This is a genomic window from Nemorincola caseinilytica (assembly GCF_039540515.1).
GTDB classification, from domain to species: domain Bacteria; phylum Bacteroidota; class Bacteroidia; order Chitinophagales; family Chitinophagaceae; genus Nemorincola; species Nemorincola caseinilytica.
Window position 1 is genome coordinate 345141 of sequence record NZ_BAABFA010000010.1, and the last position, 55723, is coordinate 400863.

At 50.4% G+C, this 55723-nt stretch carries 62 protein-coding genes (1 of these 62 running past the window's edge); 30 read left to right on the top strand and 32 right to left on the bottom strand.

The window, feature by feature from the left end; genetic code table 11:
• Positions 1-248 carry the 5' portion of a hypothetical protein gene (locus tag ABD843_RS08995; RefSeq protein ID WP_345081763.1) on the bottom strand. 181 nt of this gene lie to the left of the window's left edge, so 248 of the gene's 429 nt are visible here — the first part of the coding sequence; the start codon lies at positions 246-248; its stop codon lies beyond the left edge, outside the window.
• Positions 249-771: 523 nt separating this feature from the next.
• Here ABD843_RS08995 and ABD843_RS09000 point away from each other — a divergent pair.
• Positions 772-1338, top strand: coding sequence for a hypothetical protein (locus ABD843_RS09000; RefSeq protein ID WP_345081766.1), 567 nt, complete (start codon positions 772-774; stop codon positions 1336-1338).
• A gap of 119 nt (positions 1339-1457) precedes the next feature.
• On the opposite strand, the gene ABD843_RS09005 is transcribed toward ABD843_RS09000, so the two are convergent.
• The 6 genes from ABD843_RS09005 to ABD843_RS09025 all read right to left on the bottom strand — a co-directional run bounded on the left by ABD843_RS09005 (position 1458) and on the right by ABD843_RS09025 (position 6724).
• Positions 1458-1919: a hypothetical protein gene (locus ABD843_RS09005; protein ID WP_345081769.1), complete on the bottom strand. Its 462-nt coding sequence runs from the start codon at positions 1917-1919 to the stop codon at positions 1458-1460.
• Between the two features lie 124 nt (positions 1920-2043).
• Positions 2044-2943 carry a DNA cytosine methyltransferase gene (locus ABD843_RS09010; RefSeq protein WP_345081772.1) on the bottom strand — a complete coding sequence of 300 codons (900 nt, stop codon included), beginning with the start codon at positions 2941-2943 and terminating at the stop codon, positions 2044-2046.
• A gap of 22 nt (positions 2944-2965) precedes the next feature.
• A complete protein-coding gene (locus ABD843_RS09015) occupies positions 2966-4021 on the bottom strand; it encodes a hypothetical protein (protein ID WP_345081775.1) in 1056 nt (351 codons plus the stop codon).
• 172 nt (positions 4022-4193) lie between these two features.
• Complete coding sequence (locus tag ABD843_RS09020; RefSeq protein WP_345081778.1) at positions 4194-4964, bottom strand: DUF5131 family protein; 771 nt, start codon at positions 4962-4964, stop codon at positions 4194-4196.
• A 214-nt stretch (positions 4965-5178) separates the two neighbouring features.
• On the bottom strand, positions 5179-5448 hold the full coding sequence (locus tag ABD843_RS16405; RefSeq protein WP_425575711.1) for a helix-turn-helix domain-containing protein: 270 nt from the start codon (positions 5446-5448) through the stop codon (positions 5179-5181).
• Positions 5449-5527: 79 nt separating this feature from the next.
• Positions 5528-6724, bottom strand: coding sequence for a hypothetical protein (locus ABD843_RS09025; protein WP_345081781.1), 1197 nt, complete (start codon positions 6722-6724; stop codon positions 5528-5530).
• Between the two features lie 149 nt (positions 6725-6873).
• Here ABD843_RS09025 and ABD843_RS09030 point away from each other — a divergent pair, with 149 nt between their 5' ends.
• From ABD843_RS09030 to ABD843_RS09045, 4 genes are all read left to right on the top strand, one after another.
• On the top strand, positions 6874-8106 hold the full coding sequence (locus ABD843_RS09030; RefSeq protein WP_345081784.1) for a tyrosine-type recombinase/integrase: 1233 nt from the start codon (positions 6874-6876) through the stop codon (positions 8104-8106).
• Positions 8107-8116: 10 nt separating this feature from the next.
• Positions 8117-8389, top strand: a complete 273-nt coding sequence (locus ABD843_RS09035) for a hypothetical protein (RefSeq protein WP_345081787.1) — start codon at positions 8117-8119, stop codon at positions 8387-8389.
• A gap of 98 nt (positions 8390-8487) precedes the next feature.
• Positions 8488-8985 (top strand): hypothetical protein, encoded by a 498-nt coding sequence (locus tag ABD843_RS09040; protein WP_345081789.1) that lies wholly within the window; start codon positions 8488-8490, stop codon positions 8983-8985.
• Positions 8982-9668, top strand: a complete 687-nt coding sequence (locus ABD843_RS09045) for a restriction endonuclease (RefSeq protein ID WP_345081791.1) — start codon at positions 8982-8984, stop codon at positions 9666-9668. Before ABD843_RS09040 ends, ABD843_RS09045 begins: the two co-directional genes overlap by 4 nt.
• Before the next feature lie 239 nt (positions 9669-9907).
• Here ABD843_RS09045 and ABD843_RS09050 read toward each other — a convergent pair whose 3' ends face one another.
• Together ABD843_RS09050 and ABD843_RS09055 are read right to left on the bottom strand one after the other, a co-directional pair.
• Complete coding sequence (locus tag ABD843_RS09050; RefSeq protein ID WP_345081794.1) at positions 9908-10564, bottom strand: HEPN domain-containing protein; 657 nt, start codon at positions 10562-10564, stop codon at positions 9908-9910.
• Between the two features lie 4 nt (positions 10565-10568).
• The gene (locus ABD843_RS09055; RefSeq protein WP_345081797.1) at positions 10569-11762 is read right to left on the bottom strand and encodes a GmrSD restriction endonuclease domain-containing protein; all 1194 of its coding nucleotides are present in this window, start codon (positions 11760-11762) and stop codon (positions 10569-10571) included.
• 203 nt (positions 11763-11965) lie between these two features.
• Here ABD843_RS09055 and ABD843_RS09060 point away from each other — a divergent pair, with 203 nt between their 5' ends.
• The 9 genes from ABD843_RS09060 (at position 11966) to ABD843_RS09100 (ending at position 20317) form a co-directional block, all read left to right on the top strand.
• Positions 11966-12226 (top strand): hypothetical protein, encoded by a 261-nt coding sequence (locus ABD843_RS09060; RefSeq protein WP_345081800.1) that lies wholly within the window; start codon positions 11966-11968, stop codon positions 12224-12226.
• A gap of 823 nt (positions 12227-13049) precedes the next feature.
• Positions 13050-13475 carry a sugar 3,4-ketoisomerase gene (locus ABD843_RS09065; protein ID WP_345081803.1) on the top strand — a complete coding sequence of 142 codons (426 nt, stop codon included), beginning with the start codon at positions 13050-13052 and terminating at the stop codon, positions 13473-13475.
• 46 nt (positions 13476-13521) lie between these two features.
• On the top strand, positions 13522-14625 hold the full coding sequence (locus tag ABD843_RS09070) for a DegT/DnrJ/EryC1/StrS family aminotransferase (protein WP_345081806.1): 1104 nt from the start codon (positions 13522-13524) through the stop codon (positions 14623-14625).
• Between the two features lie 85 nt (positions 14626-14710).
• Positions 14711-15643, top strand: coding sequence for a GNAT family N-acetyltransferase (locus tag ABD843_RS09075; protein ID WP_345081809.1), 933 nt, complete (start codon positions 14711-14713; stop codon positions 15641-15643).
• A complete protein-coding gene (locus ABD843_RS09080; RefSeq protein WP_345081812.1) occupies positions 15636-16385 on the top strand; it encodes a methyltransferase domain-containing protein in 750 nt (249 codons plus the stop codon). Before ABD843_RS09075 ends, ABD843_RS09080 begins: the two co-directional genes overlap by 8 nt.
• Positions 16382-17788 (top strand): hypothetical protein, encoded by a 1407-nt coding sequence (locus tag ABD843_RS09085; RefSeq protein WP_345081815.1) that lies wholly within the window; start codon positions 16382-16384, stop codon positions 17786-17788. The genes ABD843_RS09080 and ABD843_RS09085 overlap by 4 nt, the downstream gene beginning before the upstream one ends.
• Positions 17789-17798: 10 nt before the next feature.
• Entirely contained in the window at positions 17799-18530 is a 732-nt protein-coding gene (locus ABD843_RS09090) for a class I SAM-dependent methyltransferase (protein ID WP_345081818.1), read from the top strand.
• Positions 18531-18532: 2 nt separating this feature from the next.
• Positions 18533-19462: a glycosyltransferase family 2 protein gene (locus ABD843_RS09095; RefSeq protein ID WP_345081821.1), complete on the top strand. Its 930-nt coding sequence runs from the start codon at positions 18533-18535 to the stop codon at positions 19460-19462.
• A 129-nt stretch (positions 19463-19591) separates the two neighbouring features.
• Entirely contained in the window at positions 19592-20317 is a 726-nt protein-coding gene (locus ABD843_RS09100) for a class I SAM-dependent methyltransferase (protein WP_345081824.1), read from the top strand.
• 83 nt (positions 20318-20400) lie between these two features.
• Here ABD843_RS09100 and ABD843_RS09105 read toward each other — a convergent pair whose 3' ends face one another.
• The 6 genes from ABD843_RS09105 to ABD843_RS09130 form a co-directional block, all read right to left on the bottom strand.
• Positions 20401-21828, bottom strand: a complete 1428-nt coding sequence (locus tag ABD843_RS09105) for a hypothetical protein (RefSeq protein WP_345081827.1) — start codon at positions 21826-21828, stop codon at positions 20401-20403.
• Positions 21829-21887: 59 nt separating this feature from the next.
• Positions 21888-22304 carry a hypothetical protein gene (locus tag ABD843_RS09110; RefSeq protein ID WP_345081830.1) on the bottom strand — a complete coding sequence of 139 codons (417 nt, stop codon included), beginning with the start codon at positions 22302-22304 and terminating at the stop codon, positions 21888-21890.
• A gap of 99 nt (positions 22305-22403) precedes the next feature.
• Positions 22404-22745: a hypothetical protein gene (locus ABD843_RS09115; protein ID WP_345081833.1), complete on the bottom strand. Its 342-nt coding sequence runs from the start codon at positions 22743-22745 to the stop codon at positions 22404-22406.
• 115 nt (positions 22746-22860) lie between these two features.
• The gene (hppD, locus tag ABD843_RS09120) at positions 22861-24018 is read right to left on the bottom strand and encodes a 4-hydroxyphenylpyruvate dioxygenase (protein WP_345081836.1); all 1158 of its coding nucleotides are present in this window, start codon (positions 24016-24018) and stop codon (positions 22861-22863) included.
• 40 nt (positions 24019-24058) lie between these two features.
• Positions 24059-25222, bottom strand: a complete 1164-nt coding sequence (locus ABD843_RS09125; protein ID WP_345081839.1) for a homogentisate 1,2-dioxygenase — start codon at positions 25220-25222, stop codon at positions 24059-24061.
• Positions 25223-25423: 201 nt separating this feature from the next.
• Positions 25424-26116 (bottom strand): phytanoyl-CoA dioxygenase family protein, encoded by a 693-nt coding sequence (locus ABD843_RS09130; RefSeq protein ID WP_345081842.1) that lies wholly within the window; start codon positions 26114-26116, stop codon positions 25424-25426.
• 156 nt (positions 26117-26272) lie between these two features.
• Between ABD843_RS09130 and ABD843_RS09135 the strand changes: the two genes are divergently transcribed.
• Positions 26273-26611 carry a hypothetical protein gene (locus ABD843_RS09135; protein ID WP_345081845.1) on the top strand — a complete coding sequence of 113 codons (339 nt, stop codon included), beginning with the start codon at positions 26273-26275 and terminating at the stop codon, positions 26609-26611.
• 192 nt (positions 26612-26803) lie between these two features.
• Here the strand turns inward: ABD843_RS09135 and ABD843_RS09140 are convergent, their stop codons facing one another.
• Positions 26804-27316, bottom strand: a complete 513-nt coding sequence (locus ABD843_RS09140; RefSeq protein ID WP_345081848.1) for a YbhB/YbcL family Raf kinase inhibitor-like protein — start codon at positions 27314-27316, stop codon at positions 26804-26806.
• Between the two features lie 272 nt (positions 27317-27588).
• On the opposite strand from ABD843_RS09140, the gene ABD843_RS09145 reads away from it, so the two are divergent.
• Both ABD843_RS09145 and ABD843_RS09150 read left to right on the top strand, forming a co-directional pair.
• Positions 27589-28431: an alpha/beta hydrolase gene (locus ABD843_RS09145; protein WP_345081851.1), complete on the top strand. Its 843-nt coding sequence runs from the start codon at positions 27589-27591 to the stop codon at positions 28429-28431.
• 62 nt (positions 28432-28493) lie between these two features.
• Complete coding sequence (locus ABD843_RS09150) at positions 28494-29210, top strand: ferredoxin--NADP reductase (protein WP_345081855.1); 717 nt, start codon at positions 28494-28496, stop codon at positions 29208-29210.
• A gap of 8 nt (positions 29211-29218) precedes the next feature.
• Here the strand turns inward: ABD843_RS09150 and ABD843_RS09155 are convergent, their stop codons facing one another.
• The 4 genes from ABD843_RS09155 to ABD843_RS09170 form a co-directional block, all read right to left on the bottom strand.
• Complete coding sequence (locus tag ABD843_RS09155) at positions 29219-29644, bottom strand: VOC family protein (RefSeq protein ID WP_345081857.1); 426 nt, start codon at positions 29642-29644, stop codon at positions 29219-29221.
• An 82-nt stretch (positions 29645-29726) separates the two neighbouring features.
• Positions 29727-30131, bottom strand: a complete 405-nt coding sequence (locus ABD843_RS09160) for a hypothetical protein (protein WP_345081859.1) — start codon at positions 30129-30131, stop codon at positions 29727-29729.
• A gap of 42 nt (positions 30132-30173) precedes the next feature.
• Positions 30174-30572 (bottom strand): hypothetical protein, encoded by a 399-nt coding sequence (locus tag ABD843_RS09165; protein WP_345081862.1) that lies wholly within the window; start codon positions 30570-30572, stop codon positions 30174-30176.
• A gap of 64 nt (positions 30573-30636) precedes the next feature.
• Complete coding sequence (locus tag ABD843_RS09170; RefSeq protein ID WP_345081864.1) at positions 30637-32562, bottom strand: menaquinone biosynthesis decarboxylase; 1926 nt, start codon at positions 32560-32562, stop codon at positions 30637-30639.
• A gap of 234 nt (positions 32563-32796) precedes the next feature.
• On the opposite strand from ABD843_RS09170, the gene ABD843_RS09175 reads away from it, so the two are divergent.
• Positions 32797-33162, top strand: a complete 366-nt coding sequence (locus ABD843_RS09175; RefSeq protein WP_345081867.1) for a hypothetical protein — start codon at positions 32797-32799, stop codon at positions 33160-33162.
• Between the two features lie 42 nt (positions 33163-33204).
• Here the strand turns inward: ABD843_RS09175 and ABD843_RS09180 are convergent, their stop codons facing one another.
• Both ABD843_RS09180 and ABD843_RS09185 read right to left on the bottom strand, forming a co-directional pair.
• The gene (locus tag ABD843_RS09180; RefSeq protein WP_345081870.1) at positions 33205-33759 is read right to left on the bottom strand and encodes a hypothetical protein; all 555 of its coding nucleotides are present in this window, start codon (positions 33757-33759) and stop codon (positions 33205-33207) included.
• Between the two features lie 66 nt (positions 33760-33825).
• Positions 33826-35349 (bottom strand): YfgM family protein, encoded by a 1524-nt coding sequence (locus tag ABD843_RS09185; RefSeq protein WP_345081873.1) that lies wholly within the window; start codon positions 35347-35349, stop codon positions 33826-33828.
• 158 nt (positions 35350-35507) lie between these two features.
• On the opposite strand from ABD843_RS09185, the gene ABD843_RS09190 reads away from it, so the two are divergent.
• Positions 35508-36035: a calcium-binding EGF-like domain-containing protein gene (locus ABD843_RS09190; RefSeq protein ID WP_345081876.1), complete on the top strand. Its 528-nt coding sequence runs from the start codon at positions 35508-35510 to the stop codon at positions 36033-36035.
• A gap of 237 nt (positions 36036-36272) precedes the next feature.
• Here the strand turns inward: ABD843_RS09190 and upp are convergent, their stop codons facing one another.
• The gene (upp, locus tag ABD843_RS09195) at positions 36273-36926 is read right to left on the bottom strand and encodes a uracil phosphoribosyltransferase (RefSeq protein WP_345081879.1); all 654 of its coding nucleotides are present in this window, start codon (positions 36924-36926) and stop codon (positions 36273-36275) included.
• 212 nt (positions 36927-37138) lie between these two features.
• On the opposite strand from upp, the gene ABD843_RS09200 reads away from it, so the two are divergent.
• The 8 genes from ABD843_RS09200 to ABD843_RS09235 all read left to right on the top strand — a co-directional run bounded on the left by ABD843_RS09200 (position 37139) and on the right by ABD843_RS09235 (position 44978).
• A complete protein-coding gene (locus ABD843_RS09200) occupies positions 37139-38566 on the top strand; it encodes a tetratricopeptide repeat protein (protein WP_345081882.1) in 1428 nt (475 codons plus the stop codon).
• Positions 38567-38704: 138 nt separating this feature from the next.
• Complete coding sequence (locus ABD843_RS09205; RefSeq protein ID WP_345081885.1) at positions 38705-40405, top strand: T9SS type A sorting domain-containing protein; 1701 nt, start codon at positions 38705-38707, stop codon at positions 40403-40405.
• Positions 40406-40492: 87 nt separating this feature from the next.
• A complete protein-coding gene (locus ABD843_RS09210; protein WP_345081888.1) occupies positions 40493-40672 on the top strand; it encodes a hypothetical protein in 180 nt (59 codons plus the stop codon).
• Complete coding sequence (locus tag ABD843_RS09215; RefSeq protein WP_345081891.1) at positions 40669-41094, top strand: YybH family protein; 426 nt, start codon at positions 40669-40671, stop codon at positions 41092-41094. The genes ABD843_RS09210 and ABD843_RS09215 overlap by 4 nt, the downstream gene beginning before the upstream one ends.
• A gap of 62 nt (positions 41095-41156) precedes the next feature.
• Entirely contained in the window at positions 41157-42257 is a 1101-nt protein-coding gene (ychF, locus tag ABD843_RS09220; RefSeq protein WP_345081894.1) for a redox-regulated ATPase YchF, read from the top strand.
• A gap of 34 nt (positions 42258-42291) precedes the next feature.
• Positions 42292-42963 carry a hypothetical protein gene (locus ABD843_RS09225; protein WP_345081897.1) on the top strand — a complete coding sequence of 224 codons (672 nt, stop codon included), beginning with the start codon at positions 42292-42294 and terminating at the stop codon, positions 42961-42963.
• A gap of 32 nt (positions 42964-42995) precedes the next feature.
• Positions 42996-43472 carry a nuclear transport factor 2 family protein gene (locus ABD843_RS09230; protein WP_345081900.1) on the top strand — a complete coding sequence of 159 codons (477 nt, stop codon included), beginning with the start codon at positions 42996-42998 and terminating at the stop codon, positions 43470-43472.
• A 108-nt stretch (positions 43473-43580) separates the two neighbouring features.
• Positions 43581-44978, top strand: a complete 1398-nt coding sequence (locus tag ABD843_RS09235; RefSeq protein ID WP_345081903.1) for a WG repeat-containing protein — start codon at positions 43581-43583, stop codon at positions 44976-44978.
• An 8-nt stretch (positions 44979-44986) separates the two neighbouring features.
• Here ABD843_RS09235 and ABD843_RS09240 read toward each other — a convergent pair whose 3' ends face one another.
• On the bottom strand, positions 44987-45571 hold the full coding sequence (locus ABD843_RS09240; RefSeq protein ID WP_345081905.1) for an acyl carrier protein phosphodiesterase: 585 nt from the start codon (positions 45569-45571) through the stop codon (positions 44987-44989).
• Positions 45572-45635: 64 nt separating this feature from the next.
• Between ABD843_RS09240 and ABD843_RS09245 the strand changes: the two genes are divergently transcribed.
• On the top strand, positions 45636-46100 hold the full coding sequence (locus ABD843_RS09245; protein ID WP_345081909.1) for a hypothetical protein: 465 nt from the start codon (positions 45636-45638) through the stop codon (positions 46098-46100).
• 6 nt (positions 46101-46106) lie between these two features.
• Here ABD843_RS09245 and uvrB read toward each other — a convergent pair whose 3' ends face one another.
• The 8 genes from uvrB to ABD843_RS09285 all read right to left on the bottom strand — a co-directional run bounded on the left by uvrB (position 46107) and on the right by ABD843_RS09285 (position 53108).
• Positions 46107-48137, bottom strand: coding sequence for an excinuclease ABC subunit UvrB (gene uvrB / locus ABD843_RS09250; RefSeq protein WP_345081912.1), 2031 nt, complete (start codon positions 48135-48137; stop codon positions 46107-46109).
• 126 nt (positions 48138-48263) lie between these two features.
• Positions 48264-49241: an electron transfer flavoprotein subunit alpha/FixB family protein gene (locus ABD843_RS09255; protein ID WP_345081915.1), complete on the bottom strand. Its 978-nt coding sequence runs from the start codon at positions 49239-49241 to the stop codon at positions 48264-48266.
• A 71-nt stretch (positions 49242-49312) separates the two neighbouring features.
• Positions 49313-50056, bottom strand: a complete 744-nt coding sequence (locus tag ABD843_RS09260) for an electron transfer flavoprotein subunit beta/FixA family protein (RefSeq protein ID WP_345081918.1) — start codon at positions 50054-50056, stop codon at positions 49313-49315.
• Positions 50057-50279: 223 nt separating this feature from the next.
• Positions 50280-50624: a 50S ribosomal protein L20 gene (gene rplT / locus ABD843_RS09265; protein ID WP_345081921.1), complete on the bottom strand. Its 345-nt coding sequence runs from the start codon at positions 50622-50624 to the stop codon at positions 50280-50282.
• A gap of 91 nt (positions 50625-50715) precedes the next feature.
• Positions 50716-50904: a 50S ribosomal protein L35 gene (rpmI, locus tag ABD843_RS09270; protein ID WP_425575714.1), complete on the bottom strand. Its 189-nt coding sequence runs from the start codon at positions 50902-50904 to the stop codon at positions 50716-50718.
• Between the two features lie 96 nt (positions 50905-51000).
• Positions 51001-51180, bottom strand: a complete 180-nt coding sequence (locus ABD843_RS09275; protein ID WP_345081927.1) for a hypothetical protein — start codon at positions 51178-51180, stop codon at positions 51001-51003.
• 94 nt (positions 51181-51274) lie between these two features.
• Positions 51275-52531: an ATP-dependent Clp protease ATP-binding subunit ClpX gene (clpX, locus tag ABD843_RS09280; protein ID WP_345081930.1), complete on the bottom strand. Its 1257-nt coding sequence runs from the start codon at positions 52529-52531 to the stop codon at positions 51275-51277.
• Between the two features lie 97 nt (positions 52532-52628).
• Positions 52629-53108: a hypothetical protein gene (locus ABD843_RS09285; protein ID WP_345081933.1), complete on the bottom strand. Its 480-nt coding sequence runs from the start codon at positions 53106-53108 to the stop codon at positions 52629-52631.
• A 203-nt stretch (positions 53109-53311) separates the two neighbouring features.
• Between ABD843_RS09285 and ABD843_RS09290 the strand changes: the two genes are divergently transcribed.
• Positions 53312-55159, top strand: a complete 1848-nt coding sequence (locus tag ABD843_RS09290; RefSeq protein WP_345081936.1) for a 2-oxoacid:acceptor oxidoreductase subunit alpha — start codon at positions 53312-53314, stop codon at positions 55157-55159.
• Between the two features lie 51 nt (positions 55160-55210).
• Positions 55211-55429 carry a hypothetical protein gene (locus tag ABD843_RS09295; protein ID WP_345081939.1) on the top strand — a complete coding sequence of 73 codons (219 nt, stop codon included), beginning with the start codon at positions 55211-55213 and terminating at the stop codon, positions 55427-55429.
• The last annotated feature ends 294 nt before the right edge of the window (positions 55430-55723 follow it).

Genomic DNA, 55723 nt, shown 5'->3' on the forward strand with positions numbered 1-55723 from the left:
ATATGGTCTCGGTCCCACTCCGAAAGGAAGTCATATTTATCGGTATCGACATGAAGGTAGTGGCTAAAGTCGTCGCTAAATTGAACTCTTGCAACACCCTTATTCTGTGCCGTGAATTCGGCAACGAGTTCCTGATACTTTTTAAACGTGTCCCGAGCATCATCAATTCTCAATACAACCACATTTGCTTCGTGGTGTTCACCGAAATCCAATAGCAGGTACGGTGTTCTTTCTTCGGTTAATCTCATTTATTTTTAATTGTTTAACGCGAAGATTCAGGATACCGGCGACAACGATTTGAAAGTGGAAGTATTTTCTTTTGCTCCACGAAAGACATAGAGAATACTTTCGATGATAAGGTTCAAATGAACCTCCAACGTGGCTGGATAATGATCGTAAATAATGTGTATTCAATATCGTGTACACATACATAATAATCGTATGCTGACACCTTGTTTACAAAGGTGTGATACGTTCCAATTCTGGACAAGCCGGCTTGCTGTAAGGTATTTATACTCGTGAACAATTTCGTCTCGAATTTGATAGCCAGAAACACCAAGGAAGCAAGCTATGGACTGTGCTGTACAACTTATGATTAGGTATCTATCGTTATCACACACAGTTTCGCAAAGAACGTGCTAAAGCCATCTGAAAACTTCCCCGTTCCATTTTCTGCGCCTACACTTGTCGGATAAACATCTAAAAATAAATTTTATGGAAGCACAGTTAATTGAATTTTTGACACAGACCCCCAGTTGTACAAAGGCTGAAATGGCGGAAGCCGGAATGAAGGGCCTCGCTCTATTCAATGCCATCAAGAAGTTACAGAACGAAGGTAGAATAACGGTTGAGGGCGAGGGAGCAGATGCGACATACACACTGAACGAAACAGAGGCGTCTCACGAAACACCAACAGAGAATGGCGAAGAGCAGGTGCCACAAGAGCAGGAAGAACTAATTGAGCCTATTCAACAGGTAGAAGAACGAGTTGCGAGGTCGGCAGGTCGTGATAATACCAAGTACAAGTTCAACGGACAGGAATATGGCAAAGGCCCTTTGGTGCTGGCGGTCGTGAAGAAGTATGTAGAGGACAATCCTGATACCACATTCAAGCAGCTCAAAGAAGTGTTCCCTGATACGCTGATGCCCCGCTGGCATGTGTTCAGGAACGAGCAGGAAGCCATTGCATTGTCGGCGAAGAAACCACGCTATTTTCTGAAACAGCCGATAAAGCTGAAGGGACAGAAAGAACCGATCCTCGTAACGAACCAGTGGACTGCGGCTCTTATAGACAAATTTCTCCCTGTAATTAAGTCTGTCGGCTACAAGGTACGCTGAACGGACTGCGGCTGTGAATGAGAAAGCGGGCACCGATCATGCCCGCTTTTTTATGTCTGCAGAAAAAAGAAATCCCGCCTCACGAAGAAGCGGGATTCTATTTATAATGAACAACAAGCCTATTTAATCTCACAGTTGTCGAGCAGCAACTGTTTATCAATACAAAACAGCTTTACAAGTTCAAGACCATCGTTATACGGCACGATGTATTCATTCGCCTCAAATTCTTTCAGTAGATGGATCAGCTGCTTTGTTGCGATATAGTAGTTGCCTGGTATATCCACTTTGATATATGGTTCGTCCGTCAAGTAGAGACCATTCAACCTTCCGTCCTTCATTCCAATGACATTGACCTCGGAAATGAATTTGTCCTTGTATGCCTTCTTCATTGGGATTTCCGCGCTATGAGTTTTTTTGATACCATTGATGAATTTGCTCTCATCGAAGCGTGGTATCGGTTTTAAAGACAGAGGGTCGAAACGGTCTTCTTCTATTTCTAAAGGAGCAAGGAGGCTGTCGATCTCCGCCTGTATCATTATCTTATCTACGATGTCTTTGGGTAGGTTGTTGCTTGTATCCATTATCATTTAAATAGTTCCATGTCAATAAATATGAAGCAGCATCATGCGAATACGACCTTGAGCACAAAACAGAAGATCAACAATATAAAAAGGAACGACCATGCAGGCCGTTCCTTTCGTATTGCTAAAGGATATTCAGGAAGTTCCCGAACAACTCCTTCGTTAGCTGCCTCATGACCATATTGCCAAGCAGCGAATATTGGCCAGTGGGATATATCCCCGTGAAGTCATAGTCGGTCATCCCCGTAATTACCCTGCATTCGTGTAGCGCTATCTTTCTCGGCTTTTTGTTCTCTTCACGCACCAGTTGCGACACATGGGCGGTCAGGGTACAAAACAGGTTACCTTTTGCCGGTTTGAATTTTGCCTTGAACTGTCCGGCGGAGAACTCAACCACATGCGGCAGCAGAAACTCCACGCCCTGTTTAGAGAGGTCGATTGGCATACGGCGTGGAAACAGCGGGATTTTCACGTCTTTCAATACATCCTTACGAACCAGTATCACGATAGACCTGCTCCTGCTCTGGAACGCACCATACCGTTTCGCGTTCACTACTTTTATCTGGAACCAGTAGTTGGGCAACAGATTTTTTATGCTGGCGATATACTCCATGAGAACCGGCTCGTTTCCTTTCGCACATAACCTATCGCTATTCTCAAATACAGCAATCTTCGGCTGCAGATCAAGAACGATCTTCGGCAATGTTTCAAACATCAGCATGTTCTCAGGAGCGAAGTGGCGCGCATCGTACGTGTTACACGCAGCGAGCTTCACACATGGACTGCCACCGCTTAAAACATCGATCTCACCACAGACGAGGGGTTCTAATGATCTATCTGCCCTTACCTTATTGATCCTATCCAGCGTAACGTTCCTCACATCGTTCAGGTCGAAAGGAACTTCTGGAAAATTGTTCATGTAGAACCGCTGCGAGTTTTCTTCCCAATCACAGGCATAAGCATTCACAAAACCGTTATCGGTGGCGCCGATGTCGAACCCACCGGCGCCGGCGAACAAGGACACATGAACGCGCCCTTGTCCGGAATTATGCTTGTTTGCCGCATACCTCCTCTTCTTTTACGATGTTAGTGATACGTGTCGCTATTACATGAAAACTCCAGCTTGCATCCACGCCTTGTATGACATAGTGCAGTCCCTCACTGGGGTCATTGGTATCCTTGCCGCTGATGCTCACATAGCCCAGGAGTGCATCATTATACAGGAGTGCAGGTCGACTTGTTTTAAGGTCTAAAGTAAAGTCGCCATACCTTCCCAGTCCCATAGTGAACGCCGTCAGCGTCACGTCGCACTTGGCCTTTACTTTGACTGCCTTGGCGTTCTTTTTGCTCTTGCCCTTGCTGGCTACCGCTGCGCCCTCTGTTGATTCTCCCGTTTTTTCTTGTGGGTCTTCCATGGGTTCATCAAGGTCTTCGTCACCTTCATCGTCGTCCTCATCTGGTTGTTCATCCTCGTCACTGCCATCCGGCAAATTGGTGACATTCACAGAACCTAAATTATCGTTCTTGCCATTTTGCTCGGTGTTGTCCTTTATCAATCGCAGCGCTTTGGCCAATGTCATGTCACCTTCCGGGTCATCGATCCTGTCAAGCAACGAGTAATCGGCATTACCTATAGTCTTCACGAGCGAAACAGTTGATTGGCCATAGCCTACCAGGTAGCCGATTTGCTCGTTGATGTTATCGCCTGGAATTGTCTGGCGCCACAGCTTTCCTTCTTCTGTATTCCATAGGTGTTTTTCAAGCACTTTGATGGACTTATAAAGGATGGCCTTGCTGGCACGGTACCAGGGGCGTGATTCGAAGTTGATGAGACGCAGGAGGTCGTTCACGGTAGCCTTTGTTATAACAAGGACATCCAAATCGCCCACGCCTGCTTCTCGAGCAGCCTGTACGTAATCCGGAAGGGTCAGCACATAACTATCGTCAGTTACGATCGGCATCTTATATACCCCTAAGTATTCGAATTCCGATACATAAAGGTCGTCGGGCTTCAAGTAGCCCATTGCTTCCACCAGTTGGTGGTTCTTCAGAGAGGAGACACTTCTGGTATCCTTCTGCAGTTCAAAGTTGTGTTTTGTCATTCATTGTGTTTAAAATGAGAACCTGGATTCAATACCGGGAGCCAGTTACCTGCATAGCGCTCCTTGGGGTTACTGCATGAGAATGCCCATTACGCTCTTGGGCGTTTTTTTAATAGGCATTGTGATTGGCTAATGCAGCAAGGCAGGTTGGGCAGTAAATGCCCGGCAGCGGTTAGAAGACCGTGGGATTTTGAGACAATGCCCGTAGTGGATTCACCGGTGTAACGGGCATAGATTTTCGCTCTGGCATTTCATCAAAGTGTCTGCCATATAGTAGCCTGCCATTCTTCTTTTTGTTCTTGCCGCCCCATTGCTTGAAGAAGAACGGTACACCGGCAGCAACGCAATTTTTATGTATCTCTACCACCCAGTTTGGATCGATCAACCGTGCTTTCTTTCCGGACTCACCACCGACGATGACCCAATCTATATTGGTTAGGTCTAAACCTGTTAGCGGCCCTATCAGCGGTTCGCAGGAAAGAAACTTGGTCATAGCGTTTATTTCCCGCAGGTCATCCACCCGGTGCAGCACTCTGCTATCTTCCACAGACACGCCCATCCAGATGTTTGGCGTCCAGTTCAGCTGTTCATGTAATTCCTTCAGACGATCCGCACGCTTGGTCAGAACCTGAAACGTATGCTGCGGGTTAGCAGCCATAACATAGAACACTTTCTTTATAAAGTCCACCGTGACATCCTTATGGAACAGATCACTCATGGAGTTTACGAATACCATTTCAGGCTGCTTCCATGTATATGGTAGGGCTAAGGCGTCCTCGTGCATCCGTAGTGCAAAACCATCTTTATACTTTTCATGGCCCATTGCCTGTAGGCGTTCGGACAGGATCTCGGCATAGCAGTATTTACAACCTGCACTTAACTTATTACAGCCGGTGGTCGGGTTCCATGTTTTCCCCGTCCATTCTATACTTGTTTTACTCATTTATCAATTTAGTAGTTATGCAATGCCCATCGTGAGGGCTTATTAATAATGATAGCAGCATATACCCTGCGTGGCTGCCATCAGTTTATTACCGCATAGAAATCCTCTTACGCGCAAAGGCGTTTTTTGAATGATCATAATTTGGTGGATTTTACCTGCTGAGAAGGAATATCAAGTGCGGTAGCAGGGTTGGGTATGAACTACCCGATGACCGTTATGAGGCCCTGCGATATTTACGGTTATAACACCTGTGTTCAGTGCGATATTCTTCGAATGAATAATCTGAGGTGCCCAGCCATTCCTGTAGCTCAGATTTTCTGAAGAACACTTTCTTCCCCCAGTAGTGGTGAGGGAGACGGAACTTCGCCATGTAGAGCCTTAGTGTGTCGGCTGGCAGATTCATAAATAAACACGCTTCTTTCAAAGACAGGGTGTTCATGTTGCTCGCTGGAGCTGGGTGGTTTTTAACCAGAGTTGTAATCATAACTTTATGCTTTTTTTGATTAGAGCATAAAATTATTATAGCGGAGAGGGGCTATTAATTCAACTCCTTACACAACCCCTTACAAATTATCTTTCCGTTTTTCCACTTCATTAAGATCAGCCAAGGCTAACTTCTTTGCTTTAGGAAAATCACCTAATTTTTCAATTATGGTTTCTATATCTCTGGCGGCATATTTGCCTGACAGCCAACGTTTATTTCCAACGAGTCTATAGTATGTAGTTCTGAAATGATTTTTTTCAATGGCGTACTTTAGAGCATAATTTTCAATGGCAACGGTTTTGGTTGTGTCCAAACTATCGAACCTTGGTTCTTCTCCAGATTCTTGTTTGTAAATACATAGTAAGGCATGCTGAGTTCCATTTAGGTTCTTTAGACTTGCTACGTCGAGGTCAGCGTTTACAAGGCGTATTGCTTCAGAATAATACTGCGAGTGTGGAGACGAGTTTAACACTTCAGCTACCCGGTTAAGGTCTCTGATATTATCTATCTCGTTTCTCGTTCTTACCTCCTCACCGTCAATATTACTCTTAACCTTATTGAATAACTGTTTGAACCCATTAGGATTTAGTCCGTGTTCAGTTGCATAACTATTAATATCGCGTGTTGGGTTTTCAACTTCGCCGCTATCCCAATCGTAGCCGAACGGTGCATCAATTTGGGCCTCTTGAAGATAGTAGCTTAATAGGGCATGCTGCCTTACCGATAATTCACCCTTCAACTCTTTTAGCTTGTCCACAAGGAAATAATGGAACGCAATGTATCTACCATACACCCAACTGACTGTGGAATTTATGGCAATTTCTGTCAAGTGGTTCAGTTGATAAAAGCGCTCACTTATCCTGAAATATTCTCTTACTTCATTTTTTTCTGGGTCGGTCAATTCTTCTTCTGAATATAAAAATGCTTCTGGTTGGTCATATACCTTGGACTGATACTTGACAATGAGTTTTATCTCCTTCTCGACATCTCGCAGGTTCCATTCCTGATACTTCAACAAGAAATCTATCTTATAGAGCTGCATCCATATGTGACCAGAAAAATCTGCCATCCATTCAAACATATCATAGGCGTCTCCGAGAGACCATTCACTTAAATCTATAGAGCCGTCTTCTTGTGAACTATGTTTCTCCCATGTTTCAATAATGTTACCCGCTATTTCGATTACTTCATCGCTGGCATTTATTGCCGCAAGTTTCTCTTGAAGTTTCGTTATTGAATCTGGTGTCGATCTTATGAGTAGTGAAAATAAATCCATACAGTTTGATTCTATGTATACTTAATATTGCATTCGAATGTAATTGTCTTCTATGCGTTTGATTATTTTACTACAATATAGGAAACAACAACAAATCCTTTGCGAAGTCGGGCGCCCTATGTATCAGTATTCCCAGCATCTTCGACGGTATGAAAGCGAAGCACTACAGCATCAACGTACATTGGGATAAACGCTACCCCAAAGCCGGTACAGGCCTTTGTCCAGTTCAACTTGCAGTCAGCATAAGTGGCCTACAGTTCAAGGTCAGTTTACGTCTGTATTCCACCAAGGCCGACTATGAAAAGGCTATGAGTGGAAAGGGCGGCAGCGAGGAAGTAAAGGAACTACGCAAGCACATCACAGAATATACGACCAAGGCAGAACACATACTGGAACGTTTACCAAACCCCACGCGCGAGACCTTCCAGCGCCTGTTCAAAAGTGAAACGGATCTATTCGCGTCACAGAAGACCGATATATCATTCTTGTTCGAGGAATACATCAGCCATGTACGAAGTGAGGACAGGATAAAAACGGCCCAAAATCTGGAATGGTCGTTGAAGTCATTCAAGCGCTACAAGACCAGGATATGTTTTGAGGACATCAATGAAGCATGGCTCAATGGGTACAAGCAATTCATGTTGAAGAACGGCACCTCCGCAACAACCGTACAAATATACCTGCGTAACCTGCGCACGATATTCAATGTCGCCATCAAGCAAGGGTACATATCAGAGAAGCATTACCCATTCAGGAGCTATACCATTGGAACATCCGCTAAGAGTAAGTCAGTTCTCTATGCCGCAGACCTAAAGAAGCTGTGGGAGTATGACGGCACAACGTTGAGGGAACGCAGGGCAAAGGATTATTTTTTCTTCTTGTACTTGTGCAATGGCATGAACTTTAAGGATTGTTGTTACCTGAAATTCAAGAACATCAAAGGCGATACATTATCATTCGTCCGTGAAAAAACGAAGAACACCAATACTGTAGCCGACAAGCAGATCACTGTTTACCTGCATGATGAAATAAAGAACATCATCATAAAGTGGGGCAACAAGCCGGGTAACCCTGACGACTACATCTTTCCAATACTCAACGGGTACAAGACAGCGGCAGATAAAGAGCGGCGCCGGATGAAAGTGCAGCGTGAAATCAATGACAAGCTCAAGGTCATTGGCGTTAAGCTCGGCATCGAAGAAAAAGTTATCCTCGCTGTGAGCAGACACAGTTTTGCCACGCACCTTATGGTATCAGGAACACCTATAGAGATAATCAAAAGTTCTTTGGGCCACGCTTCAAGTAAGACCACCGAGCATTATATAAAGAGCATACCCACAGATAAGGCACGTGAAATATCAAGCACACTATTGAACTTCTGAAAATTTCAGCATGATACAGGAAATAAAAACGGTTGATGATGTAAAGACATTCTTCAATGAGCTACACGATGAGGGGTTGAACTTTCACCCCGATGATTTGTTCGAGCAGTACATCCATCGCGAAACAAATCAGCCATTCTATACGGATGAACAGGCGATCGAGCGCAACAGGCTACTTGCCCAGGCATTTGAAGTATGTGAGCGTGAGGATGTTGATATATACGAGCTGTGCATCGAGATATTCATGCGGGATTTTTACAAATTGTTCCCGCCAGAAATGTAGTATATTTATCCTGATAGGGTTTATAGGGGCTGGTCTGTTCTCAGGCCGGCTTTTTTATATTACCTATGGGATAGTGATTTTAATGATTATATTGTCTTATGGATTTTAGTAGCATCGATGACATAAAGGCCTATGGTTTCATTGGGTTTAAGACAGTTGCCGATCTTATCCTTGATAGCTCCTGCCTTCCCAACCAGATGGGCGTGTATTTTGTTCTGCATATGGGTAAGAAGCCGCCGATGTATCTTCCTGTCGGTAGTGGAGGGCACTTTAAAGGCAAAGATCCGAATGTAAGTACCGATGTTCTTAGAGCTAACTGGATCGCAAACACCCACGTTGTCTATATCGGTAAAGCCGGTGGTACAGGTCGTTCGGCAACAATTAAATCAAGGCTTAAACAATATCTGAATTTTGGTCAAGGTAAAAATGTGGGGCATTGGGGTGGTCGGCTGATATGGCAACTGTCTACACACAGAGATTTGGTGATTTGTTGGAAGTCATTGATGACACAAGAGCCAAGAGATGTTGAAGAACAATTACTAAGAATGTTTATAAAAAATCATGGGAGCCGCCCATTTGCAAATCTCGTTACATGATGACGCCAAGACAATATGAAGAACTGATAAGTAAACACTACAGTACGAATGGATATACTGTTGAACTTACACCCGTCAGCGGGGACTATGGTGTTGATCTATTTGCGGTAAAAGGCAAAAGGAAATTGGCGGTGCAGGTGAAAATGTATGGGCATACCACAAGAAAAATCAATCGTCAAACGATAATGGAGTTACACGGTGCGAAGGACTACTTCGAGTGTACAGGTGCGGCTATTGTAACTGATGGTATTCTGTTACCCGACGCGGTGGAAGTAGCGAATAAGCTTGGCATTGAGATCGTTTACATAAAGGCCGATCATACAACGTCACGCCCATCGAAGAAAAACACACAAGAAATAACTTTCGATAGTATCTGGCAAAACTACATAATGCCCCTTCAAGGAAAAACACTCCTTAAATCAGACGGCGGAACGAATACGATTACCAAAGTTGATTGGGGTGGAATAGAGCGCATCACATCGAATGGTAATAAGGGTAAAATAAAAATGGAGATTTTTAAAATGAGCATAAACAAGTTGCTGAAGACTGGGTATATCACTCGAGAAGAAATTAATCAGAATTATCCGGGCAGAGCTTCATCCGGCATAATACTCATTCTGTCTCAAGTGCCAGTGTTTAAGATGAGTAAAAACCCGAATGGTCTAACTTATTCTTTGAAATGAATAGCGTTCATCGTTTTGTGACAACTTCATTATATTCGCTTAGATACTCATCCAGACACACGCAGTATTACGCTCATATCTTGCTCAATGGAACGTGAAAATTGAGCCTTTATCGCAACTATCATTGCAAGTGTCGATTTTACATCCACCACAAATATTCTGAAAGGCTTGCCTGCCTTGCATTTCGTCCAGTTTGACTCTTAATCACAGCACCTGATTAAGTATCAGGTATCCTCTACTTAGCACCTTCCCGTAAATAGTATTTTCAACCTTTCGATTAAGCTAAATTTATCCCAGGTCAGAAATGTCGGTACTCTACTAACAGCTCCGGTTATTTCGTAATTATTAAGTTCTTCATCAAGAGTAGCTAAACCATTTAGTATTAAAACTACATTTGCTTTTTCAGTTGCAGGATCCAACGGTGTTTGTGTCTGGAATGACTGGTGAGCAATGTCGCCTCTATTTTTACCAAAGTTATTAAGCGTAGTTTTTAATAACGGGTCTACATCAAAGCCAATCGGCCGAAAGAAGTTAATTAGACTATTTTCTTTCACACCATTATTACTTTTAATTACATCCTTCAAATTGTTATAGGACTTAGCCACCATAGAATAAGGTAAATCTTTTTTACCGTTGTAGCTAAATGCCAAATGGAATATAATAGGAGAAATCATTGCTTTATTGGCATTCCATTTATTGTATGCTCTATCAATTATCTCCGTGGTATAATCTTCTAAATAGGCTTCAATTTCTGCATGACAAAGCAAACAATATGAGCGAATCATATCTTGGTCTTGAGGGGTATATGATCCCGTGAGATTAATAGCAGGTAACAAATGGCCTTCCAACTGCGTTGTTCTGGCAACAAGTGTATTATATCTTGCAGATGTCGCCATTACTTTATATGAGTTTAATTCCGGAATCAGTTTTTTGAGGAACTTTTATCTCTTTATTCAAAATGGACTTCAGCCCATTGCCCCATTCTGAATATCGTTTAGCAGTAGGTTCGATGTTCTTTGTTGAGCTTTCCAAACTTTTTAAAAATTCAATGTCATTTGAGCACAAATTTTTAAAATGCGCAACAACCTCGTCCTTCTTTTGTATCGCTTCCTCTCGAATTTCTGGGATAGAGAAATAATAAGACATTATATCAAAGACCGGTCTGTTAAAAACACCTGTAAATTCATTTTCCGAATATTTATTGAAAGCATCATCCCCAAATATTTTGAACGTAGCATCAATAGCATTTTTAAGCTCTTCCGCTTGTGTTAATATTCCAGAACTGTCTTTATCATACTCTTTATTTAGTAAATCGCAAGTGGTATCCAAGAAGTCCTTTAGATTCCCGGTATATGATTCAATGTAATTTTTAAAAGCATAGTATCTTACAACCAACTCTACATCTCGCATTCTGTAGTCTGGCTTTTTAATTCTTAGTGCATTTTTTATTTGATCTGTTTGTGCGGAAAAGTTATCTGCAAAAGACGTAAAAGAGCCTGGAATCAATGCCTGTCTGAGTTCTTGGGGCGATAAAGGCAGACTACCGGTATTTAGCCTTAAAAAAACTGCATAGAGAAAATTTTGACTAGGCCAGTTCCTTATAATAACCGTTCGGATGGGCTGGTTATCGAACGATGATGTATATTTTGAGAAATCGAACTGGGCTAATAAATCAGTATATTTTTTCCCGTTTAAGTCATCCAGTATTTTTAGTCCTGTAAGTTTGAGTGGACTAAAATCATCATTTTCATCAGTAACACAAAATTGCCTAATGCTTAATAGCCGTTGTTTTCCATCAATAACAATATAAGAACCACGTTTGTCTTTCCTTTCCGCAAGGATTAATGGTGGAATTGGTAATCCCAAAATAGCAGATTCAATAAATCTACTTTTTCTGTCCGTACCCCAAGCATCTCTTCTTTGAAAATTTGGAGAGAGTTCAATATTCCCCTTTTTTAACTGGGATATTATTGTTTCCGTAGTCCAGTCGGTACCCCATAAAACGGCATCGGAAATTTTCGTCTTATCTAAGCCCTTTAAATCGTCCTCATTTTCTTGCCCGATTTTTTCTTCTTCACTGTAATTTGCTTTCATATTATTTCATCTTTCTTAAAGCCAATGTGATAAAAGTAAATTAATTATAGCAGTATTTATAATGCCAAGTGTATAAAGGTGCTTTGTTAGGCGCTACCCATGCAATCCGTCGATGGAACTTTGATTACAAGTCAAAAATCCTTGCATAAAAGCAGGCATTGGGATCTTTCAGTATCTTTATTACACAATCAATTATTGACATTATGGAACACAAACTGCAAACCCAATTACATAATTTTCGCTACAACAGTTTTATTATTAAAGAACCTTTAACGATAGAGTGGTTTAGATATGACCTTGATGAGGATTTAGAGGAAAACAGTACTGGATTCAATGCTGCTGACTTGAAGTTGTTCCAGGATTATGTAGTTTCAAACGAAACGAATTTCGGAGGTCCGAAAAACTACTTTACTGTGAGCTCAGGTGAGGTTCCGATGGAGGACGTTTATGAATTTAGTTCCTGATGAACGCTTGCGGCATCCTGAATACCTCGTAATTAAACCAAAACCATCGATAGAACGGGATGGAAAGATTTCCCGCTTCATGGACATTATGTTGTCAACCAATGATGAGGATAACCACACATATAACTTACCCTTTGGAGTTGTCGGCAGAATCATAAGCATGAGTTAGTGACAGCGTTGGTGGCCTCAACCGCCTCAATCAGTTGCCGGTAATAACAAGTCGCATATTCAGTCACAATACTGGTGCTTCGCCACGCGCTGCGCATGCAATCCATCGATAGTAAAACAAATACTCAATATTGTACGTTACATAGTTTCAATCATTGACAGACAAGCAAAAGGAAGTATTGAGCCACAAGGATAATTGCCCATGCGTAGCTCTCTCATAATCAGGTGGTCCTAGGTTCAAGTCCTAGTGGGCCCACCAAAATTTCGCGAAGATGCCGGATCTCCCGGCATCTTTCTTTTTTGTGCGGTTATGGTTGTCCCCGTAGTTGTCCCTAAGCTCAATATTAGCCTTGAGTAGACCATAAAACCTTTTAAAGAGATCTTTTGGTTGTCCTTTGCATGATCGTCTTTATATATCCTCCAATTTAGTATCATCGACAAGAAAAGGGTATCCTCTTTTGCTTGTTAGTAAATAAGAGCATAGGTCGGGGATCTGCTTTGAGCCACTTTGACGATGGCTGCCTTGCACCCATCCACAGGCAGGGCGCACGCTACCATACTCTCATACTTTTTAATACATTTGCAGCAGACCCCGGCTATTCCTTCTACCTCATCAGTATAATGGATGTGTATGGGCCTGTAACAACATTCGACCTTGAATTACAAAGCCCCGCATATCATAGAATTCCCCAAGCTGGGGGAAAGCCCCACAGGATACATCTCGGTGACAGAGAACCGGCAAATGCCCTTTGAGATAAAAAGGGTGTTCTGGACCTATTTCACCCCCGAGAGCGTGGTGCGCGGGCGGCATGCACACTACAAGACCGAACAGGTGATAGTGGCCGCCGCCGGCAGGATCATCGTATCTACCGAGAATGCCGCCGGGGAGATAGAGGTCTTCACGCTCAATGAGCCTACACAGGGGGTGTACATACCACCCAATGTATGGCATACCATGCAGTACTCGCATACGGCCATACAATTGGTACTGGCCTCTACAGAGTATACCGAGGCCGACTATATAAGGAAGTACGACGACTTCAGGCAGGTGTGGGGCACAGAAGCGGCAAATAACAAATAACACCATATACCAAAAACACGACGGGAAGGAAGATCCCCGCAAGCTCATGAGAATACCTTTTCTTTCGTTCGCAAAAATGAATGCCGATGTAAGGGCGAAGCTCACCCCGGCATTCGAGCAGTTCATAGATTCGGGTTGGTATATACTGGGCAGTGCGGTATCTGCGTTCGAACAAGAGTATGCGGCATGGTCGGGTACCACCCACTGTATAGGCGTGGCCAATGGGCTGGACGCCCTGGTGCTATCGCTCAAGGCCCTGAACATAGGCCCCGGAGACGAGGTGATAGTACCATCCAACACTTATATAGCCTCATGGCTGGCCGTGTCTTATGTGGGCGCCACACCGGTACCCGTAGAGCCCCATGCCGCCACCTGCAACATAGACCCCACGCTTATAGAGGCCGCCATCACCCCGGCCACCAGGGCCATAATGCCCGTGCACCTCTATGGCCAGTGCTGCGAAATGCAGCAGATAGTAGATATAGCCACACGCCATGGGCTGCATATAGTAGAGGACAATGCACAGGCGCAGGGCGCTACCTGCAATGGCAGGCTCACCGGTAGCTTTGGCGCGGTGAACGGCACCAGCTTTTACCCCGGCAAGAACCTGGGCGCCTATGGCGATGCCGGTGCCGTGACCACCAGCGACCCTGCCCTGGACAAGCGTGTGCGCATGCTGCGCAACTACGGCTCTGAGAAAAAATATTACAACGAGGAAAAAGGCATCAACTCGCGGCTGGACGAGTTACAGGCAGCCCTGCTGAGCGCAAAGCTGCCCTACCTGCAGCAGTGGAACCACGAGCGTGTGCAGATAGCCGCCTGGTACAACGAAGCGCTGGCGGGTATACCCGGCCTGCGCCTGCCACAGGTGGCCGAGGGCTGCACCCATGTATACCACATATATATGGTGAGGACCGAAAGGCGGGACGAACTGCAGGCATGGCTGGCCGGTAAGGGTATAGGCACACTCATACACTACCCGGTGGCGCCGCACATGCAGCAGGCCTATGCCGACCTCGGCTATAAGAAAGGCGACTTTCCGCTGGCCGAGGAGATAGCGGCCACCTGCCTTAGCCTGCCGCTATACCCCGGCCTGTCTTTCGAGGCCGTGCAGGAGATAGCCAGCCATATCAAAGACCTCTTCAGATAGCGGGTATAGTTATAGCGCTATTTGCCATGAGGAAGAGAGTACAGGTAAGACAGTATTAACGCAAAAAGCACACCGATTATAAAAAATGGGCATAGAAGTAAGAACAGACATTTTGCCGCCACCGCAGCACGAAGGTGACATATTCAATACGATGGCGTTCTTCGGTCTGTACAAAAAGCCCGGGTCGGTCTTCCTGCTGCTGTACCGCGATGGCGGGTATGCAGGCCATGTACACTTTACCGATATAGCGCCCCATGTTTTTAAAAGCCCCTACAGGGGCACCTATGGTGGTTTCGAATTTGCCGAAGGAACACCGCCCGATGTGGCAAAAGAGTGCATAGAGGCTGCATGCAGCTACCTGCAGCAGCAGCACGGTGCCCGAAAGATAATTATCACCACTGCGCCCTTTGCGCACAGCGTGCATCGTTCTTCCTGGCATTATCATCTGTACATGAATTGCGGTTTTGCGGTACAGGGGCAGGAGATAAACCACGCCCTGGTGGTAGATGATACCCCCATACTGGAAAAAATGATGCGCAACAACCGCAAGCGGTACAACAAGTGCCAGCGCGAGGGTTTCGGGTTCGTGCAGGTGACAGAGCCAGAGCAGTTCGCCGACATTTACAATGTGATACATGCCAACAGGGACGCCCGTGGCTATACCGTGAGCATGACGCTGGAGCAGATAATGGACCTGTACCGCGTGTTCCCGCAGCGGTTGTTCTTTTTCAAGGTCACGGGGGGCGAAGGCGATGCTGCATCGGCCATTTGCATCAGGCTTAGTAGTAGTGTGCTATATGTTTTTTACTGGGGCCATACACCCGGGTTCGAACAGTATAGCCCTGTAGCATACCTGGCGGGTGGTATATACGACTTTGCCCGGCAGCAGGGCTACAGCCTCATAGATGCCGGTACGTCGTCGCTGGATGGCGTGCCCAATTTCGGGCTGGCGGCCTTCAAAGAGAATCTCGGGTTCACCGCATCATTAAAGCTAACATATTCCAAGACATATGAATAGGGACCTTGCCGACTACCAGGAGCAGTATTCCAAACAGCCGTATGAGAAATACCAGGTGGCCTTCAGAAAGCGAAAGCTGAAGGAGATACTGGCCCGCTACCGGCACAACAGGCTGCTGGAAGTAGGCTGCGGACTGGAGTCTATCTTTCTGGATGTGGATACTTATGAGCAAATGGTGATAGTGGAACCTGCAGCCATATTTTACGAAAAAGCGTTGCAGGATGCTGCCCAGATGCCCGGAAAGGACATAACTGTAGTGAACGCACTGCTGGAGGATGCGGGTGCTGCCATAGCCGGGCGCAACTATGATATGGTGCTTGTAAGCAGCCTGCTGCACGAGATACCCGACCAGCAGCGGTTCCTGGGTACTGTGCATGGCCTGTGCGGCCCCGATACCGTTGTTCATATAAATGTTCCCAATGCCAGGTCCTTTCACCGGCTACTGGCCGTAGAGATGGGGCTGATAAAGAGCGAGTTCACCCCCTCGGACAGCAATATCCTCTTTCAGCAGCATACCGTGTTCGATGAGGACCTGCTATGCCGCGTAGTACAGCAGGCCGGTTTCGAGGTGGTAGAAAGCGGGTCTTATTCCTTCAAGCCATTCACCCACGGCCAGTTGCAGAAGATGATAGATGCCGGGCTCATAACAGAGGCTATGCTGGATGGCTTCTACAAAATGGAGCGCTACCTGCCCCATCTTTGCTCTGAGATATATGTGAACGTAAAAAAACAGAAAGCATGAAAGCTACGGCCGATGTGATAGTATATGGCAACAACGTGGGCGCATTGGTAGCGGCCATAGAGCTGGCCACCACCAACAAGGTATTGCTGGTGAATCCCATACCCAACTGGGGCGCGCACTTTGCGGGCACCACCATCAATGGACACCTTTTCGATATAGGCATGAACTATTTCGAGTTCACGGGATTTCACCAGACCTCCGGCGACCTGATGAGCTACGATGTGACCCGGCGCAACGATTCGGCACGTTTCTTTCACCTGGTGCGGCAGTATTTCGAAAGCAGGATAGATATCTGCGAGGTGCCTGCCCCGCAGTGCTTTGTAGATGGCCTGTATGCCGGCGATATCGTTATTGCCAACGAGCTGAAGGTGCTGAAGCTGCTGCCCGCAGAGGCAAGGGACAGGATGCGCACCGAGCTGCAGGCCATAGTGGCCGCGGGGCTCTTTGCGCTGCATGCCTCCCGCAAAAAGCTGGATGAGGCCCTCTTCCTCGCTACCGATTACCGTACGGTATCGGTAAGCAACCACGGGCAGACCTTTCACGATCTTTTCATAGAGCCGCTCTGCCGCAAGATATTCAATATGTCATCGGCAGATATGCCGGCCATCTTCCACCGTATACCGTGGGCGCCATTGTTCTATCCCGAAACACTGCTGGATATTTTGAACGGTGGCGAGGCAAAACTATCCGATACTCCTTTTCACTACCCTGCAGCGGGCCATTTTGCCGCATGTATAGAGGCGCTGGTGCAAGAGGCGCAGCAGCACCCCAACATCACTATGATACGCGACAAGGTGACCGGGCTATCGTATGACGGCAGCTATACCATGACCACCGGCGATACAGAGCTGCACGCGCAGCAACTGGTATGGTGCGCCGACCTGCAAAGCCTGCTGCTGTGTGCCGATGGTGTACAGCGGCCACAGTTCCAGAGAACGTCCATAGCCCTCGTATTCCTGACCATAGATAAAAAATACCTGGACAGATCATTTTCTACCTTGTTCGTCTTCGATACCGGCAGCCCTGTATACCGCATCACCGACCAGGACCATGCTGCCGGTACCGGCAATGAGGTGCACCGGGTAGTGGTAGAGGCCAACTGCGACCAGCTGGCCGCCTACGGCATTGCCGATGGTGCAGGGCTGGTGGCGCACACTGCCGCGCTTCTGAAAAGTATGGGCATATGCACCGAGCCCGGCAAGGGAGAATATTTATCGAAATATTTCCAAAATGCAATAAATCTGCCTATTTTGCCCAATCTTCATCTGTTCACTAAGTTGCAGGCCGAGGTTCGGGAAAGGTTTCCCGGTATCGAGCTGGTAGGCAATGCATCGGGCTATGTTTCCACGTCGTTCAATGACCAGGTAGTACAGGCAATGAAGCTGGGCCTGAAGTATAATTAAATAAGAATTTATGAGTGTTACAAAGGAAGAGCTCGACAAGATCGCATCGGAATATCATGATAAAGATGTGATGCAGGACAAATTCATCGAAGATGAATGTCAGTTCTATACATACAAATGGGTTTTCGAGCAGATGGCCGGCTGCCGCACAGTACTGGAAATGGGCTATGGCGAAGGCAACTTTACCCACGAGCTGGTAGAGCGTGGCTATACCCCAACGGTGATAGACGGCTCGGGCCAGTTGCTGGCAAAGGCCCGCGAGATACATGGCGATAAGATAGAGACAGTGCATGCGCTGTTCGAAGAATATGTGCCTGCACAAAAGTTCGACTGCCTGCTGGCCACTCATGTGCTGGAGCATGTGGACGACCCCGTGGGGCTGCTGCTGCACATGAAGAACTGGATAACCGATAACGGAAAGATCATCATCATAGTTCCCAATAAAGAGTCGCTGCACAGGCAACTGGCCGTGATAATGGGGCTGCAGCCTGCGCTGGATACCCTGGGCGCGCGCGATGTGCTGGTGGGGCACCAGCGCGTATACTCGCTGGGCACACTGGAAGAGGATGTGCTCAAAGCAGGCCTGGCGGTAAAAGCCAAGGCAGGCTTTTTTCTGAAAACACTACCCAACTCTATGATGCTGCAATATTCGGTAGAGCTCATCAGGGCATTGAACCAGATATCGCCTATGTTGCCGCAGGATCTGCTGGCGAACATAGGTATGGTGGCAGGAAAAGCATAAGTATGTCGAAGATCACGATCATAACACCTTGCTACTTCAACGAGCTGAACATACCTGTGTATGCGCAGCGTATGATAGAGAACGAAAGTACCTTTCCCGAAGGTGTGACCTTTGAATATGTGCTTGTGGACGATGGGTCGAAGGATAATACCTGGGCCGAGCTGGAAAAATTCCATGCCAGCTACCCGCACAAGGTGAAGATCATCAAACTTGTCAGGAATTTCGGGTCTACGAATGCGGTATACTCGGCATTGCCATATGCCACCGGCGATTGCATCGCCATCATATCGGCCGATCTGCAGGACCCGCCGGCCATAATAGCGAAAATGTACAGCCACTGGCAGAACGGCTATAAGCTGGTACTGGCCAACAGGACCAATCGCGAAGAGTCTTTTGTACAAAAGCTGATGGCCAATATCACACATGGTATGGTGCGCAAATGGGGCCTCAGCAACCTGCCGGCAGGTGGCTTCGACCTTAACCTTTTTGACAAAGAGGTGCGCGATGTGATAGTGACCATGGACGATAAGAACTCTTTCTTCCCCTACCTGCTTATATGGCTGGGGTACGAATATGTGAGCATTCCGTATGTGCGCCAAAAGCGCGAGCTGGGCAAGTCTACCTATACGCTCACCAAAAAAATAAAGGTGTTCGTAGACTCATTTGTGGCTTTTTCCTTCTTTCCTATACGCCTCATATCGGTACTGGGCCTGCTGCTGGGTAGCTTTTCGCTCATACTTATAGTGGTAGTGGTGATAAGCAAGATAATGGGCGGCGTGCCCATAACCGGCTGGAGCAGTATGATGGCAGTGATACTTTTTGTTTCTTCCTTCCAGATGATAGGGTTGGGCATAATAGGCGAATATGTATGGCGCGGTTTGGAATCATCGAGGAAACGCCCAAACTATATAGTAGACAAAGTGAAACAATAACGGGCTGTGAAGAGCCCCTTCGAGGTAAAATATTATTCTTTAATTAATGTTGTGGCATATAAACTGGTAGCAGGATAACAAGTTTGCGCTATCTTTACGGCCTTATTTCCCCCAATATAATATATATAAATGAGCGAGAACATCAGCAAACACGACGAGATACAACTGAAATATTACGAAAATCAGGTTGATGATTATGAGAAGGAAGGCGGAATGCTGGAACGCACCACTAACCGTGGGTATAAAAGAAAAGCTACCATCATAGCAGCTACGCTGGGCCCGCAGGCACAAAAAAGTGTGCTGGAAGTAGGCGCCGGTAGCGGGCTGCTTACCTACTTTGCCGTAGATACCCTGAAGGCAGGTAAATATCGCGCACAAGACCTGTCTCAGAGCATGGTAGAAAGGGCCGGTAAGCGCGTGCAGCGCCCCGAACTGAGCTTTGAGGTGAGCGATGCGAACCACTTGCCTCATCCCGAGGGCACTTTCGATTCGGTATTCGGCGCAGATATCATACATCACCTCTCCGATCCCGTACAGTCGCTCACAGAGTGGCGCCGCGTTACCAAAACAGGAGGCCATATATGTGTGATAGAAAGCAATGCATACAACCCGCTCAATTTTAGGAACATAGGCGATGAGCACGAGGTAAGGAGCTTTCTGAACACCGATAAGAACCTGAAAAAATGGATGGAAGAGGCCGGCTGGAAGAATGTGAAAGTGGTACCTGCGCCCAGCTATACGCCGCCGGGCCCGGCTTTCCTGGTGCCCCTCTTCACTATCATAGACAAGATATCGCCCAGCATACCCGGATGGCGCAAGCTGACAGCGGCCTGGGTGCTGAGCGGCGAAAAATAATGATATCTCTCCGCGATATAAGATAAAAAGCAGACCGCCTTCCCTACTGGGAAGGCGGTCTGCTTTCGGGCCATGCCCGACACCTATTTCTGGTAAAATACTTTGTCTTCCTTGGTTATCTGCCATATGCGCAGCATGGCCGTGAGGTCTTTGGAGGCGGTAGTGTCCGTTATTTTTTCCCAGGCCATTATGGGGCATTGTTCATCCAGCGCCACCACTCTTTCTTTCGATGCGGCTATTTTGCGAAGGGCGTTCTTCTCGCAAGAGTTATCGGGCATGGCATTGAAGCTGACACTGGCAAAGTGAATGAGCGGTATGGCCACATAGGCGCGGTACAGCAGTATGTGCTGCCGCGGTATGGCGCGCAGCAGGTAAAAGGCCGACATGCCGTAGAACAATGCCAGCGATGTGGTGACGGGCGAGAAAACATCGCGGCGAATGATGTAGGGCCTGTAAAAACGATACCCGCCCAGGGGCAGCATAACGGTATACAGTATATTGAACAGCATGACCCAGGCAAAGAAGCTGAGAAGCTGCCGGGCGCGCTCATCACCTTTGCGACGCAGCAGCAGCACTACATTCAGCACTACCATGGCCGATAGCAGCCAGTAGCCCTTGATGCTGAACTGTATGCCCAGGCCTGTCCACATTTTGCTGTACCGCTCCTGTATGGATATCTGCTTGATAAGGCCCTCGGCATTGTGCAGTGTAAGAAAGCGGCAATAGGCCGAGGCCAGCAGGATGATAATGCCAAGCACCCAGTAGTAAATGGGTATCTGGGTAGTAGCGCCCCAAAAGCGACGCAGAAGCGATGTACCGGCAGCAGCCTGGCGAAAGTGCTGCAGCCACAGCGCGAATAGCACGAAACAGTACACTATGCACAGCAGCGGCCCCGCCAGTGGGCCATTGATGCCTATGTAAATACCCAGTATGGCCAGCCCTACCATGGTAGATACCGACATATGCTCCTTGCCATAGAACCCGCTCATAAAGAACGGGAGGAAGAAGAGCATGACACAGAAGTTGATGAAAGAATAATTGAAGTCAACTATTATCATGGGGTCTACTATGCCCATACCGAAGGAATAGCCACCTACCTGGAAGAGCGGAGTGATAAGCAATGCGGCCAGAAGGATCTTGCGGTCGAAGAGACGCTTGCGGCCGGTGATATATATGCAGAAGAGGTAAAGGAATGCGGCCTTCAGCACCATTGCAAAGAGGCCCACCGTGGCATACACACTATCTATGGGCGATACGAAATGCCGGAAGAATGCCGGGAGGATGCGAAAGTACTTGTGCACCGTAATGTGGGCCAGGTAGCCACCGGCGCCTACATACCTGTGCCCGTGCAGCAGTATGCCTATCCCGAAGGGGTCGTTGGCCGCAGGCTTCACTATATCGGCCGGTAGTGCGTTCAGCACCACATCCCCATCCAGCGGGTTGTGAAAGTGGAAGTAGAACGTAGCTGCTAAGTTTATGAGCAGGTACAACACTATGCCTGCTTTTGCCATTTTGCCCATAAGAAGGTCTTGCGGCCACCGGGCCATAAAATGTACAAGTATTTATTATATCAGAACGAGATCCCTTTGGTATTCACCGTCACCTTCAGCCCCCTGAGAGATGCGAGCAGGGCTTGTACCTCAGAGCGCATCATATTCAGCCTGATGCTGCTATCGCCGCCGGGGCTGTGAATAATAAGAAGGAAACTGAATTCGTTGGCCTTTATAACAGTGAGCCCCGCTATGGCATCAGCAGAGATGGTAACGGGCCGAAGGACGGGTACTAGCGAACGGAATGTAAGGGTCTGCCCCGCTAACCCCGCCAGTTGGTACCTGCGCAGCACTATACGCAGGCATACGGCAAACGCCAGTATGGCAAAAACAAGCCACACCCAGGCATTGCCAATGATATACTTGGACACTAAAAGAGTGGCCAGCAGAGCGAGCGCATGAGCCCCTATGGTCCTGAAACCAAAAACCTGCTTCATATATGTTGTTAAGATCAACAAATATAGCGCAAATCCGGAGGATGGTTATACCCGGAGGTCGCACAGGTGCAGGCACCCGGCTGCTTTAGTTTCAGCCGGTCAGAAAATATGGGTGAACCCGTAGAACGCTATACCTGCTCCTGCCCCGGTAAGGCCATAGAGCACCACATAATAGCCTATACTGGCCTCGGGAAAAACACCCAGAAGCGTAAGTAAAAAACTGGCAAAACACATCACCGCGCCTGTCAGTATCATACTCAGCCCGCGTGACCGCTGCTGGCCCAGGTATAGCTTCATCGTTTCGGCCACCAGCTCTTTTACATAGGCCAGTGGCAGGTCCATCGCGGTCAGCATGGCTTCTGCTTCTTCCTGCGTTCTTCCCTGCTGCAGCATCTGCAGCACCCTGTCCGACAGATGTTTTTTTTCGTCTGCGCTTTGCATGTTCCGGGCGGTACCCTAACGGTATATTCAAACCTATATTTTTTCAGATATACTGCGCATGATATTCGTCAGGTATCGGTATCGGGGGCCATGTTCTTGTCCGGTTCGAAGGATATCACAGCGTACCTCTTCTTGCCTGCTCGGCCTCTATCGATTCGAACAGCGCCTTGAAGTTGCCCTTGCCAAAAGACCTGGCCCCCTTGCGCTGTATGATCTCGAAGAACAGGGTAGGGCGGTCCTCTACGGGCCGGGTGAATATCTGCAGCAGGTAGCCCTCCTCATCCCTGTCCACCATTATGCCCAGGCCTTTTAGCAGTTCCATGTCTTCGGCTATCTCGCCTACACGGTCTGCCACAGTATCGTAGTAGTCTCCCGGCACATGCAGGAACTCCACTCCTCTCTTCCTCATTTCCGATACCGTGAACACTATATCATCCGTAGCCACTGCTATATGCTGGCAGCCGGGGCCTTCGTAGAAATCCAGGTATTCTTCTATCTGCGACCTTTTCAGTCCCACAGCAGGCTCGTTTATAGGGAATTTTATGCGCCCGTTGCCATTGGTCATCACCTTGCTCATGAGGGCCGTATACTGTGTAGATATGTCCTTGTCGTCAAAGGTCACAAGGTTGGCAAAGCCCATCACCTTTGCATAGAACTCTGCCCACTTGTTCATACTGCCCAGCTCCACATTGCCCACCATATGGTCTATATATTTCAGGCCGGTATGCCCGGAGTTATGGTCCGACCGCCACTCTGTATACCCGGGCAGGAAGATGCCCGTATAGTCCTTCCGCTCTACGAACAGGTGTACCGTATCGCCATAGGTATGTATGCCGGCGCGCACTACCTCGCCCCATTCATCTTTTTCCACCACGGGCTCCAGGTACGATACCGCACCACGCCGCATCACTTCTTCATAAGACCGCCTTGCATCGTCTACCCACAGTGCTATCACTTTTATACCGTCTCCATGCTTTTTTATATGGTCCGATATGGGATCGTCCGAGCGCAGTGGTGTCGTCAGCACCAGCCTTATCTTGTCCTGCCTTAGCACATACGATACCTTGTTCCTGCTGCCGGTCTCCAGCCCCGCATATGCAAGGCTCTGAAAGCCGAATGCCGTCTTGTAAAAGTGTGCTGCCTGCTTGGCATTGCCTACATACAGCTCTACATGGTCGGTACCGTTCATAGGCAGAAAGTCATCTGCCTTTTCGAATATCTTCTCAAGACCGTAATTGTAATTAACGGTGTCCTTAAGTGGTGTTGCCTGCATATTTGGTTCTTTTGGTGCGTACAGAAATAGAATGTCTTTTTTATGCCTCGTGTGGCAGCCACGAGCGGTAGTAATCCTTTACTTCCAGCCTTAGTGCCTCTTCGGTTATCATCATAGGGGCAAAGGGGTCTATCATCACGGCCAGTTCCTGTGTCTCTTTCTTGCCTATGCTGCGCTCTATGGCGCCGGGGTGCGGGCCATGCGGTATGCCACCCGGGTGCAGTGTCAGCTGGCCCTTCTGTATGTTGTTGCGGCTCATGAAGTCGCCATCTACATAGTACAGTATCTCGTCAGAGTCTATATTGCTGTGGTGGTAGGGCGCTGGTATAGCATCGGGGTGATAGTCGTACAGCCTGGGTACGAACGAGCATACCACGAAGCCTGCGCTCTCAAAGGTCTGGTGAATGGGCGGTGGCATATGTATGCGGCCCGTTAGTGGCTCGAAGTCGAAGATGGAAAAGGTATAGGGGTAGTGATGGCCATCCCATCCCACTACATCGAATGGGTGATAGAGGTACACATAGGGGAATATGGTGCCCTTCTTCTTTATCAGCACATCGAACTCGCCCTTCTCATCTATGGTCACCAGGTCGCGTGGGCGTTTTATATCGCGTTCGCAAAATGGCGAGTGCTCCAGCAGTTGCCCGAATTCGTTGCGGTACCTCTTTGGCGTATATACAGGGTCGAACGATTCTACTATCAGCAACCTGTTGTCCGCATCGTCGAACACTATCTTGTACACCGTTCCGCGGGGTATCAGTATGTAGTCGCCATAGGCAAATGGTAGCTGGCCATACATGGTCTGCACGCGCCCCGATCCCCTGTGTACGAATATCAGCTCGTCCGCATCGGCATTCTTGAAGAAGTAGGGTGTAGATGTGGTAGGCGCGGCCAGCCCTATATGCAGTGCGCTGTTCACGAAGAGTGTCTTGCGGCTTTCCATGTAGTCGTTGCAGGGCTTTATATCAAAGCCCTTAAAGCTCATGGCGTTCAGGCTGTTCTCTATGGCTATCTCCGGCCTTACAGAATATGGCTTGCCCTTCTGCCGCACGCATGTAGGTGGGTGCAGGTGGTATACAAGAGAAGACAGGCTGCTGAAGCCCTGTGTACCTACAAGCTCCTCCTGGTACAGCTTGCCCTCGGTGTTGCGGAATACAATGTGACGCTTGTGCGGGATGTGCCCTAATGAATGATAGATCGGCATTCTGGTAGATCTTTTATGCCGCAATCTTACGCGCTTAAAAAGCAGCAGATCATGACCTGCATCATCCCGCCCTTCCTGCATACAGATGCGCATCACAACTTACAGAATGCTCTATAAGCCTCATCTGCCGTGCATTTGCGATGGTACCGCTGTGTATAATGTACGCCATGTGTTCCTGGTCAGGCCGGGGGCCGAGAAAGGTCATACGTCTTTACTATACCACCTTATGCCATTGTGCAGCTCTGTAGCGCGGTATGCTATCTGCAGCACACGCCTGTGCCTGTTCGTAAGCGCATAGGGCGACTTATGTAGCACCAGCGGCGATAGCAGCATTATACCGCCTTTCCTCACAGTGCATTCTGTTATCTTATGGCTTCTTACTGTATCGCCCATATCTGCGGCCGCTACTATGCCCAGCCGGTGTGTGCCTGGCAGTGCCCATATGGCGCCATTGGTGCCATCGCAGTCGTCCAGGTGTATCCTCACGGTCACCAGTTTTTCCAGTACTGCTACCGGTGGTACCACATGTGGTATTCCCGCCTCTACGGTCCACCCTGTATATCCGGTCGTCTCTATCTTTTCCTGCACAGCTATTTTCAGGTCCTGGTGCCAGTCCAGTCCCCAGTTATTGTCTTTTGTTTTATCCAGCACTATGGCGTGAAAGGGCACCGCGCCATCACCTGTCAGCGGTCGTACAATGCTCATCAGCCCTGCCGATGCAGCAATATCATATACGGCATCTATGGCCAGCAGGTCATTGCTGTTATCATATTCAAATACACCTTTCTTTTCCATTGCCTCAATGAGACCATCTATCTGCGCAGCAGTATAAAAACCCTCTATTACGACAAAGCCGTTCCTTCCGTACTGTTCTGCGGTCTTCTCTATCTGCATACCGGCAAAGATGCAGAATGACCTGCCATGTACCGCAGAAAATTTTTAACACGAAAACACTTTGTATTTCAAAGTGATCATTGTAACTTTGAAATACAAAGTACTTTTAGATGTATCATAAAACCATCTTATAAACTATAAAAAAGACCAGATATCATGACACAGATCCATCTTTCATCGCAGGGCAGTGGCTGGAATACCCTGGGAAAACGCATGCTGCTGGGCGGGGCCATAGGTCTTGCCGTTATATCGTTCTTTGTGCTGGGGGCAGACAGGCCCGTACCGCCCGAGTGGGGCGAGCTATGGATGGTACGTCCCCTCATAGTTACACCTCTTGCCGGTGTATCGGCCGGGGCCATGTATCACTTCACCGATCGTATGTTTCCCCGGCGCGGCTGGCAGCGCATAGTGGCCAGGACATTCAGCGTGCTGGCCTACATAGTGGCCATATGGCTGGGCACAGTGCTGGGCCTTGCAGGTACCATGTGGAACTGATCCTCTAAAAAATAAAAGAGAGTTACCATAAGTAACTCTCTTTTTTAAAGATGGTATCGGTTCGTTTTGCCCTGCAGGCTGTATCGCCTCTACCATCCTTATTCTACCTGCTTCCGGTCCCTGTTCGGGGCAAGACGATGAATATCGGTCATCGGGTCAGCGTATGTTTCCATATGCATTCTTCCCGCGCTTCTATTTCATCTTCTCATATAGCCCTACCAGTTCTCCTTCTGCAAGTATATGCCCCCGCATCTTCTTCTCAAGGCTGGCCTTGTCGGTGTTTATATCTATATTCAGTTTAGCATCCAGCGCATATACTGTGAAGTAGTAGCGGTGCGATCCGTCTGGCGGGCACATGCCTTTGTACGCATGCTTTGCCAGTGTGTTCATGCCGGTCTTGCCGCCATCATAACCTTCGGGTATGCTGGTCATGGGGTCTATGTTCCATTTCACCCAGTGGGTAAATCCGCCTGCTACCTTCGCATCGGGGTCGTGCAGTACTATGGCCAGCGAGCGCGTATTGGCAGGCAGGTTGTTTATCTGCAGCGGAGGGCTTACATCTTCCCCCTCACAAGTATATTTGGCGGGTATGACCCCGTTGTGTGTAAAGGCCGGGCTGCTTACCGAAAGTTCTCTTGCCGGTTTGAAAGCGGAAGAGAGCATGGCCAGGCCGAATGCTACCGAAAGAATGCCTGCGTACCGCATGATCACAAGTTTTTAAGAGTGATAGAATAAGGTTTCTTTTTGCCGGGGCGGGGAACTTTGCGCCCCCTTTGCCCTGTTCATCCTGTCTCTTTTTTACAGGATCGGTTCGCTGATACAAAGATCCTACGATCGCGGACCGGAACCGTTATACACTCCTGTGCTGCATTTATATCATTCTCACATGGCTGCTATGCTATAAAACTCCCCCATTTCCTCACTCCTTCTATGGCCCGGTGGTAAAGTATCTTTGAGGTGCCTTTTATCCATTCGTCATGAAAGCATTATATATCACCGTCACCTGCCTTTTGCTATGCGGTGGCATAGCTGCGCAAAGCCCGCAGGCCACACCACTGAGCATAGGCCATACAGAAAAGATACACTCTGCCACACTGGGCGAAGACCGTATACTGAACATATACCTGCCCGATGGCTATGCCGCGGATAAGAACAAAAGCTATCCTGTGCTGTACCTGCTGGATGGCAGCGCCAATGAAGATATGCTGCAGATATGCGGTATAGTACAGTTCCTGAACATGATAGGTGCCATGCAGCCTACCATTGTGGTAGGCATAGCCAATGCAGACCGCAGGCGCGACTTCACATACCCATTATCTGCCGGGCAGAGCTACCCGGCCTTCATACCCAATGCCCGGCAGCAATTCGCCACTGCGGGCGGTGCCACCCCCTTCATGGACTTCCTGGAGCGCGAGGCCATACCATTCGTAAAGAACCATTACAGGACCACCGATACCACTACCCTCATAGGGCAGTCGCTGGGTGGGCTTTTTGCCTCGCAGGTACTACTGCAGCGGCCCCATATGTTCCGCACATACATCATTGTAAGCCCCAGCCTGTGGTGGGATGGCGAGTCGCTGCTGGCGCGTGCGCCCGCACTGCTGAAAGAGCATAGTACTGCCCATGCCACGGTATACATATCTACCGGCGGCGCCGAGGACGATGTGATGAAAAAAGATGCCGAAAAACTACGCGACCTGCTAAAGCAGCACAAAGGCATGCGGGTACTCTACCATCCCGAGAAAATGGAAAGCCACCTCACCATACTGCACAACTGTATCTATCATGCGCTTACACGGCTGAACGGGCCGAAGAAGTAATGTTCTACACCACTATCGATACCTTCTATATCGCTAGCCGCTAAATAACCTACCTTTACTCTATGATCCCCAACTGGCAGCAAGGCATAGTAAGGCGCATAGAGCAGGCCACACACAATACCCGCAGGTATTGGATAGAGCTGCCCGATACCTCCGCGCTCGACTTCAGACCCGGCCAGTTCGTCACGCTCGATCTGCCTGTGCACGAGCAGCGCAATCGCCGCTGGCGCAGCTACAGCATAGCCTCTGCGCCCGATGGTACCAATGTCATAGAGCTGCTGGTGGTACTGGTAGAGGGGGGCCTCGGTTCGCGCTACCTGTTTGATGAGGTAAGAGAAGGCAGCGCCCTTACACTGCGCGGGCCACAGGGCGTGTTCGTACTGCCCGAGGCTACCGATAAGGAACACTTCTTCATATGCACAGGCACAGGTATAGCACCCTTCCGCAGCATGCTGCGCTATATGGATACGCACAAGCCGGAAGGCTATAAGGTGAACCTCATCTTCGGAACCCGTACCCAGGCCGATCTGCTGTATCACGATGAGATGTTGGCGTTGCAGGAAAGCCTGCCGCACTTCCGCTACCTGCCCACCCTTTCGCGCCAGCAGTGGCATGGCCCTACAGGTTATGTACACGCCATATACGAGCAGCTATGCTCGGCGCGGCAGCCGGCCTCATTCATGCTATGTGGCTGGCGCGATATGATAGACGAGGCCAGGGCCCGTATACAGGCCCTGGGCTACGACAAAAAAGATATTCAAATAGAGATATATGGCTAGGCCGGCGGTCATTTATTCTCTTCACCGTTCACCATATCGCCATACTCCTCGTCATAGGCCTCCCATAGTTCTATACGGTTGCCTTCAGGGTCGGTGATGTGTGCGAACTTGCCGTATTCATGTACCTGTGTCTCGCCCACCTGTTCTATGCCTTCTTCTTTTAGCTGTGCCAGCAGCCGCTCCAGGTCCTCTACGCGAAAGTTCACCATGAATTCCTTTCCATTAGGGCCAAAGTAGCTCGTATCGGCTTTGAAAGTGCTCCACAGCGTATAGCCCTTTTTCTGCGGCATGTCCGCATGTCGCCATTCGAATGTTGCGCCATATTGTTCGGCATTCAGGCCCAGGTGCCTGTTGTACCATTCGCGTTGTGCTGTGGGGTCCTGGCATTTGAAGAATATACCACCTATACCGGTCACACGTTTGGGTTGAGACATGATGTAGCTATTTTGTTATGCATAAAAATAGAAAAAGCCGTGGCAAGTACCACGGCTTTCCGTCAATATCTGTAAAAAGGCCTTATTCTATAATAGCTCCGAATTCGTTCAGGGTAGCTATCAGCTGTGTCCTGTTCTCTGTCATGCCGGTCTGCTTGTAGCCCATGGCCTTAGAGAAGAGCGCGCGCTGTGTCTTGGTAAGGGCAACGCACCTATCCCTTTCGGTGGTAGATGTCGCATCGCGCATCTTGTAGCGCACCACCTTCATCTCGTCGTTCACCAGCTGGTTCACCGCGCCAAAGAGCATCTCGGCCTGCGGGGTGTTGTTGGCAGCTATGGCCGCGTCCAGCTCATGCACGCGCGCCATGTATTCGCTTTTGGACACAGGTGTGGCCTGGTCCAGCGGGGGCGTATGCGCCGTTGTCTGTGCCACCGATGCTGCGGCAATGGCCAGCAGCATGCTACATAGTAGGAACAAGCGTTTCATAGATCGGAAAATATATTTTTTACCCACCGGGGTATCAGAATATTAGTATATCGTGGCCGAAAAGTCGCCCAGCTTGGTATGTATGGCGGCCCTGTTGGCGGCAAGGTTGGGTTTCAGGCCCCATACCACGCGGTATATAGCTATCTGGTTGTCCAGTATGCTGCGGTACGATGCTTCTACCGCCGGCGATGAAGCTGTCTGTATGCTGGTCTTGGTAGTGGCCAGTACGCTCAGCATCATGGTGTGTATCTCTTCCCATGTTGCCTGTGCTGCTGTTATATTACCATCGCCCAGTTGGGTGTCCATCAGGTTCACCTTGGCGTTGAATGCAGATTGGGTAACAGGTGCGGCAGGTGCCGGGGTATATGCCGATACCGGCTGTACAGAGGTAACGCCTATTGTGGCGGTAAGCATGAATAGTGCAAAAAGAACGCGTTTCATTGCTATTGATTTTTTATAAAGGTAAATAAAATTTGACTAATTGTTACTTTTTAAGACCTGATCATCACTTCTCTTCATCTAAGACAGTAGCACCCCCCCTGTATAGTTGGGTCTTGTACCGCAAAGAAGGTGAAATTAACAATTCGCCCAGCCCTAAAGAGCTCCATTTATTATCAATTGTTTTAATAGTGACGTCATCCGCAACGATAATGTTAGGCCACGGCCGGTCGAAACTGTCATATTTTTTTGTCTTTCGTGTGCCATCCAGTCCTAATATGTTCCTGACCGGGCCGCCATACATATGGTCGCGGCGGGGGTCCAGGTTGTTGCAGAAGCGCCAAAGCACATCGGCTATGTCGGCCGTGTCTACCGTATGCTCTACATACAGTATCATTTTCAGGCCTTCCATACCGGGCTCGGTGCATAGCCTGCTGTGCAGGTCTGCCACATGGCCCGGCCGGTCCTTGGCCATGGCCACAAATAGCACAGGTATTCCCCATTCGCGCATCAGCCTGTCGCTTATGCTTGTTATCTCGCCATATTTGGTCTTCAGCATAGCGGCAGAGAAACTGCCCGGCATTTTGTAGGCTGCCGCAGGCGTATTCATCTCCTCCTCCGTTTTGCGGGTGCCGTCTATGCACATTTTTCCGCCAAAGCCCATTTTGGAGCAGCTGTGATCCAGCACATCCATCGGCCCCTGGCTGAAGTATACATCCGTAGCGGGGTCCAGGTTGTCAAATACCTCTTTGGCCAGGCGCGCATAGTCGTCTATGCGTACGCCGGTAGCGGCCTCGCCATCGGCCAGTACCAGTATCTTGTTGAACATCATTTGCCCTGCGCCCCACATGGCGTTCATCACCTTTTGTCCCTGCCCGGGATATTCCTTGTTTATAGTGGCTATCACCAGGTTGTGAAAAACACCCTCTACCGGCATGTTCATGTCGGCTATCTCGGGCACCATCGTCATTTTTATGGGGGTAAGGAAGATGCGCTCCGTGGCCTTGCCTATCCAGGCATCCTCCTGCGGGGGTATGCCCACTATAGTGGCCGGGTATATGGCATCTTTGCGGTGGGTGATGGCCGTTACATGAAAACGCGGGTACCAGTCTGGCAGCGAGTAGTAGCCGGTATGGTCGCCAAAGGGGCCTTCCCATATCAGTTCCTCGTTGGGGTCCACATATCCTTCTATTATTATATCTGCATCGGCCGGTACTTCTATTTCCGGCTGGGTAATGCAGCGCACCAGGCTCACCTTTTTCTTGCGCAGAAAGCCCGCCAGCATATATTCATCTACGTTCTCGGGCAGCGGGGCCGTAGCGGCATAGGTATATACCGGGTCGCCACCCAGCGCCACGGCCACAGGCATACGTTTGCCCAGTTTCTTGTACTCGTTGTAGTGCCTGGCCGATACCTTGTGCCTGTGCCAGTGCATACCCGTCATGGTATCGTCGAACACCTGCATGCGGTACATACCTATATTACGCATGCCCGTAGCGGGCTCTTTGGTATGTATGGCAGGCAGGGTTATGAAAGGCCCGCCATCCTCCGGCCAGCACTTCAGCACGGGCAGTTTGCTCAGGTCTGGGGTGGTCATCACTACCTCCTGGCAGGCGCCGCGGCCGCTCACCACGTGCGGCATATACGATGCGAACTTGCCCAGCTGCGGCAGCATGGCCAGCTTGTCCAGCAGGCCGTTCTTGGGGGTGCTCATTTTTTTCAGCAGGGCGTCTATGTCGTTCATCACCTCGTCCAGGTGGTTCACGCCCAGCGCCATGCACATGCGCTTGTCGCTGCCCATAGAGTTGATGAGCAACGGGAAGCCCGTGCCGGTATTCTCGAAAAGAAGTGCTTTGTTCCTGTTGCCGGCCTTCGATATGCGGTCGGTCACTTCTGCTATTTCCAGTACAGGATCCACGAATTCCTTTATCCTTACCAGTTCGCCTGCCTGCTCCAGTGCGTCTACGAACGCGCGGAGTGATGTATATGCCATGTGTGCAAAGTTAGCGTATGCCACGCAGTGCGCCATAGTATAGCCATATCGCCGGATAAAGGCATTTTATAAGCCATGCCCGGGCAGGAGCGATGTTATGCCTTGTTCAATTTTTCGGGGTATTTCGTTGTATAGTATGCAATAACATTTGAAAAAACGGGTAAATAAAATAACTTTACACTGCAACCGCCCCCGAAGAATATACTATTCCCCCTTCTAACTGAAACGAAAACAATGAGACAAATGTTAACAGAGTGCTATGCGCTCTTCTTTAAGGTCACGCGGGTGAAGGCCCTTTCTTACTGGTCGGCTATCGCCTATCTTTCCATACTGTCGTTCTGGGTATTAAAAGGATTGTCACGGCTCACTGTCGACTGGATAAGTATAGCCGCAAAGCTGCAGATATTGTTCAGTTTTCCCGTATATGTGGTAACGATCGCCGGTCTGTTCTTTGCTATTTACAAGGTATCGCCGAAAATGGCACAGATATCGAAAGATGTGAAAAGGAAGAGCACAGGCTCTGTGACCCTGATAATAATGACCATTTGTGTAGTGCTGCTATGGCTCTACATGAAATTCGGCGACAGCTTTTTTTCCTAAAAGAATACCGCCTGCATCTTAAATGCAAAAGAGGATGACCTATCAGTCGTCCTCTTCGTCTTTATCCTTCTTTTTTCTTTTGGCAGGCCTTTCTTCCGGCTCATCGTTCTCTTCATCGGCCTCCTCTTCTTCATCGTCCTCTCCTCTTTTCTTCTTTTTGTGGGGCTTGGCGGTAGTGGGCTCGTCGGTCTCTTCCACCACCGTTTGGCCGGTGGCCTTCACTTTTACTATCTTCTTCTGCGCCCTGTCAAAGAGTATCTCGTATATATCTACCGTATGGTCGCCCACAGCTATGGTTATGTAGCCGTTCAGGGTCTTGCTGTTCTCTACATCGCCGGTAGAGTCTACCACGGCATATATCTTGGGTATGCCGTTCACCTTCTTCTTCAACTCGGGCAGGGTGCGCCGCTGTTCCGAGAATTCGGGCAGGGCCAGTATCTGCCTGCGAAAGATGTTCATATCCACTTTCGCCTTGCTGGCGGCCTTCTTTTCGTCCTGCTCTTCGCGGCGGTCCTGCTGGGCCTCGCGCAGCTGCGCCATGGCCGCCACAGAGGTGATGCAGCATAGCAGCAATAGTATGGCTATCTTTTGTTTCATATTCCCCGGTATATATAAGGTGAATACTGCAAAGGTGATAAAAAAATTCTCACCTGCAGCAATTTATCATTGCCCTGCCTGCCGGTGCTCTATCCGGTTGATGCCCGATTTTGCCTGCTGGTCTATCGAGTTCTGAAAATCATGGTCGGGCATGTTCAGGCATTCATTGTACATGGCTATGGCCTCGGTGTTCATGTTCAGCTGTTCGTATATGCGGCCTGTATGCAGCGCCGCCCGTGCGGCAAATTGCTCGTGCCTGTCCTTGCCCTCTGTCATCGCCTCGCGAAACTGGGCCAGCGCCTGCTTAAAGTATTGCCCCTTGCCCGGTGTGGCGGCCATTTCCTCGTATACCCGCCCCAGCCTGAAGTGATACTCCGCCCTATCGGCAGGATGCTGCAGCCTGTCCTTGTCTATGCCCTGCAGTATGCCCAGGGCCTTTTCGTAGTAGCCGCCCTCTATCAGCAGCCTTGCCTGCAATAGCGCCCGGTGCGGCCACACACCACTTGTAGCGAAGCGTGCCGCCTGCTTGTCTCCATCTATACGCGCAGTACCCTCGCGGCCTGCCATCTTGCGGCAGTACTCGGCCTTGTCGGTGCGGCCGTTCACATACCATGCCAGCGCCATCTTCTGCCAGGCATCTTTTATGTATACATCGCTTTTATTGTTGCGCAGGTAGCGGCTGAAGTAGAAGGCACATGCGGTATCGCAGTGGGTGAGCAGCGCATAGCCATACTGGTGGTCGAATACAGGGTAGCTGCTGTAGCCCGGCTCTGTAGCTGCCGTGCGCAGCAGGGCCAGGGCATCATCGGCATGCCTGTGGTCCAGCGCTATATTGGCCTTTACAAAAGTGTTCAGCAGGTTGTTCTTCGTTTTGAAGGCGGGGTCGTTCAGTATCTGCCACACCTGTGCATGCTCTGCCAGCAGGTAGAAGCGGGTATACAGGTAGTACAGGTTGGTCTCGGCATAGAGCGGGTGCGAGCTGTTGTGCGTGCTCAGGAAGGCCCCCAGCTTTTCGGTGCCCTTCTGCACGCTGCCCTTCATGCCGAATACCGATGCCAGCCATTTGTAGCTGCCCGGCAGCGATCCTACCACGGCCTCCAGCAGGCCTGCTATTATGTTGTTGTACTCCAGGTCGGGGTACAGCCGCTGGTTCTCCTTCAGCAGCGCATACGACTTGCGGAAGTTGAAGGCAGCCTTGTACTGCTCGCCAAAACGTATGTTGATGATGGCGCGGTGCAGATGCATACCCGCATAGCAGAAACGGTACCATGGCGATGCCGGGTCGCCATTGGCCAGCAGCTTCAGGCGTTCGTCCATAGCGGCGGCGCGGCGGCGGTATTCGTCTATATCGCAGTTTATGAGCAGCAGTATACAGTCCTCGTAGTCGGCCAGGTATACGGCCATCAGGTTATTGGGGTTGGCCTTGCGCTCCAGGGCTATGGCCTGCCTGCCCTCTGCCAGGTGCAGCGACATGAAATGCTCATAGGCACGGGCGCAGTTATCGGTATAAGTATAAGTATAGGTAGCTGCCATACTGCCGCCCGATAGCAGCAGCGCCAGCAGCAGCGATATGGGCGCCTTCAATGGCATGAGATGATAAAGATACGACCATGGCCCGTAAAACGGTTAACAAAAACATAGGCATTGATACACAATAAACTATCTGTTAATTACAGGATATGCCTTATTTATGACGAACTATGCTTACATTTGCTCCATAAATTCACCTACTCAAAAAACGAAAAGGTATGAGAACCATCAAGCAGATCGCGCTCAGCGCAGCACTGACACTCGGCGCATTCAGCGCAGTAATGTACACATCTTGTAACTCTGACCCATGTAAAGACGTAGTGTGCCAGAACGGTGGTACATGTAACGAGGGTAACTGTACCTGCGCGACAGGTTACGAAGGCACTAACTGCGAAACAGCATCAAGGGCCAAATTCATCAAAACATGGACAGCTACTGACGTAGCCGTAAGCGGTGGCACTCTGCCTACTTACACTGCTCCCATCACAGAAGGTACTACTGTAGTAGATATCAAAATAGGCCACTTCTCTGGCAACAACTCTTCTGGCAGCAGCTATTTCGTGAACGACGTGAAGGCCACAGTGAGCGGTAACACCATCACTATACCTTCTCAGGCTCCCGATAACGACAACTACAAAGTATACGGTACAGGTACATACAATACCGCCGACAAGAAGATCACCTGGTCTTACACACTGGAAGATCCTACCGGTGCTAAGGCTTCTTACACCGGCACCTGGAACTAATTCCTTCCGGTATACGGCAATAAAAAAAGCACAGCATATGCTGTGCTTTTTTTATTGCCGCAGCCATTACCGGCTTTGCTATTGCGGTTCCTTATGCCAATTAGACAATGAAAACAGGTATGTTTTTTGGCCCCTCCCGAACCTCCCCTTTGGGGAGGAGGTGAACTATGAGCGCTATAACGTGAAATTTTCCTGTGCCGAATTTTGAAGTCAAATTGGTATTAGTAAAATTTTCCTTTAATGCTGCCGCTTCTCGCCAAAACACAGGTCGCCGGCATCGCCCAGGCCGGGCAGTATGTATTTGTCGTCGTTCAGGCGTTCATCCACAGCGGCCACCCACAGGTATGCACCGGGAAAGTGCTGCGCCAGCACCTCTATGCCCTCGGGCGCGGCCACTATGCACACTATATGTATCTGCGACGGCTTGTCGTACTCGGTAAGGGTCTGCAGCGCCTGCACCATAGATGCCCCTGTGGCCAGCATAGGGTCGGCCAGTATCAGCGGCCTGCCTGCCAGCGCCGGGCTGGCCATATAGCCCTGGTCCACCACAAAGGATTTGTCGGCATTGTGCTTGCGGTAGGCGCCTATGAATGCGCTGTCGGCCTCGTCATAGTAACTCAGCAGGCCATGGTATAGCGGCAGCCCTGCCCGCAGTATGGTGGCCAGTACGGGTTGTGTGGCCAGCACCTTGCATTGGGTGGGCGCAAGGGGTGTGTTTATGGCCGTATCGGTATACTGCAGGTGTTTGCTTATCTCGTAGGCGGCCACCTGGCCTATGCGCTCTATATTGCGGCGAAAACGGCTCCTGTCGTTCTGCACCTGCACATTGCGCAGGTCGCGCATCCATACCGATGCCAGCGAGCATTGTTCGCCCAGGTTGGTTACCATCATATGACCTTGTTTATAACGCCAAATGTAGCAATAATGCGGCGTGCGCATCGTTATATCTGTATGATGGGCAAGCTGTTATTGGTCATAAAAAAGAATGCCTCCGGCCACTATACAAGCATTTGTTAAAAACGTGTGCATTTTGATATAGTGGTAACATTTGCCGCCGTGCAGCGGGTCATATTTTGTGTAACTTTGGTACAAATCGTGTGCTTATGTTTGATGACGATGATATAAATGAAGACGGATGGGGAGCATTTGACGAGGTTCTGCGGCGCTATGAGCAATTGAGAAAAGGAGAAGGAGCCACAATGCTCGATGAAGAGGAGTTCGAGCGCGTTATAGAACATTACTTTCAGAACAGCAATGAGGAGCAGGCCCTTGCCGCCTGCGATATCGCCCGCACCTACTACCCTTTTTCTGCATCTATACTACTGCTAAGGGCAGAGATACTCACCCAGGCCCAGAAATACGGGCAGGCGCTTCGCGCCCTCGATGAGATGGAACAATATGATATGAAGAACCTCGACGCGGTATTGCTCCGTGCCGATATCCTCATGTCGCAGTTCCGCCACGAGCAGGCCGCACAGTGGCTGGAGCAGCAGGCCGAGGAGTTCGGCGGTAAGGACAAGGTAGAGCTGCTGCTGGAGCTGTCGGATGTATACGACGAGAACGAGGATTTCGATGAGGTATATGATACCCTGAAAAAGATAATAGCCATAGACCGCCGCAACGAAGAGGCCCTGCAGAAGATATGCTTCTGGGCCGAATTCACCGGCAGGCTCGAAGAGAGTGTTGCCCTGCATACCCAGCTTACCGACGACGACCCCTTCAATGCGCTGGCGTGGTTCAACCTCGGCGCGGCCTACCAGGGGCTGAAGCACTATGAGAAAAGCATAGATGCCTACGAATATTGCGTGGCCATAGACGAGAAGTTCGAATTCGCCTACCGCAATATGGCCGATGCCTTTATGCGCCTGAAGCAATATGAGAAAGCGCTGGAAGTGCTGGAGAAACATATAGAGATAGCCCGCCCCGAGGATGTTATATTCGAGGCCATGGGCTACTGCTGGGAAAAGCGCAAGGACTATAGCCGCGCCCGCCAGTACTACAGGCAGGCATCGCAGCTGAGCCCGCAGGACGATAGCATATTCTTCAAGATAGGGGAGACCTACACGCGCGAAAAGCAGTGGGAGAAAGCCATAAAGGCATTCTCTGTGGCCCTGCACCTCGATAAGGACAATGCCGCCTACTGCATGGCCATAGGCAACTGCCTGATGGAGCTGAACGTGAAGAGCGAGGCCCTGGTATGCTACCTGAACGCCGTACGCCTGAAGCCCGATAGCAAATCGACCTGGATATCGCTGGTGCGTGGCCTGTACCTGGCCGGCTACCACGACGAGGTGCTGGTACAGGTACAGGTGGCCATGGAGCACTGCGGCGAAAAGGGAGACCTCTACTACTTCTACGCAGCATCGCTGCTAGAGCTGGGCAAGGCCAAAGAGGCGCTGCTGCAGCTGGAAAAAGCCCTTACCCTGGCGCCGGGCAAAGTAAAGCTCTTTACCGACCTGAACCCCGAATACCTGATGCGTACACAGGTGAGCGAGCTGATAACCCGCTACAAAAAGACCAAACGCAAATAACAAACCTGCCTGTACGTCATTCCGTTACGGCTTAAAAATATAATTATTTCTATGTATGGCCCCGCATTGCGGGGCCATACGCATTTTATAGGTTAATTTTATATACACCTTACCATTTTTCTGCGCCTTATTTATGCCATGAAAAAGCTCTTTATACCATTATTGTACCTGCTGCTGGCTTATACCGGCCATGCGCAGTACAATACGTTGCAGAACACCGTTTGGCCTATGGGCCTGTACTCCGGGGTCAGCTTTGCTACTGGTATACCCATGGCCATATCTACCGCTATAGAGGCCGCTGAGGGTAGCGCGGCCGTGTGCGACGCCGAAGGCTCATTGCTCTTTTACACCGAGGGGCGCACCATATGGGACCGCACACATACCATCATGCTGGGCGGTGATTCTGTATGCCCCAATGCCTGCTTCAGCAATATGCAGGGAGCGGCCATAGCCCCTGTGCTCAATTACGGGCCCGGCAGCGGCCCCCGGCAGTATTATGTCTTTTCTATCTACAGCCTGGAGTATGTGCTGGACGATACCAGCGGGCTAAAGCTATACTACAGCATTGTGGATATGGACCTGAACGGCGGGCTGGGCGGCGTGGTGCCCGGCATGTCGCGCATATACATGGCATCGCGTATGTGCGAGAAGATGATAACCATACCGGGCGATAGCTGCGACCTGTGGCTGCTGGTACACCGTATGGAAGAACCCGTGTTCTATGCCTACCATATCACTGCCTGCGGGCTCGATCCCACACCGGTGGTGTCTGTAGCCGGCGACAGAACAGGCTGGTTCGCCTATGGCGGAGGTATCATGAAGGCCTCGCCCGATCGCCACAGGCTGGCGGTATGCAATTTCACCTCTTCTACAAGCACCATATCGTGGAGCCCGGTAGATACGACACAGATAGGCACAGAGCTGTTCGACTTCGACCCCGCTACCGGCAGGGTGTCCAATGCGGTGAGCATATGCCGTGGCAAACGGGATATGTATACCGAGTTCTCGCCCGATAACAGCAAGCTCTATGTTACATCGATGCTGGGTACCCTGCCCGATACCGGGGTGCTGTGGCAGTATGATGTGACAGACACTGCGGCCATACAGGCCACAAAATATATGGTGGCCAGGGCCGGCGGCACCACTCACTCGCGCGATATGCGCCTGGGGGCCGATGGCAAGGTATATGTGTGCGAAAGCGTACCTGCCGGCTACCTGAACTGTATAGCAGCGCCCAATGCCGCCGGTGCCGCTTGTACCTATATGCCCAATGTGCTGACCAGTTTGCCTGCAAGTTCTTTTATATGGGGTATCACCAACCTGTACAATGCGCCCATCACCATACCTGAGGATACTACCATTAGTACCACCGATACCACCATCTGTTTTTACGATACCGATACGGTGTTGCTCACGGCCCCCTTTACCGGCTGTGTGCGCTGGTACGATGGCAGCAGCCTGCCCACCCATGTGGCCATAGGCGAGGGGCAGTACTCGCTTACATCGGTAGAGGGATGTTTGGTGCGCAGGCATACATTCAATGTCATTGCCGCACCATTGCCATGTATAGAGACGGGCATAGGTGCCGTGGATATGTATACCGACATGACCCTCTACCCGCAGCCTGCCACAGATGCCTGTGTACTGCGCAGCGGCAAGCCCCTGCCCGCAGGTGCCGAGGCCACGGTATACGATATGACCGGCAGAGCAGTGGCCAACATAGCCCTGGCAGGCACACATACTACCATTCCGCTGGGCCATTTGCCTGCCGGTGTGTACCAGGTGCGCATACAGGCCGCCGGTACGGTGATACTGCGCAAAATGGCCGTGCTGCATTAAGCGAAATAACGGCCATATAACAACCTGCGGTATAGATATTTGTAATGTTTTCCGAAATTTGTGCCCCGCAATAGCAAGACGTAATATATGGGAGAGCTGCTGGCTGTATTATTCATAGGTACCTTATTCGTAGCATCGGGGCTCATACTGGCATTCACTGCGCAGGACAAAGGCCGGAAGCTGGGTATGGCCCTGCTGGGGATAGGCCTTTTTGTGTACCTGGTGTGCTTTCTCTTCTACCCCAACAGCGAAAGATACCGCATATGAGCCGCATATTGTACTGCCTGCTTTTTACAGCATTTTCCCTGGCCGCTACTGCACAGAGCAGGGATGAGGCCGCTATCCGCAAAATGCTGGCTGCGCAGGTCACCGAGTGGAACAAGGCCAACATGGAAGGCTATATGAAGGGCTACTGGGAGAGCGACAGCCTCGTATTCATAGGCTCCAAGGGTCCTACATATGGCTATGCCGCCACACTGGCACGCTACAAGAAAGGCTATCCCGATACCGACCATACAGGCACCCTCACATCTACCATACTCAGCATAAAAAGGCTTTCGCCCGAGTACTATTTCGTAGTGGGCCGCTGGGACCTAAAGCGCAAGGCCGGAGACGTAGGCGGCTCATATACCCTGCTGCTGCGCAAGATAAAAGGAGAGTGGGTGATAGTGTGCGACCACAGCAGCTAGGGTGTTTCATAGGGCGTATTCCCTTACCTTTGCGCAAATTTTTAAGAAAAAACTGATAAGTAATGGCATTACAGGCTGGTATAGTGGGATTGCCCAATGTGGGAAAATCGACCTTGTTCAACGCGGTGAGCAATAGCGCAAAAGCGCAGGCATCGAACTACAGGTTCTGCACCATAGAGCCCAACGTAGGGCAGGTAGATGTACCCGATGAGCGAATGGACAAGCTGGCCGAGCTGGTGCAGCCACAGCGTGTAGTGCCCACCACCTTCGAGTTCGTGGATATAGCCGGCCTGGTAAAGGGTGCCAGTAAGGGCGAAGGCCTGGGCAACAAGTTTCTGGCCAATATACGCGAAGTAGATGCCATAGTGCATGTGATACGCTGCTTTGAAGACGAGAACATACTGCGCGAAGAAGGCGATATAAACCCTATAGGCGATAAAGAGATAATAGATACCGAGCTGCAGCTGAAAGATCTGGAGAGCGTAGAAAAGAAGATACAGCGTGTAGAAAAGATGGCCAAAACGGGCGATGCCAAGATGAAACGTGCCTACGAAGTACTGGTGAACTGCAAAGAGCACCTGGGCGAGGGAAAGAACATACGCGGCCTGGGGCTGGAAGGCGAGGACCGCGAGGCCATAGCCGACCTCTTCCTGCTTACAGAAAAGCCTGTGCTATATGTGGCCAATGTGGATGAGGCAGCCCTGCTTACCGGCAACAGATATTCTGAAGCGCTCACAAAGGCCGCCGAGGCCGAGGGCGCACAGGTGATAGTGATGAACAACTCTATAGAGGCGCAGATATCGGAGCTGGAGACCAAAGAAGACAAAGAGATGTTCCTGAGCGAATATGGCCTTACCGAGCCCGGCCTGGACCGCCTCATACGTTCTACCTACACCCTGCTCAACCTCATTACCTACTTTACCGCAGGTGTGCAGGAGGTAAGGGCATGGACCATACACCGCGGCTGGAAAGCCCCGCAGGCCGCCAGCGTGATACACACCGATTTTGAGAAGGGCTTCATAAAGGCCGAGGTGATAGCCTACAACGACTATGTACAGTACAAGACCGAAGCGGCCTGCCGCGAGAATGGCCGCCTGCGCATAGAGGGCAAGGAGTATGTGGTACAGGATGGCGATGTGATGCACTTCAGGTTCAACGTATAACGGAGGACCACTTTACCGTTCCCCAATATCTGATATGAGAGCGCTGGCAGCCATACTCACCATGCTGGTCATTTGTGGCGGATTAATGGTATTTGCCGGTAGGCTGTACCTGGCCGAGCAGCGCAAGATGCAGGCCGCTCATGCCCCTGGCACTACCGATAGTATACGCAACAAGCACGCGGCCGACAGCCTTGTGGCCCTGCTGCGCAGCGGCGATGTGGTGCTGCGTACGGGCGCAGGCGCCTTCAGCAGGGCGTTCGCGGGCTTCAATCGCAGGGACAAAAGTTACTCGCACTGCGGCATAGTGATGATAGAGAACGGCAGGCCCTATGTATACCACTGCATAGGTGGCGATGGCGATACCACTGCCTGCATCAGGCGCGAGACCGCACAGCATTTTTTCTCCCCGGCATACAATACTGCCGCGGCCATAGCCCGCTATCCTTTTGCCGATACCACTATAGCCCTGCTGGCAAGTACTATACGCAGCTATGCAGCCCGCAGGCCTGTCTTCGACACCCGCTTCGACCTGCAGAGCAACGACAAGTTATACTGCACCGAATTCGTTTACAAGACCATAGTACAGGCCACGGGCGATAGCGCCTACCTGCCGGTGACCCATATACCCGCAGGCACCTTTGTAGGCACCGACGACCTGTTTCTCAATGCACATGCAACATTGATTGGGAGCGTCAGATATTATTGATAATTTTACCACTGCAAACCGTATAGGATAGTATGAAAAATGTTTTGGACCGCTCGCTGCTCATAGCCGCTTTGGCCCTTGCCCTTACAGGGTGCGGGAAGAACAACCCCAAGGATGTGGCGCAGACATGGCTCACTGCATTTTACCATATGGATGCCGACCCTGCATTAAAGCTGTCCACACCTGCCACCAGGAACCTCATCAATACCCTCAGCGCCCTTTCGGGCGATATACCTGCCGATAAGCAGGAAGAGCTGAACAAGATAAAGGTGACCATAAAGGACGTAAAGGAGAATGGCGATAATGCAGCGGTGACCTATACCACCACCGAAGACCCGAAGAAAGAACTGACCCTGAACCTGGTGCGCCAGAGCGATAAATGGCTGGTACAGTTCACCAAGACCGACCTGGGCAACCAGATGGACAGCGAGAACATGGAAGAGGAGCCACTGGCAGATCCCGCCTCCACCGACACCGTGCAGCCCGCACCCGCGGAGGCCGGGCAATGACCCCACCTGCCGGGCTAGAATGTTACCTTTCACATCTTGTTCACTTATGTTTCACAGAGTATGTGTATTTTCATGTACAAGTGTTTTGCGCTGTAGTACTGTGAGTTGATGAAAAGGCCATACCTGTTCCTGCTAGCTGCGTTGTTCGCGGTATCCTGTCATTCGGGCAATGAGGGTAGTACCTCGCTGTTCCCCGTCAAAAGCGGAAGTGCGTACGGCTATATCAGCAGGCATGGCAATGTAAAGATCCCTTTCAGGTATGTAAGAGCGGGCTGTTTCTCTGGCGGTGTGGCCGTGGTGGCCACAGGCGTGCCGCGGCGCTGGGGCTATATAGACGAAGATGGCCGCTATGTGATACCCCCTGAGCATTGCTATGCCACATCGTTCAATGAGGGACTGGCATTTGTGGTGCCCGAGGGCGGAGTGCCTGCGGCTATAGATAAGAACGGGGTACAGCAGTTCAGCCTGCCGGATGCGCAGAGCGTAGAGAACTTCAACGAGGGTATGGCTGCCTATAGCATACTGGGCCCATCGGGCGAGGTATGGGGCTTTGTGGACAGGAGCGGACGTACCAGCATACTACCCCAGTTCAGCGCGGTAAGCTATTTTTCCGATGGGCTTTGCGGAGTCATGAACAGCAATGGCTACTGGGGCTTCGTCAATGCCACCGGCGACCTGGTGATAGACCATGTGTACGATAATGTATACCCCTTTAAAGATGGCAAGGCCAAAATAATGCTTCGCGGCAAGTGGGGTGTGATAGACAAGGTAGGCCGGTCGGTGCTGCCACCCCGCTACAACGATGTGGACCTGGATGGCGACATGTTCCTGGTAAAAAAGGGCAGTAAATGGGGCTGGCTGGATGCCGAAGGCAATGAGCTGATACCTATACGCTTTGCCGATGCATACCCCTTCCATGGCAATACGCTGGCGGCCGCCAGGCTGGGCGAAAAATGGGGCTATATAGACGGCTACGGCAAGTATGAGATACCTGCGCGGTACGATTTCGCCTTTGGCTTCGATGGCGGGCATGCGCTGGTAGAGGTAAATGGCAGATATGGCCTCATAGGCCGCAATGGCGAGTATGTAGTGAAGCCAGCCTACGAGCATGTGCCGTCAGATTATTTCATACGCTACTTTGCCAATACTACGGCCTACTATGGGGTAAAGACCGATGTGCAGCGCCCTGTGAATGTGGCCTACAAATGGCTCACAGGATTCTATCACCTGGACTATTACGAGGCCAACAGGTATGCCACCGGCGATACCCGCACGCTGCTACAGCAGTTCGCGCATATGAGAGATATGATATCGGACTCATCGAAGCAGCGAATGATGGGGCTGATGATAGGTATAAAGGATTGCAAAGAGAACGAGAACAAGGCCATAGTGACCTATACCCTGTCTGACGACAGGAGCAAAGAGCAGATGCTCTTCCTGGTAAAGAAGCACAACAAATGGCTGGTACAGTTCACCCGGCCCGAGCTAGGCGACGAAGAGCAGTAATGAGCGAATTATAAGGTATACGCTTTGGCCATTTTCACCACATCGTCTATCAACTCAAAGTAGCACTGGTTCAGGTGGTAATATCCCATCACGAAGGCTGTATATGCCTTGTCTGATGCGGGCATATGCTTTGCCCTTCTTGCCAGGCCCTGCAGCGAGCGCTCCACACCCTTCATACTGCGGTAGCCCAGCAGCCAGTTATACTCGCGCATATGGGGGAAGTAGGCGGCAAAATCGGGCGGCAGGTGTGTGCTGTGTTCTTCTATCTGTGTATATGTCTGCCGGGTGAACTGCAGCAGCGCATCGGGCGATGCGAAATACTTGGGGTCATTGGCCAGGAAATGATCGAACACGGTATCGGTGATGGCGCCCGCATACAGGCCATAGTCCTCGCGAAAGATGAGCTTGGCCCGCGAGACCGACGGGTGGTTGTCTGTGAATTCATCTATCTTCCGGTGCAGCTCTATACCCTTTCTTATGCCATCGGGGTAGTGCTGCAACGCCAGGCGCCCTTTCACATGGTCGCCTATCATATTGCCCACCAGTATCTCGCTATTGCCGAACGACAGGAATGCATGCCCCAGGTAATTCATACAGCGAAGCTAAGGGGCAATTATTATTTGTAAGACTATATTTGTCTGAGATAACAAATAAAACATGAAGAATATATTGCTGCTGGTAGCTTTTCTTGTTCTCCCGATGCTGCTTTTTTCTCAGAATAAAGTGTCTGACTGTTTTATACCTCCCGGTAAACTATTGTCACTGATAGGCGCCGGCCAGGATAAGGCAGAGGGTATCTTAGGCACATGCTTTCCGTACCAGGGGGTCATGGATCAGAAAAGACCGTATAAGGAATTTACAAGGGTCTACAGAGAAAATGGGATCCGGTATGCTGGATCGATCCGCATATATCTCGAAGAAAAGCAAGTAATGTTCATGACGACCGATCATAGCATGTACATGAAGTACAAGAGCGCATTGAGGTCGTATGGTTTTGTATTAGAGCGAGAGGAGGACGGAGTGTCTTCTTATACTTATGGCAAGTATTCAATGATGACAGCCGCCGCTAAGAACGGAAGCAATATCACTTCTTACGCGATATCGCTGTTCCTTGACAAATAACCGTCATCACTTCATATCCTCTCTTTCCTTCTGCAGGCGGAAGAGCTCATCGCGCAGGCGTGCCGCCTCCATAAAGTCCAGGTCCTTTGCGGCCTTGTCCATGGCTTTTTTGGTCTGGCTTATCAGCTTGTCCAATTGGGCCACAGTGCGGTATTCTGCCGCGCCCTCGGCGGCCATGGGTACGTTGGTCTCGGTTATGGCATATGGGCTGGTCTCGTTATAGCCCTTTATGTCCAGCACAGAGCCCTGTAGCATTATCTCCTGCACCGACTTGCGAATGGTCTGTGGTATTATGCCATGCTCGGTATTGTGGCGTATCTGCTTTTCGCGGCGGCGGTCGGTCTCTTCTATGGTGCGGCGCATGCTTTCCGTTATCTTATCGGCATAGAATATCACCAGGCCATTGGCATTGCGGGCAGCGCGGCCGGCCATTTGGGTAAGAGAGCGCTCATCGCGCAGGAAGCCTTCCTTATCGGCATCCAGTATGGCCATCAGCGATACCTCGGGCAGGTCCAGTCCTTCGCGCAGCAGATTCACACCTACCAGTACATCTATATTGCCCAGGCGCAGGTCGCGCAGTATCTCTACACGTTCCAGTGTATCTACCTCAGAGTGTATGTATTTCGACTTTATATTGATGCGCTTCAGGTATTTGTCCATTTCCTCGGCCATGCGCTTGGTGAGGGTTGTCACCAGTACGCGGTCGCCATGGCCTACGCGTTTGTCTATCTCGTCCAGCAGGTCGTCTACCTGGTTTATGCCCGGGCGCACCTCTATGGGCGGCTCTATAAGGCCTGTAGGGCGTACTATCTGTTCTACCACCACGCCGCCGCTTCTTTCCAGCTCGTACTTACCCGGCGTAGCGCTTACGAATATCACCTTCGATAGAAGCCCCTCGAACTCGTAGAAATTAAGTGGCCTGTTATCCAGCGCCGATGGCAGGCGGAAGCCGAAGTCCACAAGGTTCATCTTGCGAGAGCGGTCGCCACCATACATACCGCTTATCTGCGGAATGGTCACATGGCTTTCGTCTATCACCAGCAGGTAGTCATCGGGGAAATAGTCCAGCAGGCAGAAGGGGCGTGTACCCGGTTGGCGTCTATCCAAGAAGCGGGAGTAGTTCTCTATGCCGCTGCAATAACCTAGCTCCTGTATCATTTCCAGGTCATAACTCACACGCTCGCGTATGCGCTGCGCCTCTATGAATTTGCCCTGGCTTTTGAAGTAGTTCTCCTGGGCCGTCATTTCGTCCTGTATCTCGTGAATGATCTGCTGCATCTGCCCGCTGGGCGCTACATACAGGTTGGCAGGGAAAATGGCGGCGCTGTCCATGGTGCCTATGCGCTTGCCGGTATCGGGCTCGAAGCTCTCTATCTCTTCTATCTCGTCGCCAAAGAAGGTGATGCGGTAGCCAAAGTCCACATAGGGCAGGTTGATATCTACGGTATCGCCGTTCACGCGGAAGGAACCGCGTGTGAAGTCGCCCTGGCTGCGGTTGTATAGCGAACTCACCAGCCTGTGCAGAAAATGATTGCGCCCCATATTATCGCCCCGGCGAAAGCGGATGATGCTGTTGGCATACTCGGTAGGGTTGCCTATACCATATATGCACGATACCGATGCCACTACTATTATATCGCTGCGGCCACTGAGCAGGCTGGTGGTAGCGCGCAGGCGCAGCTTCTCCAGCTCTTCGTTTATAGACAGGTCCTTCTCTATGTAGGTATTGGTCACTGGCAGGTAGGCCTCGGGCTGGTAGTAGTCGTAGTAAGACACGAAGTATTCCACCGCATTATTGGGGAAGAAGCTGCGGAATTCGCCATATAGCTGTGCCACCAGTGTCTTGTTGTGCGTCAGCACCAGCGTAGGCTTCTGCGTCTCCTGTATCACATTGGCCACAGTAAAGGTCTTGCCCGATCCCGTAACGCCCAGCAGTGTCTGGAACTGCTCGCCACTGAAGATACCTGCCGATAGCTGGCGTATGGCCTCGGGCTGGTCTCCTGCGGGTCTGTACTGGCTATCTATAGTGAACTTCATATCGCTACAGTAAAATTACGCAAAAACCAGCGGCGGCAGGACGGGCAGGAAATTTGTGGATATGATAATATCAAAAGAAACAGCCCGGTCTCCCGGGCTGCTGTATCATATATCGTCTGTCATTGTTTAGGAATGTGCTGCTTTCCACTTCTTTACCGCATCGGTAAGGCGGGGCAGTACCTCGAACACATCGCCCAGTACGCCATAGTCGGCGGCCTTGAAGAATGGCGCTTCGGGGTCTTTGTTGATGACCACTATGGTCTTGGAACCATTGACACCCGCCAGGTGCTGTATAGCGCCCGATATACCGGCAGCTATATACAGGTTGGGGCGTATGGTGCCGCCTGTCTGGCCCACATGCTCGTGGTGCGGACGCCAGTGGCTATCGGCTACGGGGCGGGAGCATGCTGTGGCAGCGCCCAGCTCTGCGGCCAGGTTCTCTATAAGACCCCAGTTCTCGGGGCCTTTCAGGCCACGGCCACCGCTCACTACCAGCTCGGCCTCTGACAGTGGTACACTGCCGCTGGCCTTGCTCACTTCCTTCACGGCTACGCCAAAGTCGGCGGCATCGAAGGCTACGCTGAGGCTTTCTACGGTAGCATCGCCCTCGCCCTTCTTCACACCAAAGGTATTGGGCATAAGGGTGATCACTTTCACATCACTGGTGATGCTGACGTTGGCGAACGCCTTGCCCGAGAACACGCTCTTCTTTACTGTGAAGCCATTGCTCATAACGGGGTCGGCGACGGCGCCACCTACCATACCTGCCTTCAGGCGGGCCGCTACACGCGGGGCCACAGCCTTGCCGGTGGTATCGTGCAGGCATATTATCACTTTTGCGCCCTCCTGCTGTGCTGCTGTTACCAGCATGCGGCTGTAGGCGCGCGAGTTCAGGTCGTCGAGCCTTGCATCGGCTACATGCAATACCTTCTGTGCGCCATATGCGCCCAGTGTGCGCAGCTCGTCGGCGCTAATGTTGCCTGCGGCCACGGCCGTTACCGTAGTGCCCATGGCAGCAGCTATGCGCGAGGCATACTGTACGGCCTCCTGCGATTTCTTCTTGAATGCACCCTGTGCATGTTCCGCCAATACTATTACTGACATAATATAAGGTCAAAATATTTTTTAAAGTTCAAGATCGGAGGGGAACACCCCCACATTTCCTCATGCGCACATTATATCACCTTTGCCTCGGTGTGCAGCAGGTTCACCAGCTCGTCCATATTGTCGGTGGCTATCATCTTCACGCCTGTTTTGGCAGGTGGCATTTCGTAAGATACTATGGCGCTAAGGTTTTCTATAGCAGCCGGGGCCACTACCTTCAGCGGCTTGGTGCGTGCAGCCATTATACCGCGCATATTAGGTATGCGCGCTTCGGCTACGCCCTTCTGGCAGGATATGACCAGTGGCATATCGCAGGCATCGGTCTCTTCGCCGCCATCTATCTCGCGCTTTACGGTAACGGTCTTGCCGGCTACGTCTATCTTGCTTACAAAGCCCAGGTAGTTCATGTCCAGCAGCTCGGCCAGCATGGCGCCTACGGTACCGTTGTTGTAGTCTATAGACTCTTTGCCGCAAAGCACCATGTCGTAGCCTTCGCTTTTAGCGAACTCGGCTATCTGCGCAGCTACCACATAGGGGTCGTTGCTGTCGGTGTCTATGCGTATGGCCTCATCGCCACCCAGGGCCAGCGCCTTGCGGATGACAGGCTCGGCATCGGCCTTGCCTACTGTTACCAGGTGTACGGCGGTAGCGGTGCCGGCCTCTTTCAGTTCCAGCGCGCGCACCAGCGAATACCACTCATCGTATGGATTGATGATGAAGGTAACACCTGCAGTATTGAATGTGGTATTGTTATCGCTGAAGGCGATCTTGGTAGTAGTGTCCGGAACCGGGCATAAACAAACTAATATCTTCATATACGGTACGATTCAAAAAAAGGATAAGATGCTGAGGGCCGGGAAATGGGCCCTCTAACGGAGTGCAAAGGTAGCAAAAATTATGTATCGTCCACCCCGGTATTGCCCTGTTACGGATGTGGGTTGGCCGGGAGGGTGCAGTACCAGCGAGTTTGCAGTACAAAAACACAAATAGCCGACACCAGTATGGGTGTCGGCTATCCGTTATGAATGAGGTATTATCTTACTTTACCTGTGCTACCAGGCTCTTGAACGACTCGGGCTCGTTCATGGCGAGGTCGGCCAGTACTTTGCGGTTCAGGTCCAGGCCTTTCTCGTTCAGCTTGTGTATGAACTGAGAGTAGCTCATGCCCTCTTCGCGTACTGCTGCGTTGATACGCACTATCCACAGAGAGCGGTAGTCGCGCTTCTTCAGCTTGCGGCCTACATATTTGTAACCAAGGCCTTTTTCAAGGACGTTCTTGGCTACGGTATAGACGTTCTTACGTTTACCGTAGAAGCCTTTAGCTCCTTTCAGTATTTTCTTTCTTCTCGCGCGTGATGCAACTGCATTTACGGAACGTGGCATAACTTATTTTTTTTTGTGCTCGCCGTCACAACAACAGAGAGCTATTTTTTTTATTAAGGATCGGTTTTTATTTATCGCTACCGGGTGTGGCTTAGGCCATTACCAGCATTTTCTTCACAAGGCGTGCGTTGCTTGGGTGCACCAGACCGTGTATGCGCAGGTGGCGCTTGCGGGTCTTCGACTTCTTTGTAAGAAGGTGGCTCTTGAAAGCCTTATACCTGCGTATCTTGCCTGTACCTGTTACCCTGAACGTCTTTTTAGCACGAGAGTGCGTCTTCATTTTTGGCATGGTATTCAAATTTGGACGGCAAAGGTAAGTAAATATTTGAATTCAATACCGTTGTCGTGTTATTTTTATTTTTTGTTCATCCTTTTATTAACCGAGTATATCCTCTTCGCCGCTCTTTGGGGTATCGGCAAAGAACTTATCCACCACGCCACGGAACATGGCGGGCACTTTTCCATCCAGGAACTGGCGCATGACCTGTACGGTCTTCTGGGCCTGCTCGTCGGTAAGGCCTGCTTTTTCTTTCAGTAGTTTTATCAGCTCCTGCATAATCGTATCTTTTTTTGACCAATGGAGGTACTTAATGACCAATTGACCTTTTAACTAATTGTCGCATTAACGCATTTACCACATTATCACATTTTTATGCTGCGGGCCTCATCTGTGCCAGCTTGGAATGTTCTATCATTTGCCGCGCATAATCGAGCGTGAGGTGGAAGGTGCCATCGTGCTGCTCTGATGGCATATCGAACATGGCATCGGTGAGTATCATCTCGCATATGGCGCGCAGTCCGCGGCCACCCAGCTTGTACTGCACGGCCTTCTGTACCATGTAGTCCAGCGCCTCGTCGGCCACGGTGAGCTTTATGCCTTCGTATTCGAACAGTTTTTTGTACTGCTTCACCAGCGCATTCTTCGGCTCGGTAAGGATGGCCTTCAGCGATGTAGCATCCAATGGGTTGAGGTAAGTGACCACAGGCAGGCGGCCCAGCAGTTCGGGTATGAGGCCGAAGGTGCGGAGGTCCTGCGCATTCACATACTGCAGCAGGTTGGCACGGTCTACTTCTTTCGATGCCTTTATGGCATTGTAGCCTATGGCGCTGGTCTGTATGCGGCGGGCTATCATCTTGTCTATACCCTCAAAGGCGCCACCGCATATGAACAGTATGTTCTGCGTGTTCACCTTTATCATCTTCTGCTCGGGGTGCTTGCGGCCGCCCTGCGGGGGCACCATCACTTCGCTGCCTTCCAGCAGCTTCAGCATGGCCTGCTGTACGCCCTCGCCGCTCACATCGCGGGTTATGGACGGGTTATCGCCCTTGCGGCCTATCTTATCTATCTCGTCTATGTATACTATACCACGCTCTGCAGCGGCCACATCGTAATTGCTGGCCTGCAGCAGGCGGCTCAGTATGCTCTCCACGTCCTCGCCCACATAGCCGGCCTCGGTGAATACCGTGGCATCCACTATAGCGAAGGGCACCTGCAGCAGGCGGGCTATGGTCTTGGCCAGCAGGGTCTTGCCGGTGCCGGTCTCGCCCACCATCATTATGTTGGACTTCTCTATCTCCACCTCATCGGTCTTGGGCATGGCCAGGCGCTTGTAGTGGTTGTATATGGCCACAGAGAGTACCTTTTTGGCATCGTCCTGGCCTATTACATACTGGTCGAGAAAGGCTTTCACCTCGCGGGGCTTATACAGCTTGTTCTTCTGTATATCGGGCAGCTTGTTCATAGCGGCCTCTGCCGGCTGCTTGTCGCCGGTGGCCTCTATGAGCAGGGCATGGGCATTTTCGATGCACTGGTCGCAGATATTGCCTTTTATGCCTGTGAAAAGAATATTTACATCCGTTTCGCCACGGTCGCAGAAAGAGCACCTTTTTTCAGTAAGCTTGGCCATTGAGTATAAGCGTAATTATGTATTTAAGTGGGCAAAGGTACGGAAAAGAAAGGATGAGCCGTAACCCTCTGCAGGGAATGGCCGGTGCGCGCGGTCCTTATACCCGCTCATACAGGTGCCGCTTCTCGTCATAAGCGCTCGCAAGGGCTTTTTCTGTTGCCAGTATCTGTTGCCATACCGGGTGGGCCAGTGCAGCGGCCCTGGGCAATGTATGGTATACCCATTTATCTCGCACCTGCCAGTAGAGGGCTACCATATCATTGGCGGGTAGTAGCTGGCCATTGGTGGGTGCGGCTGTGGCGAGCAGGGGCTCTGCAAGCTGTCGCAGCTCTATGGCCAGTGCCACCACATCGGCCTCGGGCACATAGAAGGGGGTATACTGCTCTATCCCATTGTATCGGGATACAGCATTGTCCTTGCGTATCACCAGGATCACCAGCCTTTTGCCTTCCATGTACTGCAGCAGCATTTTGCACTGCACGGGGTCGCCGGGAAGGAAGGGTGTTTCGAAATGCTCCCTCATTCGGGTCTGAAAACGTGTCTCGGCTTCTTTTTTCCACCTCTTTTTGTCCCTCATATTCATAACGAACTGAATGACCAGAAGGCCACCCACAATTGCCAGTATTCCTTGCAGCTCGCCGGGCATAAACAGTGTTACGGATCTTTATTCTTCAAATGTAATGAAAAGGCGGGGGTACTTTACCTGGCATATCATTACACCCTATTATATCCCTGCGACCTTAAAAACCCGTACCTTTGCACCCATTTTTATATTATATTATGTCAGTTCCGGTACAGATCGTAGAAGATGTGGTCATCAAGTTCGCAGGCGATAGCGGCGATGGTATGCAGCTCACAGGCAGCCAGTTCACCAACAATAGTGCCCTGATAGGCAATGACCTCTCTACGTTCCCCGATTTTCCGGCCGAGATACGCGCCCCACAGGGTACCGTACCGGGGGTGAGCGGGTTTCAGCTACATTTCTCCAGCAACAAGATATATACCCCCGGCGACAACTGCGATGTGCTGGTGGCCATGAACGCCGCTGCACTGAAGGTGAACCTGAAAGCACTGAAACCGGGAGGCATCATAATAGTAGATACAGATGGTTTTGATACCAAGAACCTGCGCTTGGCCAACTATGCCGATGGTGTGAACCCGCTGGAGAACGACTCGCTGCGCGGCTATGATGTACACAAGATGGACATCACCAAGCTGACCCGTGAGGCGCTGAAAGAGATACAGATGGGTGTGAAAGAGAAGGACAGGGCGAAGAACATGTTCGTACTGGGCTTTCTGTACTGGCTGTACGACCGCGACCTGACGAGCACATTCTCCTTCCTGCACGATAAATTCGGCAAGCGGGCAGAGATACTGGAAAGCAATATAAAGGCATTGCAGGCAGGCTACAACTATGGCGATACCACAGAGGCATTCACATCGCGCTACAAGGTAGAGAAGGCTAAGCTGCCCGCAGGTGTGTACCGCAACATAACAGGGAATGTGGCCCTGGCCTATGGCCTGATAGCGGCTGCAGAGAAGAGCAGCCTGCCCATGTTCCTGGGTACATACCCTATAACCCCGGCATCAGACATACTGCATGAGCTGTCGCGCCACAAGAACTTCGGGGTGCGCACCTTCCAGGCCGAGGACGAGATAGCGGCCATAACGGCGGCCATAGGCGCAGCGTATGGCGGTAGCCTGGGTGTGACCACTACATCGGGCCCGGGTATGGCGCTGAAGGCCGAGGCCATGGGCCTGGCAGTGATGCTGGAGATACCACTGGTGATAGTGGACATACAGCGCGGAGGCCCCAGCACGGGCCTGCCCACCAAGACAGAGCAGAGCGACCTGCTGCAGGCCTACTATGGCCGCAACGGCGAATGCCCCATGCCCGTGATATCGGCATCGACACCGAGCGACTGCTTTGAGGCGGTGTACGAGGCGGTACGCATTGCGGTAGAGCATATGACGCCTGTGATATTCCTGAGCGATGGCTATATAGCCAATGGTGCAGAACCCTGGCGCTTCCCTAAGAGCGCAGACCTGAAGACGATATCTGTGACCTTTAAAAAAGAACTGGCCGAAGGCGAGGCGAAATACCTGCCTTATAAACGCGACGAAAAACTGGTGCGCCCATGGGCCGTACCCGGTACGCCCGGCCTGGAACACCGCATAGGCGGCCTGGAAAAAGAGGACGTGACCGGCAATATATCTTATGACCCCGACAACCACCAGCACATGGTGAAGACCCGCGAGGCCAAGGTAGAGATGATAGCCGACCATATACCCGTGCAGACACTGGACAGCGGCCCCGAGAGCGGCGATGTGCTGGTACTAGGCTGGGGCTCGACATATGGAGCCATAAAGAGCGCTGTGATGGAGCTGCAGGCACAGGGCAAGAGCGTAGCGCACGCCCACCTGAGGCATATACGCCCCTTCCCCCGCAACCTGGGCGATATGCTGCGCAGCTACAAGCATGTGCTGATACCGGAGATAAACAACGGCCAGCTGATAAAGATCATCCGCGACAAGTACCTGGTAGATGCCATAGCCTTCAACAAGATAAAAGGTACACCTATAACGCGTACCGAGCTGGTGACGGCCATAGGTGAGCTGCTAGGGTAAGTAAGGCGCAGGTAGTTGGTGTGTGGGGAATAGGTCGTAACTTTACGGTGTATGAAATTGGCATTACAATATGTGAGCGATGTAAAGGGTAACCCTGTTTCGGTGATGCTGCCTGTATCGGACTGGGAAAAGATCGTGAAAAAGCTCAGACATTATGAACAGGCCTTAAAACTGAGATCTGACCTTACAGAGGCCATGCAGGAAGTGGCCGTAATGGAGAAGGGTAAGGGACGTAAACAGACACTTTCAGATTTCCTGAATGAGCTATAGCATCATACCCGCCGAGCGATTCAAGAAAGAAGCTAAACGCCTTAGCGGCAAATACCCATCTTTGAAAAAGGATTTGGCCCGCCTTAATGAACAGCTAAGTGATAACCATTTGCCGGCACACCTCTCGGTAACGATACATACAAGATAAGGCTGGACATAACAAGTAAAGGCAGAGGAAAGAGCGGAGGAGCACGCGTGATAACATATATTATCACTAAGCATGAAAGGGTCTACCTACTAACGATATATGATAAGTCTGAAATGGAGAGCATCGATAGTAATACAGTAAAAAAG

Excerpts from the sequence above, each read along its gene's own strand:
- ABD843_RS09080 (WP_345081812.1), top strand. The coding sequence starts at position 15,636 with ATGAATAGGGACCTTGCCGACTACCAGGAGCAGTATTCCAAACAGCCG.
- ABD843_RS09030 (WP_345081784.1), top strand. The coding sequence starts at position 6,874 with ATGAAAGCGAAGCACTACAGCATCAACGTACATTGGGATAAACGCTAC.
- ABD843_RS09085 (WP_345081815.1), top strand. The coding sequence starts at position 16,382 with ATGAAAGCTACGGCCGATGTGATAGTATATGGCAACAACGTGGGCGCA.
- ABD843_RS09190 (WP_345081876.1), top strand. The coding sequence starts at position 35,508 with ATGAGAACCATCAAGCAGATCGCGCTCAGCGCAGCACTGACACTCGGC.
- ABD843_RS09165 (WP_345081862.1), bottom strand. The coding sequence starts at position 30,572 with ATGAAACGCGTTCTTTTTGCACTATTCATGCTTACCGCCACAATAGGC.
- ABD843_RS09275 (WP_345081927.1), bottom strand. The coding sequence starts at position 51,180 with ATGCAGGAGCTGATAAAACTACTGAAAGAAAAAGCAGGCCTTACCGAC.
- ABD843_RS09180 (WP_345081870.1), bottom strand. The coding sequence starts at position 33,759 with ATGAAACAAAAGATAGCCATACTATTGCTGCTATGCTGCATCACCTCT.
- ABD843_RS09095 (WP_345081821.1), top strand. The coding sequence starts at position 18,533 with ATGTCGAAGATCACGATCATAACACCTTGCTACTTCAACGAGCTGAAC.
- upp (WP_345081879.1), bottom strand. The coding sequence starts at position 36,926 with ATGATGGTAACCAACCTGGGCGAACAATGCTCGCTGGCATCGGTATGG.
- ABD843_RS09230 (WP_345081900.1), top strand. The coding sequence starts at position 42,996 with ATGAAAAATGTTTTGGACCGCTCGCTGCTCATAGCCGCTTTGGCCCTT.
- ABD843_RS09285 (WP_345081933.1), bottom strand. The coding sequence starts at position 53,108 with ATGAGGGACAAAAAGAGGTGGAAAAAAGAAGCCGAGACACGTTTTCAG.
- ABD843_RS09245 (WP_345081909.1), top strand. The coding sequence starts at position 45,636 with ATGAAGAATATATTGCTGCTGGTAGCTTTTCTTGTTCTCCCGATGCTG.
- ABD843_RS09035 (WP_345081787.1), top strand. The coding sequence starts at position 8,117 with ATGATACAGGAAATAAAAACGGTTGATGATGTAAAGACATTCTTCAAT.
- ABD843_RS09185 (WP_345081873.1), bottom strand. The coding sequence starts at position 35,349 with ATGCCATTGAAGGCGCCCATATCGCTGCTGCTGGCGCTGCTGCTATCG.
- hppD (WP_345081836.1), bottom strand. The coding sequence starts at position 24,018 with ATGCAGGCAACACCACTTAAGGACACCGTTAATTACAATTACGGTCTT.
- ABD843_RS09045 (WP_345081791.1), top strand. The coding sequence starts at position 8,982 with ATGATGACGCCAAGACAATATGAAGAACTGATAAGTAAACACTACAGT.
- ABD843_RS09170 (WP_345081864.1), bottom strand. The coding sequence starts at position 32,562 with ATGGCATATACATCACTCCGCGCGTTCGTAGACGCACTGGAGCAGGCA.
- ABD843_RS09130 (WP_345081842.1), bottom strand. The coding sequence starts at position 26,116 with ATGCAGATAGAGAAGACCGCAGAACAGTACGGAAGGAACGGCTTTGTC.
- ABD843_RS09110 (WP_345081830.1), bottom strand. The coding sequence starts at position 22,304 with ATGAAGCAGGTTTTTGGTTTCAGGACCATAGGGGCTCATGCGCTCGCT.
- ABD843_RS09290 (WP_345081936.1), top strand. The coding sequence starts at position 53,312 with ATGTCAGTTCCGGTACAGATCGTAGAAGATGTGGTCATCAAGTTCGCA.
- ABD843_RS09155 (WP_345081857.1), bottom strand. The coding sequence starts at position 29,644 with ATGTCTCAACCCAAACGTGTGACCGGTATAGGTGGTATATTCTTCAAA.
- ABD843_RS09000 (WP_345081766.1), top strand. The coding sequence starts at position 772 with ATGGCGGAAGCCGGAATGAAGGGCCTCGCTCTATTCAATGCCATCAAG.
- ABD843_RS09150 (WP_345081855.1), top strand. The coding sequence starts at position 28,494 with ATGATCCCCAACTGGCAGCAAGGCATAGTAAGGCGCATAGAGCAGGCC.
- ychF (WP_345081894.1), top strand. The coding sequence starts at position 41,157 with ATGGCATTACAGGCTGGTATAGTGGGATTGCCCAATGTGGGAAAATCG.
- uvrB (WP_345081912.1), bottom strand. The coding sequence starts at position 48,137 with ATGAAGTTCACTATAGATAGCCAGTACAGACCCGCAGGAGACCAGCCC.
- ABD843_RS09055 (WP_345081797.1), bottom strand. The coding sequence starts at position 11,762 with ATGAAAGCAAATTACAGTGAAGAAGAAAAAATCGGGCAAGAAAATGAG.
- ABD843_RS09060 (WP_345081800.1), top strand. The coding sequence starts at position 11,966 with ATGGAACACAAACTGCAAACCCAATTACATAATTTTCGCTACAACAGT.
- ABD843_RS09225 (WP_345081897.1), top strand. The coding sequence starts at position 42,292 with ATGAGAGCGCTGGCAGCCATACTCACCATGCTGGTCATTTGTGGCGGA.
- ABD843_RS09175 (WP_345081867.1), top strand. The coding sequence starts at position 32,797 with ATGAGACAAATGTTAACAGAGTGCTATGCGCTCTTCTTTAAGGTCACG.
- ABD843_RS09140 (WP_345081848.1), bottom strand. The coding sequence starts at position 27,316 with ATGCGGTACGCAGGCATTCTTTCGGTAGCATTCGGCCTGGCCATGCTC.
- ABD843_RS09200 (WP_345081882.1), top strand. The coding sequence starts at position 37,139 with ATGTTTGATGACGATGATATAAATGAAGACGGATGGGGAGCATTTGAC.
- ABD843_RS09145 (WP_345081851.1), top strand. The coding sequence starts at position 27,589 with ATGAAAGCATTATATATCACCGTCACCTGCCTTTTGCTATGCGGTGGC.
- ABD843_RS09075 (WP_345081809.1), top strand. The coding sequence starts at position 14,711 with ATGGGCATAGAAGTAAGAACAGACATTTTGCCGCCACCGCAGCACGAA.
- ABD843_RS09240 (WP_345081905.1), bottom strand. The coding sequence starts at position 45,571 with ATGAATTACCTGGGGCATGCATTCCTGTCGTTCGGCAATAGCGAGATA.
- ABD843_RS09005 (WP_345081769.1), bottom strand. The coding sequence starts at position 1,919 with ATGGATACAAGCAACAACCTACCCAAAGACATCGTAGATAAGATAATG.
- ABD843_RS09125 (WP_345081839.1), bottom strand. The coding sequence starts at position 25,222 with ATGCCGATCTATCATTCATTAGGGCACATCCCGCACAAGCGTCACATT.
- ABD843_RS09050 (WP_345081794.1), bottom strand. The coding sequence starts at position 10,564 with ATGGCGACATCTGCAAGATATAATACACTTGTTGCCAGAACAACGCAG.
- ABD843_RS16405 (WP_425575711.1), bottom strand. The coding sequence starts at position 5,448 with ATGATTACAACTCTGGTTAAAAACCACCCAGCTCCAGCGAGCAACATG.
- ABD843_RS09015 (WP_345081775.1), bottom strand. The coding sequence starts at position 4,021 with ATGACAAAACACAACTTTGAACTGCAGAAGGATACCAGAAGTGTCTCC.
- ABD843_RS09205 (WP_345081885.1), top strand. The coding sequence starts at position 38,705 with ATGAAAAAGCTCTTTATACCATTATTGTACCTGCTGCTGGCTTATACC.
- clpX (WP_345081930.1), bottom strand. The coding sequence starts at position 52,531 with ATGGCCAAGCTTACTGAAAAAAGGTGCTCTTTCTGCGACCGTGGCGAA.
- ABD843_RS09210 (WP_345081888.1), top strand. The coding sequence starts at position 40,493 with ATGGGAGAGCTGCTGGCTGTATTATTCATAGGTACCTTATTCGTAGCA.
- ABD843_RS09255 (WP_345081915.1), bottom strand. The coding sequence starts at position 49,241 with ATGTCAGTAATAGTATTGGCGGAACATGCACAGGGTGCATTCAAGAAG.
- ABD843_RS09160 (WP_345081859.1), bottom strand. The coding sequence starts at position 30,131 with ATGAAACGCTTGTTCCTACTATGTAGCATGCTGCTGGCCATTGCCGCA.
- ABD843_RS09115 (WP_345081833.1), bottom strand. The coding sequence starts at position 22,745 with ATGCAAAGCGCAGACGAAAAAAAACATCTGTCGGACAGGGTGCTGCAG.
- rplT (WP_345081921.1), bottom strand. The coding sequence starts at position 50,624 with ATGCCACGTTCCGTAAATGCAGTTGCATCACGCGCGAGAAGAAAGAAA.
- ABD843_RS09025 (WP_345081781.1), bottom strand. The coding sequence starts at position 6,724 with ATGGATTTATTTTCACTACTCATAAGATCGACACCAGATTCAATAACG.
- ABD843_RS09070 (WP_345081806.1), top strand. The coding sequence starts at position 13,522 with ATGAGAATACCTTTTCTTTCGTTCGCAAAAATGAATGCCGATGTAAGG.
- rpmI (WP_425575714.1), bottom strand. The coding sequence starts at position 50,904 with ATGAAGACGCACTCTCGTGCTAAAAAGACGTTCAGGGTAACAGGTACA.
- ABD843_RS09105 (WP_345081827.1), bottom strand. The coding sequence starts at position 21,828 with ATGGCAAAAGCAGGCATAGTGTTGTACCTGCTCATAAACTTAGCAGCT.
- ABD843_RS09135 (WP_345081845.1), top strand. The coding sequence starts at position 26,273 with ATGACACAGATCCATCTTTCATCGCAGGGCAGTGGCTGGAATACCCTG.
- ABD843_RS09260 (WP_345081918.1), bottom strand. The coding sequence starts at position 50,056 with ATGAAGATATTAGTTTGTTTATGCCCGGTTCCGGACACTACTACCAAG.
- ABD843_RS09235 (WP_345081903.1), top strand. The coding sequence starts at position 43,581 with ATGAAAAGGCCATACCTGTTCCTGCTAGCTGCGTTGTTCGCGGTATCC.
- ABD843_RS09090 (WP_345081818.1), top strand. The coding sequence starts at position 17,799 with ATGAGTGTTACAAAGGAAGAGCTCGACAAGATCGCATCGGAATATCAT.
- ABD843_RS09040 (WP_345081789.1), top strand. The coding sequence starts at position 8,488 with ATGGATTTTAGTAGCATCGATGACATAAAGGCCTATGGTTTCATTGGG.
- ABD843_RS09100 (WP_345081824.1), top strand. The coding sequence starts at position 19,592 with ATGAGCGAGAACATCAGCAAACACGACGAGATACAACTGAAATATTAC.
- ABD843_RS09295 (WP_345081939.1), top strand. The coding sequence starts at position 55,211 with ATGAAATTGGCATTACAATATGTGAGCGATGTAAAGGGTAACCCTGTT.
- ABD843_RS09215 (WP_345081891.1), top strand. The coding sequence starts at position 40,669 with ATGAGCCGCATATTGTACTGCCTGCTTTTTACAGCATTTTCCCTGGCC.
- ABD843_RS09020 (WP_345081778.1), bottom strand. The coding sequence starts at position 4,964 with ATGAGTAAAACAAGTATAGAATGGACGGGGAAAACATGGAACCCGACC.